At 65.1% G+C, this 57,671-nt stretch carries 47 protein-coding genes and 2 pseudogenes (2 of these 49 running past the window's edge); 26 read left to right on the top strand and 23 right to left on the bottom strand.

Going from position 1 to position 57,671, the window contains the following annotated elements:
• From MVA47_RS24925 to MVA47_RS24915, 3 genes and pseudogenes are all read right to left on the bottom strand, one after another.
• Positions 1-126: the start of a YchJ family metal-binding protein gene (locus tag MVA47_RS24925; protein WP_247210287.1), read on the bottom strand. 282 nt of this gene lie to the left of the window's left edge; only the first 126 of its 408 coding nucleotides appear in the window; its start codon is at positions 124-126; its stop codon lies beyond the left edge, outside the window.
• An 800-nt stretch (positions 127-926) separates the two neighbouring features.
• Positions 927-3,428: an ABC transporter permease gene (locus MVA47_RS24920; RefSeq protein WP_247210286.1), complete on the bottom strand. Its 2,502-nt coding sequence runs from the start codon at positions 3,426-3,428 to the stop codon at positions 927-929.
• Positions 3,429-3,430: 2 nt separating this feature from the next.
• Positions 3,431-4,041, bottom strand: a pseudogene (locus MVA47_RS24915) (ABC transporter ATP-binding protein).
• A 268-nt stretch (positions 4,042-4,309) separates the two neighbouring features.
• Between MVA47_RS24915 and MVA47_RS24910 the strand changes: the two are divergent.
• The 3 genes from MVA47_RS24910 (at position 4,310) to MVA47_RS24900 (ending at position 7,278) form a co-directional block, all read left to right on the top strand.
• On the top strand, positions 4,310-5,560 hold the full coding sequence (locus MVA47_RS24910; RefSeq protein ID WP_247210285.1) for a sensor domain-containing protein: 1,251 nt from the start codon (positions 4,310-4,312) through the stop codon (positions 5,558-5,560).
• The gene (locus tag MVA47_RS24905; RefSeq protein ID WP_062797047.1) at positions 5,548-6,192 is read left to right on the top strand and encodes a response regulator transcription factor; all 645 of its coding nucleotides are present in this window, start codon (positions 5,548-5,550) and stop codon (positions 6,190-6,192) included. Before MVA47_RS24910 ends, MVA47_RS24905 begins: the two co-directional genes overlap by 13 nt.
• A 72-nt stretch (positions 6,193-6,264) precedes the next feature.
• Positions 6,265-7,278, top strand: coding sequence for an ABC transporter substrate-binding protein (locus MVA47_RS24900; protein WP_247210284.1), 1,014 nt, complete (start codon positions 6,265-6,267; stop codon positions 7,276-7,278).
• On the opposite strand, the gene MVA47_RS24895 is transcribed toward MVA47_RS24900, so the two are convergent.
• The 3 genes from MVA47_RS24895 to MVA47_RS24885 all read right to left on the bottom strand — a co-directional run bounded on the left by MVA47_RS24895 (position 7,275) and on the right by MVA47_RS24885 (position 9,891).
• Complete coding sequence (locus MVA47_RS24895) at positions 7,275-7,742, bottom strand: hypothetical protein (RefSeq protein WP_247210283.1); 468 nt, start codon at positions 7,740-7,742, stop codon at positions 7,275-7,277. The genes MVA47_RS24900 and MVA47_RS24895 overlap by 4 nt on opposite strands.
• Entirely contained in the window at positions 7,742-8,494 is a 753-nt protein-coding gene (locus MVA47_RS24890) for an MFS transporter (protein ID WP_247210282.1), read from the bottom strand. Before MVA47_RS24890 ends, MVA47_RS24895 begins: the two co-directional genes overlap by 1 nt.
• A 143-nt stretch (positions 8,495-8,637) precedes the next feature.
• Positions 8,638-9,891, bottom strand: coding sequence for an FAD-dependent oxidoreductase (locus MVA47_RS24885; RefSeq protein ID WP_247210281.1), 1,254 nt, complete (start codon positions 9,889-9,891; stop codon positions 8,638-8,640).
• Between the two features lie 86 nt (positions 9,892-9,977).
• On the opposite strand from MVA47_RS24885, the gene MVA47_RS24880 reads away from it, so the two are divergent.
• The 3 genes from MVA47_RS24880 (at position 9,978) to clpB (ending at position 14,639) form a co-directional block, all read left to right on the top strand.
• Positions 9,978-10,580, top strand: a complete 603-nt coding sequence (locus tag MVA47_RS24880) for a TetR/AcrR family transcriptional regulator (RefSeq protein ID WP_247210280.1) — start codon at positions 9,978-9,980, stop codon at positions 10,578-10,580.
• A gap of 734 nt (positions 10,581-11,314) precedes the next feature.
• The gene (locus MVA47_RS24875; RefSeq protein WP_247210279.1) at positions 11,315-11,956 is read left to right on the top strand and encodes a maleylpyruvate isomerase family mycothiol-dependent enzyme; all 642 of its coding nucleotides are present in this window, start codon (positions 11,315-11,317) and stop codon (positions 11,954-11,956) included.
• 133 nt (positions 11,957-12,089) lie between these two features.
• Entirely contained in the window at positions 12,090-14,639 is a 2,550-nt protein-coding gene (clpB, locus tag MVA47_RS24870) for an ATP-dependent chaperone ClpB (RefSeq protein ID WP_247210278.1), read from the top strand.
• Between the two features lie 124 nt (positions 14,640-14,763).
• Here clpB and MVA47_RS24865 read toward each other — a convergent pair whose 3' ends face one another.
• Positions 14,764-15,579 carry a MerR family transcriptional regulator gene (locus tag MVA47_RS24865; protein WP_247210277.1) on the bottom strand — a complete coding sequence of 272 codons (816 nt, stop codon included), beginning with the start codon at positions 15,577-15,579 and terminating at the stop codon, positions 14,764-14,766.
• 139 nt (positions 15,580-15,718) lie between these two features.
• Positions 15,719-17,278 carry an MFS transporter gene (locus tag MVA47_RS24860; protein ID WP_247210276.1) on the bottom strand — a complete coding sequence of 520 codons (1,560 nt, stop codon included), beginning with the start codon at positions 17,276-17,278 and terminating at the stop codon, positions 15,719-15,721.
• A 143-nt stretch (positions 17,279-17,421) separates the two neighbouring features.
• Between MVA47_RS24860 and MVA47_RS24855 the strand changes: the two genes are divergently transcribed.
• The 7 genes from MVA47_RS24855 to MVA47_RS24825 are packed head-to-tail and all read left to right on the top strand — an operon-like array spanning position 17,422 to position 25,591.
• The gene (locus MVA47_RS24855; RefSeq protein WP_308280600.1) at positions 17,422-18,069 is read left to right on the top strand and encodes a TetR family transcriptional regulator; all 648 of its coding nucleotides are present in this window, start codon (positions 17,422-17,424) and stop codon (positions 18,067-18,069) included.
• A 46-nt stretch (positions 18,070-18,115) separates the two neighbouring features.
• Positions 18,116-19,114, top strand: a complete 999-nt coding sequence (locus MVA47_RS24850) for an SWIM zinc finger family protein (RefSeq protein WP_247210274.1) — start codon at positions 18,116-18,118, stop codon at positions 19,112-19,114.
• Positions 19,111-19,446 (top strand): hypothetical protein, encoded by a 336-nt coding sequence (locus MVA47_RS24845; RefSeq protein ID WP_247210273.1) that lies wholly within the window; start codon positions 19,111-19,113, stop codon positions 19,444-19,446. Before MVA47_RS24850 ends, MVA47_RS24845 begins: the two co-directional genes overlap by 4 nt.
• Positions 19,443-20,930 carry a DUF5691 domain-containing protein gene (locus MVA47_RS24840; RefSeq protein WP_247210272.1) on the top strand — a complete coding sequence of 496 codons (1,488 nt, stop codon included), beginning with the start codon at positions 19,443-19,445 and terminating at the stop codon, positions 20,928-20,930. Before MVA47_RS24845 ends, MVA47_RS24840 begins: the two co-directional genes overlap by 4 nt.
• A complete protein-coding gene (locus MVA47_RS24835) occupies positions 20,927-22,036 on the top strand; it encodes an AAA family ATPase (protein WP_247210271.1) in 1,110 nt (369 codons plus the stop codon). The genes MVA47_RS24840 and MVA47_RS24835 overlap by 4 nt, the downstream gene beginning before the upstream one ends.
• Positions 22,037-22,086: 50 nt before the next feature.
• A complete protein-coding gene (locus MVA47_RS24830) occupies positions 22,087-24,429 on the top strand; it encodes a DUF5682 family protein (protein ID WP_247211065.1) in 2,343 nt (780 codons plus the stop codon).
• Positions 24,419-25,591: a VWA domain-containing protein gene (locus MVA47_RS24825; protein ID WP_247210270.1), complete on the top strand. Its 1,173-nt coding sequence runs from the start codon at positions 24,419-24,421 to the stop codon at positions 25,589-25,591. Before MVA47_RS24830 ends, MVA47_RS24825 begins: the two co-directional genes overlap by 11 nt.
• On the opposite strand, the gene MVA47_RS24820 is transcribed toward MVA47_RS24825, so the two are convergent.
• The 4 genes from MVA47_RS24820 to MVA47_RS24805 all read right to left on the bottom strand — a co-directional run bounded on the left by MVA47_RS24820 (position 25,592) and on the right by MVA47_RS24805 (position 30,578).
• Positions 25,592-26,572, bottom strand: coding sequence for an ABC transporter substrate-binding protein (locus MVA47_RS24820; protein ID WP_247210269.1), 981 nt, complete (start codon positions 26,570-26,572; stop codon positions 25,592-25,594).
• Positions 26,573-26,638: 66 nt separating this feature from the next.
• Positions 26,639-27,994 (bottom strand): amino acid permease, encoded by a 1,356-nt coding sequence (locus MVA47_RS24815; protein WP_247211064.1) that lies wholly within the window; start codon positions 27,992-27,994, stop codon positions 26,639-26,641.
• Positions 27,995-28,256: 262 nt separating this feature from the next.
• Positions 28,257-29,810: an HNH endonuclease signature motif containing protein gene (locus MVA47_RS24810; protein WP_247210268.1), complete on the bottom strand. Its 1,554-nt coding sequence runs from the start codon at positions 29,808-29,810 to the stop codon at positions 28,257-28,259.
• 168 nt (positions 29,811-29,978) lie between these two features.
• Positions 29,979-30,578, bottom strand: a complete 600-nt coding sequence (locus MVA47_RS24805; protein WP_247210267.1) for a dihydrofolate reductase family protein — start codon at positions 30,576-30,578, stop codon at positions 29,979-29,981.
• 109 nt (positions 30,579-30,687) lie between these two features.
• On the opposite strand from MVA47_RS24805, the gene MVA47_RS24800 reads away from it, so the two are divergent.
• The 3 genes from MVA47_RS24800 (at position 30,688) to MVA47_RS24790 (ending at position 33,522) form a co-directional block, all read left to right on the top strand.
• A complete protein-coding gene (locus MVA47_RS24800) occupies positions 30,688-31,074 on the top strand; it encodes a PPOX class F420-dependent oxidoreductase (RefSeq protein WP_247210266.1) in 387 nt (128 codons plus the stop codon).
• Positions 31,075-31,199: 125 nt separating this feature from the next.
• Positions 31,200-31,982, top strand: coding sequence for a GntR family transcriptional regulator (locus MVA47_RS24795; protein ID WP_247210265.1), 783 nt, complete (start codon positions 31,200-31,202; stop codon positions 31,980-31,982).
• A 151-nt stretch (positions 31,983-32,133) separates the two neighbouring features.
• Positions 32,134-33,522, top strand: coding sequence for an MFS transporter (locus MVA47_RS24790; protein WP_247210264.1), 1,389 nt, complete (start codon positions 32,134-32,136; stop codon positions 33,520-33,522).
• An 86-nt stretch (positions 33,523-33,608) separates the two neighbouring features.
• Here the strand turns inward: MVA47_RS24790 and MVA47_RS24785 are convergent, their stop codons facing one another.
• The 6 genes from MVA47_RS24785 to MVA47_RS24760 are packed head-to-tail and all read right to left on the bottom strand — an operon-like array spanning position 33,609 to position 43,034.
• Positions 33,609-34,784 (bottom strand): M20 family metallopeptidase, encoded by a 1,176-nt coding sequence (locus tag MVA47_RS24785; RefSeq protein WP_247210263.1) that lies wholly within the window; start codon positions 34,782-34,784, stop codon positions 33,609-33,611.
• Positions 34,781-36,010, bottom strand: coding sequence for a PLP-dependent aminotransferase family protein (locus MVA47_RS24780; protein WP_247210262.1), 1,230 nt, complete (start codon positions 36,008-36,010; stop codon positions 34,781-34,783). The genes MVA47_RS24785 and MVA47_RS24780 overlap by 4 nt, the downstream gene beginning before the upstream one ends.
• 26 nt (positions 36,011-36,036) lie before the next feature.
• Positions 36,037-37,230, bottom strand: a complete 1,194-nt coding sequence (locus MVA47_RS24775) for a M24 family metallopeptidase (protein WP_247210261.1) — start codon at positions 37,228-37,230, stop codon at positions 36,037-36,039.
• A gap of 49 nt (positions 37,231-37,279) precedes the next feature.
• Complete coding sequence (locus MVA47_RS24770) at positions 37,280-38,788, bottom strand: NAD-dependent succinate-semialdehyde dehydrogenase (protein ID WP_247210260.1); 1,509 nt, start codon at positions 38,786-38,788, stop codon at positions 37,280-37,282.
• Positions 38,785-41,763, bottom strand: a complete 2,979-nt coding sequence (locus MVA47_RS24765) for an FAD-binding and (Fe-S)-binding domain-containing protein (RefSeq protein ID WP_247210259.1) — start codon at positions 41,761-41,763, stop codon at positions 38,785-38,787. The genes MVA47_RS24770 and MVA47_RS24765 overlap by 4 nt, the downstream gene beginning before the upstream one ends.
• 8 nt (positions 41,764-41,771) lie before the next feature.
• On the bottom strand, positions 41,772-43,034 hold the full coding sequence (locus MVA47_RS24760) for an aspartate aminotransferase family protein (RefSeq protein ID WP_247210258.1): 1,263 nt from the start codon (positions 43,032-43,034) through the stop codon (positions 41,772-41,774).
• Between the two features lie 86 nt (positions 43,035-43,120).
• On the opposite strand from MVA47_RS24760, the gene MVA47_RS24755 reads away from it, so the two are divergent.
• The 6 genes from MVA47_RS24755 to MVA47_RS24730 all read left to right on the top strand — a co-directional run bounded on the left by MVA47_RS24755 (position 43,121) and on the right by MVA47_RS24730 (position 48,033).
• Positions 43,121-44,113, top strand: a complete 993-nt coding sequence (locus MVA47_RS24755; protein ID WP_247210257.1) for a D-2-hydroxyacid dehydrogenase — start codon at positions 43,121-43,123, stop codon at positions 44,111-44,113.
• A gap of 87 nt (positions 44,114-44,200) precedes the next feature.
• Positions 44,201-44,683: a hypothetical protein gene (locus MVA47_RS24750; RefSeq protein ID WP_247210256.1), complete on the top strand. Its 483-nt coding sequence runs from the start codon at positions 44,201-44,203 to the stop codon at positions 44,681-44,683.
• An 88-nt stretch (positions 44,684-44,771) separates the two neighbouring features.
• Positions 44,772-45,695, top strand: coding sequence for a hypothetical protein (locus tag MVA47_RS24745; RefSeq protein WP_247210255.1), 924 nt, complete (start codon positions 44,772-44,774; stop codon positions 45,693-45,695).
• A 2-nt stretch (positions 45,696-45,697) separates the two neighbouring features.
• A complete protein-coding gene (pyrE, locus tag MVA47_RS24740; protein WP_223249282.1) occupies positions 45,698-46,261 on the top strand; it encodes an orotate phosphoribosyltransferase in 564 nt (187 codons plus the stop codon).
• The gene (locus MVA47_RS24735) at positions 46,262-46,936 is read left to right on the top strand and encodes an RNA methyltransferase (protein WP_247210254.1); all 675 of its coding nucleotides are present in this window, start codon (positions 46,262-46,264) and stop codon (positions 46,934-46,936) included.
• A gap of 185 nt (positions 46,937-47,121) precedes the next feature.
• Complete coding sequence (locus tag MVA47_RS24730) at positions 47,122-48,033, top strand: hypothetical protein (protein ID WP_247210253.1); 912 nt, start codon at positions 47,122-47,124, stop codon at positions 48,031-48,033.
• Between the two features lie 96 nt (positions 48,034-48,129).
• Here MVA47_RS24730 and MVA47_RS24725 read toward each other — a convergent pair whose 3' ends face one another.
• Positions 48,130-48,849, bottom strand: coding sequence for a VTT domain-containing protein (locus tag MVA47_RS24725; protein ID WP_099383596.1), 720 nt, complete (start codon positions 48,847-48,849; stop codon positions 48,130-48,132).
• A gap of 140 nt (positions 48,850-48,989) precedes the next feature.
• On the opposite strand from MVA47_RS24725, the gene fbaA reads away from it, so the two are divergent.
• Positions 48,990-50,027: a class II fructose-bisphosphate aldolase gene (fbaA, locus tag MVA47_RS24720; protein WP_247210252.1), complete on the top strand. Its 1,038-nt coding sequence runs from the start codon at positions 48,990-48,992 to the stop codon at positions 50,025-50,027.
• A gap of 37 nt (positions 50,028-50,064) precedes the next feature.
• Here fbaA and MVA47_RS24715 read toward each other — a convergent pair whose 3' ends face one another.
• The gene (locus MVA47_RS24715; RefSeq protein WP_247210251.1) at positions 50,065-50,229 is read right to left on the bottom strand and encodes a hypothetical protein; all 165 of its coding nucleotides are present in this window, start codon (positions 50,227-50,229) and stop codon (positions 50,065-50,067) included.
• A gap of 292 nt (positions 50,230-50,521) precedes the next feature.
• Positions 50,522-52,132 (bottom strand): hypothetical protein, encoded by a 1,611-nt coding sequence (locus tag MVA47_RS24710; protein ID WP_247210250.1) that lies wholly within the window; start codon positions 52,130-52,132, stop codon positions 50,522-50,524.
• 360 nt (positions 52,133-52,492) lie between these two features.
• Here MVA47_RS24710 and MVA47_RS24705 point away from each other — a divergent pair, with 360 nt between their 5' ends.
• The 3 genes from MVA47_RS24705 (at position 52,493) to MVA47_RS24695 (ending at position 55,020) form a co-directional block, all read left to right on the top strand.
• On the top strand, positions 52,493-52,909 hold the full coding sequence (locus tag MVA47_RS24705; RefSeq protein WP_023955555.1) for a DUF3151 domain-containing protein: 417 nt from the start codon (positions 52,493-52,495) through the stop codon (positions 52,907-52,909).
• A gap of 25 nt (positions 52,910-52,934) precedes the next feature.
• Positions 52,935-54,038, top strand: coding sequence for an aromatic acid exporter family protein (locus tag MVA47_RS24700; protein ID WP_374474459.1), 1,104 nt, complete (start codon positions 52,935-52,937; stop codon positions 54,036-54,038).
• Between the two features lie 61 nt (positions 54,039-54,099).
• Positions 54,100-55,020, top strand: a complete 921-nt coding sequence (locus tag MVA47_RS24695; protein WP_247210249.1) for a cation diffusion facilitator family transporter — start codon at positions 54,100-54,102, stop codon at positions 55,018-55,020.
• Between the two features lie 39 nt (positions 55,021-55,059).
• Here the strand turns inward: MVA47_RS24695 and glgX are convergent.
• A pseudogene (gene glgX / locus MVA47_RS24690) lies at positions 55,060-57,173 on the bottom strand (glycogen debranching protein GlgX).
• 78 nt (positions 57,174-57,251) lie between these two features.
• Positions 57,252-57,671: the 3' portion of a site-2 protease family protein gene (locus MVA47_RS24685; RefSeq protein WP_247210248.1), read on the bottom strand. Its footprint extends 366 nt past the window's final position; 420 of the gene's 786 nt are visible here — the last part of the coding sequence; the start codon falls outside the window, past its right edge; its stop codon occupies positions 57,252-57,254.

Raw genomic sequence — 57,671 nt, 5'->3', positions numbered from 1 at the left:
AGAACGCATCAGCGCCTCGGCGGTCGGCGGCTTACGGTCCCGGGACACCAGAGGTCCGCAGCAGTCGTCCCAGATCAGTCCACTGGTACACGGACAACGCCGAAGGCCGGATGGAGGACGGGTCACCGGGTCAGATTAGGCGACGGATGCGACTGTCCGGTTCGCGGCATTACCACCGGCGTGAAGGAAAAGCCAGTCAGGCACACCATCCCGACGGCCTGGTTCGGTGTGTGCGCAACCCAGACGGTGCGATGGGGGTCGTCGGTCCACGACCTGACTGCGGTGGTGAAACCACGTTCACCACCCCATGGACCGATGGCATCGTCAGATTCTCGTGCCCACGACCATCTGAGCTCGGCGACCGCGGATGCCGCGGGGCGGTCAGTTCAGAATCGACAAGGTCTTGACCCCCAGAGGCAATCATGCCCCGCTCTGTGCAGAGCGGGGCATGATGCAAACCGTTCGATCCGGCCCTGACGGGTGGAACCCGCGGACGCGGATCGGAGCAAGCGTCGGTTACGAGAACCGAATCAGCCTGCGAGGCCGCCGAGGAAATCAGCGTTGTCGATGAGGAACTGGAAGACGTCAAGCAATGCAAGTTCGAAAGTCGAGGTCATGACTTTCCTTTCGTGTTCAGTTGGACCGTGGACGGGTTGACCACGGTCGGATTACACCGCTGCAGTTCTAGAGTGTGAACCCGGATGACATTGTGGCAGCTTCTACGAGCCACCGCACGACGAGGGCAGCCGTTGGCCGTCAACGCTCTCGAATGAGCATGAGAATCTAATAACATTCTCCCGCAACATAAGTCGCGCCGTCCGAAGTTCGTGGTAATGCGAACGTCGCCAGTTTGTCCCTTGTCGGCGGCCCCCGTGTCACCTGTTGTGCACATTGTTTTAACCCATTGTTATCGATCGTGACACGAGCTAAAGGCCTCTGACCTGGCGTTCGAGACGTATCGCCCGGCGGGCCGTCAGAGTGATGGCGGCGAAGCCCAGCACGGTCGTGGCGCCGACGACGACCCCGAAGGCCGATGGCGAGAAGACGGGGAACGGCACGCCCGACACTGCGATCGCGATGCCGGCCAGAGGTGGGTAGGCGATCACCGTGCCCGCGATTGCCGCGACCGCCACCGCGATCAGGGACTCCAGACGGATCATGCCGCGCACCTGCCGCGGACCCGCACCGAGCAGTTGCAGCAATGCGAACTCGCGGCGCCGAGCCGAGGTCATCAGCACCAGGGTGTTGACCACCGCGATGCCGAGGAATCCCAGCAACACCGCGAGCGCCACGACGTTCACCGAGTCCTGCGCCCGCTGATCCTGCCGGATGGCCTCGGCGAATCCGTCGCTCCTCATCACCGCCATGCCCCCAGCGGCTTCGATGGCCCGCTGCGCCTCGTCGACCCGTCCCGGTGCCGCCGACACCAACACCTGGTCGACCAGTCCGGTTGTCGTGTGCTCTCGTACCTGCGCTGCCGGGAGGGTCACATCGCCGAAGCCGAGACCACGGTTGTAGGTGGCGACAACCCGTGGGGTGATCACAGCGCCATCGCCCATCCGCAGCGTGACGGTGTCCCCGACATCGGCGCTCATCGCCGACGACGCGTCGCGGCTCAGCGCCACCGAGCCGTCGGCGAGCTGCTGAAGGTCGCCTTCCCGGACATCGAGATCCATCGTGGCAGTGGCGCCCGCGGCGTCGATGCCTTGCACGGGATACGCCTCGGTGGTCGGGGCCTCGGAACTGTCCGTGGTGAACAGGGCCTTGGTGCGGGTGATCGGATTGACCGCGGCCACCGCATCCATCGACGCGATCGTCGCGGCGAGTTGGGGGCTGATGCCGCCGGGGCCGGTCACGACGAGATCGGCGCTGGTGCCACTCTCGGATTGGTGTTCGGCTGCTGCGGTCACCGTGCTCTGGCTGAACAGTTGCACCGCCCCGATCGCGATCGCCAACGCCAGCGGTGTGATCGCCGCGGCAAGGCGGCGTCCATGGGCGTTGAGGTTGGCGGCCGCCAACACCGGCCCGGCCGAACCGGTGCGAAGCATCGGGCCGGAGACCACGCGCATGGCGCCCGAGACGAGGGCCGGACCCAGAAGGGCGAGAGCGATGACGAGGAGCACCGCAGACCCCCCGGCACCGGCCATCGCCGCAGGTCCAGGGATGAAGGCGGGCAGGGTTGCCGTCACCAGCCCGCTCACCCCGACCGACAGTCCGAGGATCAACCGGGTCCGGCTCAGCTTCTCCGGCTCGACCGCTGACTCGCGCAGCGCATCGATGGGATCGAGGCGAGCCGGTCGTCGAGCGGAGACAGCCGCTGCGAGCCGGGCGGTCGCGACCGCGGCGGCGACTGCGACAAGAGCCGGGACCGGTCCGTAGGCAAGTGCGAAGTCCGGCGGCACGATGCCGGCGTCGGCGAATCGGCCCCGCAGGACACCGGCCAGCAGATAACCGGGTGCCACTCCCAGAAGTGCCGCCACACAGGCGATGGCCCACGTCTCGGCGCCGATCAGTTTGTGTATCTGACGCGGTGTGGCGCCGGTCGCCCGTAGCAGCGCGAAGTCGTGGCGGCGCTGCTGGACCGACAACGACAGCGTGCTCGACACGACGAACACAGCGATCATCAAGGCCACCCCGGCAAGTGCCGAGCTGAGCGCCACCAGCTCGCCGCGCGCCGCGCCGATGTCGACGTACTCGGCGTCCGCACGTGCCGGACCGGTGTAGGTGTCCACCTCCACTCCGGGCAGGTGATCACGAACTCGGGAGGCGAGCGTCTCGGCGTCCACCCCGTCCTGTGCGATCAGACCGATCGCCGCCACCGTGCCGGTATGCGGCCAGAGTTGTTGCATCCGAACGTCGTCCAGGAACACCGTCGCCGGGCGGCCACCGGGTTCGGACTTGGATGTGCCGGCCACACCGACAACGGTGTACGCGTGGGCGACTCCGCCGTGACGCAGCGTCACCTTCTGGCCCAGGTCAGCTGTACCCGTCATCACCACCTCGTCCGGCCCGGCCGGTGGGTGGCCGGCTGTGATGCTGTACGGCGCGAGAACCGCCGACGACCATCCGTGCGCATCGAACGCGCGCCCGCTGTCGTCGGTCAGGGGAGCGCTGATGTCGCCGACCGCCGACCGGACGTCGGGTAGCGCCGAGAGTTCGGCGACCGTCGACTCGGGAAGCCGCGCGCGTTCGATGTAGGGCTGGTCGACGTCCTCGGTGATATCGAGCGATTGCGGAGCCCCGACCACCACGTCGGCGCCGGAAAGGCGGTGTGGTGTGACGCCTCCGCGAATCCCGGACTCGAACAGCACTCCGAGTGCGCACACCAAGAGGGCGGCGGAGAAGACCGTGACGAATACGGCCGTGAAGCTGTTGCGATGTTCTCTCAGGTTCGCGGCAGCGATGCTGCCGATGCGTGAACGTTGCATCATCACCACTGCCCGAGGTCGGTGAGTGACCGAGCGATGGTCTCGGCGGTCGGTCCTTCGAGGTGGCCGGCCAGGCGGCCGTCGGCGAGGAACAAGACGCGGTCGGCTTGCGCCGCCGCGATCGGATCGTGGGTGACCATCACCACCGTCTGTCCAAGTTCGGTCGACGCACCGCGCAAGAGCCCGAGGATTTGATGACCGGTCCGGCTGTCGAGCGCTCCGGTGGGTTCGTCGGCGAAGATGACGCGCGGCCGGGTGATGAGCGCACGCGCGATGGCGACCCGCTGTTGCTGCCCGCCGGAGAGTTCGGCGGGACGACGTCGGCTCATCTTCGCGAGCCCCACCGACGCCAGCGCGTGCTCCACGCGCGCGTGATCGGCGGTTCGGCCGCCAGCAGGAGCGGCAATGTGACGTTCTGCTCCACGGTCAGCGACGACAGCAGGTTGTAGGCCTGGAACACGAAGCCGATGTGGTCGCGTCGGAATGTGGTGCGTGCCTTTTGCTTGAGGGCGCTGATCTCGTTGTCTCCCAGCCAGATCGAGCCGCTGGTGGGTTGGTCGAGTCCGGCAGCACAGTGCAGGAACGTGCTCTTGCCCGAGCCGGAGGGGCCCATGATCGCGGTGAATCCCTGCGGCGGCAACGCGAGACTGACGGAGTCCAGTGCGGTGATCTGGCCACGGCCTGACGAATAGGATTTGGTGACGTTGTCCAGGCGCAGCGCGGGTGTCGGCGACAAGGATCTCAGGGGTTGAACGGGTGCTGTTGAAGTCATGTCAGCAACGCTATGAATCGGCGAGCCACCGGACCATCCCGCTGGCCACCCAACCAATGGTGTAGCCCGCTATACCGTTTTCGCGCGATGATTACGGCATCCTGGAGCGATGAGTCGAAGCGAACAGGCCGCGAAGTGGTGGCGGGCATGTCGCTTCTTGATGGTCGAAGGCGCCGCGGCACTGGTGTCGTTCGTGTTCGTGTTCGGCGCACTGATCATCGCACCGTTGCTGATCCTCTTCGTCGGATGGCTGCTGGTGCCCGGTTACGTGCGGGTGCTGCGATTCTGGGCCGGCGAGGCGCGTCGTCGCACCGGGCGTTACACCGGCGTCGTGATTCCGGAGCGATACCCTCCGATGGAGGATCGCCTCGGATTCAGCGACCTACGAACCATGTTGTGGTCATCGCCGTTTCGCCGCGACGTGGCGTGGGTCACCGGCCATGCGTTTGCTGCGCTCGTCGCGGGGTTCGTTGCCGTGGTGCTGCCGCTGGCGGCCATCAACTCGATGTTGATACCGGCGTACTGGTGGGCGATGCCCGCCGACGAGCCGGTGGGGAACATCTATCTGGTCACGTCGTGGCCCTTGGCCGCAACCATGCCGTTCATCGCGCTCGCCTACGCGGTGATCGCGTGGTGGCTGATCCCTGCGCTGGCACGTGCAATCGCGGGCATGGCCACCAAACTCCTTGCACCCAGGCGTGAAACCGAACTGACGCAACGGGTTACGGCGCTGACCGAAAGTCGGGCCGCAGCGCTCGATGCACACGCCGCCGAATTGCGGCGCATCGAACGCGATCTGCACGACGGTGCCCAGAATCGCTTGGTCGCGGTGGTGATGATGCTCGGTCTGGCCGAACGTTCACTGCGTGTCGACCCCGAACAAGCTCTGCCGCAGCTTCTTCGGGCGCAAGACGCCGCATCCGATGCCCTGTCGGAACTGCGGACCCTGGTGCACGACATCTATCCGCCGATCCTCGACGAGCTAGGCCTCGAAGGAGCAGTCGCAGCTCTTGCCGGGCGCTCCTCCATCACCTGCGTCCTGGATGTGCGGAACCTGCTGCGTGCACCAGCCGCTGTGGAAGCTGCCGCCTACTTCGTGGTGGCCGAAGCGCTGACCAACGTGGCCAAGCACAGCGGCGCCGAGACCGTGCACCTGACCATCAGCACTCGCGGCGACGACAACGGGAACACGATGGTCATCACTGTTGTCGATGACGGCCGCGGCGGGGCCGAGGAGACCGCGGGCAGTGGGCTGTCGGGAATCCGCCGCCGGGTGGCAGCATTCGAGGGAACGATGACGTTGAACAGCCCTGCAGGCGGGCCGACAGAACTCGAAGTGGAGCTCCCATGCGGATTTTGATCGCCGAGGACGACTCCCTGCTGCGGGAGGGGCTCGCGCTGCTGCTGCGTAGCGTCGGTATCGAGGTGACCGCCGCGGTCGCAGATGCCGAGCAGTTCCTCGAGTCGTTCGACGCGGACCCGCCCGACGGCGCAGTGCTCGACGTCCGCATGCCGCCGACGTTCACCAATGAGGGATTAAAGGCGGCCATCGAGGCACGCCGCCGGGTCCCCAACTTCCCCGTGCTGGTCCTGTCCGCCTACGTCGAGGACAGATACGCCGGCGAACTGCTGGCGGGCAGTGCATCGGGGGTGGGCTACCTGCTCAAGGAACGGGTTGGCAAAGTCGAAGAGTTCGTCGACGCGCTCGAACGCGTGGTCGCGGGCGGAACGGTGATGGACCCGGAAGTGGTGTCGCAGTTGATGAGCCGTCGCCGAGCCGACGACCCGATCCGATCGCTCACACCTCGCGAATCGGAGGTGTTGCGGTTGATGGCCGAAGGCCTCGGAAACGCCGACATCGCTCGCAAGCTGGTGGTCAGCGACACCGCCGTGAGCAAACACATCGGCAACATCTTTGCCAAGCTCGGACTGACCACCTCTGACACCGGACATCGCCGAGTGCTCGCGGTGCTGGCCCACCTGCGGTCATAGAGACGTTGACCGGATAGTCGGTCGATAAGTTAGGGTGACCATACTTATCTGGCTGGAGAAGGTGGCTTTGTGATGTATGTGATGAATCGTCGGCAGATGTTGACGTTGACCTTGACCGCGGCAGCAGGCGTTGTGGCTGCCGGATGTTCGTCGAGCAGCGGTTCAACCGATTCGGACGTCGCCGTGTCCGCCGAGCCCGGCGCATTCCCGGTGACGATCGACCACGTTCACGGCTCGACGACCATCGAACAAGCACCCAAACGCATCGCGGTGGTCGGAATCGGCGACGCGGACGTGCTCTTGTCGCTGGGTGTCATTCCTGTGTTGGTCCCGGTGTGGACCGGATCCACCGATGACGGAATCGGGCGGTGGGCCGAGCCTCGCGTGGCCGGCGCAGATCCCGAAGCGTTGGAGAACGCGACCTCTGATTTCAGTATCTCCGCAGTGGCAGCTGCGCAACCCGATCTCATTGTGGCAGTGAACAATGCGATCGACGCATCGACCTACGGGCAGTTGTCCGGTATAGCTCCGACGGTGTTGCATGCGGCCGATCAGACCGACTGGGTGTTGCCGTGGCAAGACGTCACCAACCGGATCGGCGCCGCCGTCGGGCTGCCCGGGGCTGCCGCGCAGGCTGTCGAGGACACCGAGAACCTCATCGTCGAACGGCGCGAACAGAATCCGCAGTTCGTCGGCCGCACCGCCACCGTGGTCGCTCGGTGGGCCGATGGCAACCTTCGTGCGTACAGCCCTTCGTCCGCGCGTGCCCAATTGCTGACGGGATTGGGGTTTGTGCCACCCGTCGGGATCGCCGACAAGTTCGGTGACAATCTCTATGTCGACATCTCCGCGGAGAACGTCTCGTTGCTCGAGTGTGACCTGCTGTTGTTCGACAACTGGGAACGGGCAAGGGTTCAGATGGAGGCATCGCCGCTGTTCATGGGACTGGATGTGGTGCGCTCGGGTGGGCTCGTCAAGCTGGATCCGATTGTCTCCGATGCAGTGTCGATGCCGAACCCGCTGACAATCCCGTTTGTTCTCGACGCCTTCGTCGACCAGATCAACGAGGCGCCGATCTGGAGCTAGACGGCAATCGCTACCGGTCCGGCGTCAGGGTGACGCCGGTACCACAGCATGAGGCCGCCGACAGCGCCGGCCACCGCCGCCGTCACGGCGCACCACACCAGCGCCGTCGCGAGGTCGGCCTCTGATGTCAGGTCGTACAGGCCTCCGACTCCGACGGAGGCGATCAGGCACCCGAGTCCGGCGATACTGTTGAGCATTCCGAAGTGCGCGCCCAGATTGTGTTCGCCCGCAAGGGCTGCGACGGTGTCGCGCATCGGGGGCACCATCAGCATCTGGCCGATGTGGAGCAGTGCGACCCATCCGGCGACCGCGGCGTATTGCCATGCGGTCTTGTGGGTGAGCCCGTCTGCGGCGGCAGGCACGAGGAACGACACGGCCATCACCGAGAGTCCACCGATCACCGCCTCGCGATGGCCGATGCGATGGACAAGCCGAACCACCGGTCGTTGCCACAGGATGACCATCAACGCAGCGCCGCATAGAACCATCCCAATGCGCTCTGGTTCCCGGCGATGCACTCGAGTTCAGCGGGCAGCATCAGATACAACAGGCTGTACGCCGACAGCTGCGCCGCGCACAGTGCGGCGTAGGCAAGAAACACCTTGTGCGACAACACTGACCGCCACACCGCCCAGATCCGGCGGTCGGCTGGGGCGACCGATCCCGGCTGCATTGCCGACGTTGTCACGGTCGCGGGGAACCACCGAAAGAACGCAATCCACAACCCGGCGAAGAGCACCGCGGCCGAGCAGGTGGTCCACGCGAATGGAACGCCGAGCAAAGCTGCGCCCAGGAGCGGGCCAAGAACGGTTCCGGTGCGGCTGCACATCTGTTCGAGGCCGAACAATTCGGTGCGGCGCATGATGTTCTGTCGCTCGAGCAGCGCACCATAGCTGGCATTTGCCGCTTCGACCGCAGGTGCGAACAGGGCGGCCGCCAACCCGATGAGCAGCACGCCGCCAACAACTCCGACAAGGGATTCGGCGAAACCGACGGCGATGAACCCGACGATTCGCGCGGCGATTCCGATGAGGACGATCCGCCTGACACCGAACCGGTCGGCAAGGCTGCCACCGACGAAGAACATCCCCTGCTGGGAAGCCATGCGCAGACCGAGAACCAGGCCGACCACCCACGCCGCAAAGCCGAGACCCTCAGAAAGGTGGACGGCGAGAAAGGGCACCACGAGATAAAAGCCGATGTTGAACAAGGTCATCGATGCCAACATCAAACGCACGGGAGCCGGCAGAGCAGCAACCTGTCGCAGGCCTACCGGCACACCAATCACCAATGCACCTGCATCTCGCGCTCCCTGACGCCGGTATGAGAAACGCCCAGCGGGTGCCGACGCGCCGGGATCTATCCTCCCAATCTGCTTTTGTGTCTGTGCAACAGGGCCGGTTCGCACCGACCAGACGGCGATGACATGCGGCGAGGAACCGCCGCGACCTCGGGTGGGTGCCAGTCCTGCGTTCGTTTGAGTTGTGACCGAAGCGCCGACGGTGGCGTGGTCTGTAGTAGCAGGTCCCGAACGGCCGTGCGGCTACGTCCGCGGACGTGTGCGAGTGTCCCGAGCCGTCGGGATCGTCTGGCGAGAGCCTGGGTCCGTGGTCGGCGCGCTTTGTCATAGCTGTTGAGAATCGAATCGATGGTGCGCTCATCAGGATTGACGCCCGCGGCAATGGGGGACAGGAGTGCGGCGAGCGTTGCGGCGTCTTCCATCGCCTGACCGCCTCCCTGGCCGAGATTGGGTGTCATGGCATGCGCAGCATCGCCTAGTAGGACGCAGCGGCCATGTCGGTACGACGGAAGGTCGCCGGCGAGTTCATCGATGGGAAGAAATGAGACCGCTTCGGGCTCCGTGGTGCGGATCAACTCGGGAATGGGGGAGTGCCAGGTGCCGAACATCCGATTCAGTTCGGCGTATTCGTACGGCGCAGACAGAGGTCGGCGCCTTGGCATGGTGGCCACACCGAACCAGTAGACACGACCGTCGGCCAACGGCGCGACACCGAATCGCATTTGCTCACCCCAGGTTTCGCCTGCCTCGCCCTGTAGGTCGACCGGCGTGGAGGTGATACCGCGCCAAGCGCTGTATCCGGCGTACCGAACGCCGGGGTCTCGGCCCCATCGAGCGCGGAAGCCGCTGTGAAGGCCGTCGGCTGCGACGACGAGGTCGAAGTCTTGCTCGCTCGCCGAACCGGGCGTGTGGCGAATGCGTACGATTCCGTCGGAATGAGCACCGATCACCTCCATCGAACATCGGAGGGTTCCAGGCTGCAATTGGGCAAGCAGCATGTGGTGCAGATCGGTGCGATGCACAATGCGTAAGTCGGAGACTGCATCAGGCGGGATCGTGGCCAACCATCGGCCGTCGGGCCGCCGTTGTCCGCTGCGATAGGTCGCAGCCTCCGGCGATGTGATCGCCTCGAACTGTTCCCTGAGCCCAAGAGATTCAAGTGCTCGAAGTCCGTTGCCGAAGATCGACAGTCCCGACCCGCCTGCACGAACCCGGTCCGAGCGTTCGAACACGGTGACGTCGGCACCGTTGCGCTGTAGTCCGACGGCCACGCACAATCCGCCGATACCAGCCCCCACCACTGCGACCTTCATGCTGCCCTCCTACTACACCTGTAGTGCCACTGCCTGTTCGACTTTACAGGCGTAGAGAAGAGATGCAACACCTGTAGAGTTGTCGAATGACATCCAGAACGACCGGTCAATCGCGGGCTGACGTCATCGCCGATACGGCCATCGGCTTGATCGCGGGGCAGGGATTGCGCGGGCTGACCCATCGCGCTGTGGACTCGACTGCAGGAATTCCTCAGGGCTCCACGTCGTACTACGCGCCGACGCGGCAGGCGCTTCTCGGCCTCGCCGCGAGGCGGCTCGCGCAACGCAGTGCGGACAATGCCGACAACATTCTGCTCGACCTCGGGACGTCCGTGCCTGACGACGCCGGTGAACGGATCGGTTCGCTCACCGCCGCCGCCGTCGCGCTGATGGACTCACTCGTCGGTCGGCCGGTGGACATGCGCGCCCGCTATGCGCTGCTGATCGAGTTACCCGCCGACGACGCTCTGCATCAAGCACTTTCGTCATTCTCCGCTGTGCAGGCGGGCGCGGGCGCCGCCGCCGAACTGGTCCTGACCCGCTTCGGTGTGAGCGACCCCGGGGAACGTACAAGCGAACTCGTGCGGCTCATCGACTCCCTTGTCTTCACCCAGATCGCGACCCCGTCTCCCGCGGCTCGACGAGAAGCGGTCGGAGCGTTGGCTGCTTACCTACGCGGAATCATGTGACGGTGCTGTCGATGGCCACGTCGACAATGCCATGGTCGACGGAGGCGCGCGAAGATGCGGGATTGCCGCCGGCAGAATCGAGGTCGTTCGAGCAGGCTGCGGCAACATCGGTTTGGGCGGCAGAGGTTGCAAACAAGGTTGAATCGGCGGGCGGATCTCGAGAATTGCGCCATCGCGAGAATTGACAATGCGGCTGGGTTCATTGACGGCGTCGCCTCGTATGCCCGCGATTGGGAACAAGGTTCCTGTGGGGGAGTGACGAAATCGTATCGCCAGCAATTCGGGTGCTGGGTGCAAGCGACAACGCAGCGGGCGTGGATTTCATTTCGTAGATGAACTGTCTGGTAGCGGGATTGGTCGTCGCTATGGCTGTTGTCTCACTGAACACACTGGCCGCGTCCAGCGATTGCTGCACACGGCCAGTGATCAGTTGGTCAGCGCCCGATGGTCAGACGCGGAAATCGGCCTAAGCGTCGCTACCGGTGACGATGACCTCCGCGAAATCCCACAGTGCGTTGTCGATGGATTCGATGAAGTAAAAAATTGCAGACAGCATTATGGTCCTTTCCCGACCCGGATTTGTTCGTTGCCCTGTGATGCAATGAAACGAGATTAATATCTCTGTTTCATGAATATCACGAGTGTGTCGGCAATCACAAGGGGTTGGGTTATGCATCGCGGGGTGGACAACTTTCGCACGATGACTTCCATCGCCCGGCCAGGTCTGTCTCAGCATGGGAAGCAATTTTTCTGCGGTCTGGCCGGTTGTCCACGCCGAGCGCGAGCGTTTGGTGAGAGATCTGAGCGACCTACCTGCAGATGCTTGGGCGAAGCCATCACTGTGTCCGGGTTGGGATGTGCACGACGTTCTGGCCCACCTGATCGATGGGGCGATGACCACCCGTCTCGGTTTCGCGCGTCGGATGATGGCCAATCGGTTCGACTTCGATCGCGACAACTCGGCCGGGATAGCCCAGCAAAAGCGTGCTGATCCCCGACAGACGCTAGAAGCGTTGGGCGAGGTGATCACGTCGACGAGGACGCCGCCGGCCAACTCGAAGACGCGGCTCGTCGAGATGTTCGTCCACGGTGAAGACATTCGGCGGCCGTTGGGCAACGATGTGGGCTATCCGGTGGATCCGGTGGTCGAGGCGCTGAGTTATCAGGTGAAAACCGCGGTGGGGTTCGGCGGGGGACGGGAACGGGTGGTCGGGCTGCGTCTGACCGTCACCGACTCGGATGTTGTGCTCGGGGGTGCTGGCGCCGTTGAGGTGCGTGGGCGGGCGATCGATCTACTCCTGGCGGTGTCGGGTCGTCCGGTTCCACCAGGCGCGTTGGTGGGGCCGGGCGTGGAGAAACTCGCGACGACCGCGTAAGTCGGTGCCGGCGAAGAGCCGGTGCAAATTTTCTAGTTGAGCGGAACAGACTCAACTCTCGGTGCGTTACACCTTCTGAACGGGCACACTAGGAGCCCGTACCTGCTTGTTAATACCGAAGGAAGGTGCACGAGTGGACAGTTTCAACCCCACCACCAAGACGCAGGCCGCATTGTCGGCCGCGGTGCAGGCGGCAGCCGCCGCAGGCAACCCCGATGTCCGACCGGCACACGTGCTCGTCGCGCTGCTCGATCAGTCCGACGGGATCGCCGCGCCGCTGCTCAAGGCGGTCGGCGTTGATCCCGCTCAGGCGCGCACTGCCGCCCAACAGCTGGTCGACCGACTGCCGAAGGCATCCGGCGCCAGCTCAACCCCGCAACTCAGTCGCGAATCGATCGCGGCTGTCTCGGCGGCCCAGCAGCTCGCCGGCGAATTGAGCGATGAGTACGTCTCCACCGAACATCTGGTCGTCGGGCTGGCGACCGGCGACTCCGACGTCGCGAAGTTGCTCGCCAACCTGGGCGCCACTCCGCAATCGCTGCGCGATGCGTTTGTGGCCGTGCGCGGCAACGCCCGCGTCACCACCGCCGATCCGGAAGGCACGTACCAGGCGCTGGAGAAGTACTCCACCGACCTGACCGCCGCCGCACGCGAAGGCAAGCTCGATCCGGTCATCGGCCGCGACACCGAGATCCGACGTGTGGTGCAGGTCCTCAGCCGCCGCACCAAGAACAACCCTGTTCTGATCGGTGAGCCCGGCGTGGGCAAGACCGCCATCGTCGAGGGGCTCGCCCAGCGCATCATCGCCGGCGACGTCCCCGAGAGTCTCCGCGGCAAAACCGTTGTGTCCCTGGACATGGGGTCGATGGTCGCCGGTGCGAAGTATCGCGGCGAGTTCGAAGAGCGGCTGAAGGCCGTTCTGGAGGAGATCAAAGGTTCTGCGGGCCAGGTCATCACGTTCATCGATGAGCTGCACACCATCGTCGGCGCCGGTGCCACCGGTGAGGGCGCCATGGACGCCGGCAACATGATCAAGCCGATGCTGGCACGCGGTGAACTGCGGCTCGTGGGTGCCACCACGCTGAGCGAGTATCGCCAGTACATCGAGAAGGACGCCGCTCTCGAACGCCGGTTCCAGCAGGTGTACGTGGGAGAACCCTCGGTGGAGGACGCCATCGGTATCTTGCGTGGGCTCAAGGAGCGCTACGAGGTGCACCACGGTGTCCGGATCACGGACTCCGCACTGGTTGCCGCCGCCACCCTGAGTGACCGCTACATCACCGCAAGGTTCCTGCCCGACAAGGCAATCGACCTCGTGGACGAAGCGGCATCGCGTCTGCGCATGGAGATCGACTCCCGTCCGGTCGAGATCGACGAAGTCGAGCGGGTGGTGCGACGGCTCGAGGTCGAGGAGGTCGCGCTCGCCAAGGAAACCGATGAGGCTTCCAAGGTGCGCCTGGACAAACTGCGTCAGGAACTCGCCGACCACCGCGAAAAGCTGAACGAGCTCTCCGCACGTTGGCAGGGCGAGAAGCAGGCCATCGACGCGGTGCGAGATCTCAAGGAACGTTTGGAGCACCTCCGTGGTGAATCCGAGCGCGCCGAACGAGACGGAGATCTGGGACGTGCGGCAGAACTGCGATACGGCCAGATCCCTGTCCTGGAAAAGGAACTCGACGCGGCTGCCGCCAAGTCGGGTGCGGTCAACGGCGACGTGATGTTGCAGGAAGAGGTCGGTCCCGACGATGTGGCGCAGGTCGTCTCAGCGTGGACCGGTATTCCGGCCGGTCGCATGCTCGAAGGCGAGACCGCCAAGTTGCTGCGGATGGAAGACGAACTGGGCTCGCGGGTCGTCGGCCAGAAGCAGGCCATCGAGGCGGTGTCGGACGCGGTTCGTCGCGCTCGGGCCGGTGTGGCAGACCCGAACCGTCCGCTCGGATCGTTCCTGTTCCTCGGCCCCACGGGTGTCGGCAAGACCGAGCTCGCCAAGGCACTGGCAGAGTTCTTGTTCGACGACGAACGCGCGATGGTCCGCATCGACATGAGTGAATACGGCGAAAAGCACAGTGTCGCACGGCTCGTGGGTGCGCCTCCGGGATATGTCGGCTACGAGTCCGGCGGCCAGTTGACCGAAGCGGTTCGGCGTCGCCCGTACACAGTGGTGCTGTTCGACGAGGTCGAGAAGGCCCACCCCGACGTGTTCGACGTGTTGCTGCAGGTGCTAGACGAAGGACGGTTGACGGACGGTCAAGGCCGTACGGTCGACTTCCGGAACACCATCTTGGTCCTCACGTCGAACCTCGGTGCAGGCGGGAACAAGGACCAGGTCATGGCGGCCGTGCGCTCGGCGTTCAAGCCCGAGTTCATCAACCGGCTCGATGACGTGGTGGTGTTCGACTCGCTCACCGAGGAGCAACTGGTGTCCATCGTCGACATCCAGCTGGGCCAGTTGCAGAAGCGGCTCGCACAGCGTCGACTGCACCTCGAGGTCTCGGACAACGCCAAGAAGTGGCTCGGCACACGCGGTTTCGATCCCCTGTACGGGGCCCGGCCACTGCGCCGGCTGGTTCAGCAGGCCATCGGCGACCAGCTCGCGAGGGCGCTGCTCTCCGGCGACATCACCGACGGCGATGTGGTGCCCGTGAACACCAGCGCCGACGGCGAGACGTTGGTCCTGGGCTGATCTGGTCCGCCAGATGACACAAGAACCCCTGCACCCCACAGGTGCAGGGGTTCTTGCTGTCCGCAGATGTTGCAACACCTGCAGCTGGACGAAACACCTGCGCACGTACGCGCAGGGATCAAAGTCAGCGAACGAAGTCGACCTGCACCTCGGTGACCCACTGGCTCTGGTCATCTGACATCTCGAGGTAGATCTCTCGACCTTGACCGGTCAGTCTGTAACCCTGCTCGCCGACCCACCGGTTGAGTGTCTGGTAGGTGCTGTCGATCTGATCCATCGACCCGAGGTGGATCATCGAGGCCACCTCGCCGCCGGGGATGTCGAACGTCTCCAGCCCGGCAACGGCGTCGGCGGCCACCGGGAAGGTGGCGTGCACCCACACCGCGTCGGGCGAGTGTTCCGGTGCCGGAGCGTAGTACGCGATGCTCGGTCCGACGGGCGTCTGCCCGGCGGCGCCCAGGGCTTCGATGATCCGCGGGTACAGCGGCTGGATCACTGGACCGATGTCCTCGCTGGTGACACTGTCGGCCAGGGCCCGCAGACCGATTGTGGTGGCCGGTTCAACCGTCTTGGTGGTGATGTTGGGTTCTGACATGCTGTCCTCCGATTCGATGAGTCGAAGCCTCGCCTCCACCCGGGCGAGCCGGTGCTGATCCTGGCGGATCTGCGACTCGAGTTCGACCTGACGCAACCGCAGCATGGCGCGTAGATCCGCGCCGGTCAGCTCGCCGTCGAGAATGCGGCGGACCTGCTCGAGTCGTAGACCGAGGTCCTTGAGCGCGACGATTCGGTTGAGCCGTTCCAGCTGGGACACCTCATAGAACCGGTATCCACTGTGGGGGTCGATGACCTGCGGTGTGAGCAGACCGATCGAGTCGTAATGCCGCAGCATCCGCACCGACACCCGGCCGAGTTTGGCGAATTCTCCGATGGTTTTCATGGCGGTCCCCACGTTGCAGGCTGACACGGTGTCAGGGTCAAGGGTGACGCACAACAGCTTGTCGGCTCGCCGGGTTCGCCGACAGCAAAAACCGGGCCGCGCCCGCGAGGGCACGACCCGGTTCTCCGGCCGATGAAGATCAGGCGGCGACCGCCGCGGCATTCTGGGTTTCGTCGCCCAGGGCGTGCCGATTCATGCGGATCATGAAGACGGTGACCGCAAGAGCCAGCGCCATGAACCCGGCTCCCCAGTAGAACGCCACGTCATAGCTGTGGATGCTGGCCGAGATGAACGCCTCTGGATCGACGGGAACCGGGTTCCCGTCTTCACCGATCCTCGTTGCGCTGCCGGAATCGTTCGAGAAGACCTGCGCCACAATCGTACTCAGGAGCGCGACGCCCACCGAACCGCCGACCTGCTGCGCGGTGTTCACCAGGGCGCTGGCCACGCCGGAGTCTTTGACGTCGATGCGATGCAGCGCCACCGCCTGCATGGACACGAACACCAGGCCCATGCCGAGGGCGATCAGGAGCTCGCTGGGCAGGACATGCGCCACCCATGACGAGTCCGAGTCGAGCTGGGCGAGGTAGAGATAGCCCAGGACACCGGAGATGGTGCCGGCGATCATCAACGGACGCGGGCCGAACCGTGGCAGCAGGGAGCTGGCGGCCCCCGCTGACACGATCAAAGCGATCGGGAACGGAAGGAACAGGACTCCGGCCCGCAGCGGTGTCTCCCCGAGCGTGTTCTGGAAGTAGTAGCTGAGGAAGAGGAACATCGCGAACATCGCCGTCGGGATGATGAAGGCGACCAGGTAGGCGCCACCGCGGTTGAGTTCGCCAGGAATACGGAGCGGCAGCAGCGGATTCGACGTGCGCATCTCGATTGCCACGAACACGGCGAGCAACACTGCGCCGGCGACGAAGAAGAAAATGGTCGATGATGCGCCCCAGCCGGATTCAGCTGCCTTGGTGAACGCGTAGACGATGCTGATCAGGCCGAGGGTCACCGTGATCGCGCCGGGAAGGTCGTAACCACCGGTTCGTTTGGTGGGAATGTCCCGGATCACCAGCCACAGTCCGCCGATGGCCGCGATGATCGCGATCGGGGTGTTGACCAGCATGGTCCAGCGCCACGACAGGTACTCGGTGAGCGCGCCTCCTGCGATGAGGCCGATCGCGGCGCCACCGCCGGACACTGCCGCGTAGACGGCAAAAGCGCGTGCACGTTCACGGTGTTCGGTGAATGTGACGGTGATCAGGGACAGGGCTGCGGGGGCGAGAATGGCTGCGAACACGCCCTGCAGTGCGCGTCCGGCGAAGAAGGACATTGCGTCCCAGGCGAATCCGGCCATCGCCGACGATGCGGCGAAACCGGCCAGGCCGATCAGGAACATCCGGCGGCGGCCCAGGTAGTCGGCCATCCGGCCACCCAGTAGTAGTAGACCGCCGAACATCAGGGTGTAGGCGGTGAGCGCCCACTGTCTGTTGGCATCGGAGATGTCCAGGTCGACCTGCGCATAGGGCAAGGCGATCGTGATGATGCTGGCGTCGAGTACCACCATCAGCTGGGCGAGGGCGATGATTCCCAGCGCCCACCATCGGCGCGAGTCGCCGGTCGACTTCGGTGCGGCCGCGCTGTCTTTCGCGAGGCCGCTGTCAGGTGAATCCTGTGAGATGACGGTGTCGGGTGAAGCCACGAGATCCTCATATCTGAAGAGGGGTGATTGGGTCCTGGGCAATAGTGGCAGAGTCAGACAGAAGTCGTCAAGGGACAAAATACGGACATCGCCAATTGGCGCGCTCCGCAGCAATTTCTGAGCTGTCGGGTTATCATGTGGACGTGACACTCGTACAAGCCGCAACTGGCCAGGTCAGGGCCGGTCTTCGGGAACGCAAGAAGGTGCAGACCCGTGATCGGCTGATCGCGGCTGCCCTGAAGTTGTGTGACGAACAAGGCTTCGAGGCCACCACGGTCGACCAGATCTCGGACGCCGCGGACATCTCGCCCCGTACCTTCAACCGCTACTTCGCGACCAAAGAGGATGTTGTGCTCGCGCCGGCCGAGGACATGATCGTGGCCATGGCCGATTCCCTCGACGCGCAACCGCGCACCGGTAACGAGATCGAAGCGCTGATCAACGCGCAGGTGCAGATCCTCGGTGGACGTTGCCCCGTCGGCTCGGTGGACCTTTCCCGGTTCGAGACGATGAACCGGATCATCCAGAACGCGCCGGCGGTGAATGCGCGCGGAATGGAGCTCAGCGACAGAAAGTTCCGCAGCATCAGCGACAAGGTCGCCGAGCGGATGGAAGTGCCGGCCGACGACGCGCGAGTGCGGGTGATCGTGTCGGTGTTCATGTCGCTCATGCACATCTCGCTCGACACCTGGCGCTGCGGACAGGTCGGCTCGATGGCCGATTCGACGGTGGCGGCGGACACGCTGAAGGCCACGTACCAGACGTTCCGTGAGGTCGCCAAGAACCTCTGAACTCCCGGTCGATGCGGTTGTCCGGGCTCTGTGGTTGGTTGGAAGTGTGGGCACACAGCGATGGCGGGCCGAGCAGGTACTGGCGCTCGCCCCTGATCCGGGTTCGCAGGCCGCGGGTCGGAAACTCTCCGTATCGGCGCCGTGGTCCTCGCAGGGCTGCGCCGACCAGGTGGTGTGGGGGCTCTGCCGAGGCAGCGGCAGAAATCCGTACCAGACGATCGTCGATCTGAGCGGTCCTGCCTACAAGTGCTCCTGTCCTTCGCGGAAGTTCCCCTGCAAACATGCGCTCGGGCTGATGTTGCTCTGGACTGCGGGCGGTGTGCCCGAAGAACCGCAGGTCGCAGACTTTGCCAGACCGTGGATAGACGAGCGCATAGCGAAAGCCGCCGCGGCGCCGTCCCGTCCGGTCCGAGCGGAACCGAAAGATCCCGAACGTGCGGCCCGCACTGCACAGCAGCGAGAACTCCGCGTCGCCGGCGGTCTGGACGAGTTCGAGATGTGGCTCGATGACCAGGTGCGCAGCGGCTTGGCCGGTGCGGAGGCGGATCCTTACCGGCGTTTCGATCCGGTGGCGGCGCGACTCGTGGATGCGCAGGCGCCTGGTCTGGCCCGCCGGGTGCGCGAGCTGCCTGCGATGGTGACGGGTACCCGCTGGCCCGAGCGGCTGCTCCGAGAACTGGCGATGCTTCGGTTGTTGGTGCAGGCGCATCGATCTTTGCGTGACCTCGAGCCGGCGATGGCCGCCAACGTACGCAGGCATGTCGGTTACCCGGTTGCCCGGGCCGACGTGTTGGCGAGCGCACCAGTGAGCGACACCTGGAAGATCGTGGCCGTCCGTGACCGGGATGATGAGCAGCTGGTCACCCGCCGGATCTGGTTGTGGGGCAGCGGTACCGGACGACGCGCGGTGGTGTTGTCGTTCGCGCCCACCACGGCCGGGCTCGACGGTCGGTTCCTCGCAGGCATGGTGTTCGACGGCCCGCTGTACTTCTACCCGGGGTCGCCCCGCTGCGCGCGCTGGTTGCCGACGGCGACCTCGGGATGAGGCCGCCGGATCTGGCCGGTTCAGAGTCAACCCTCTTCGGGGACACCGTCTCGGCCGCACTCGCCGATCGGGCCGACGCAATAGCGAAAGATCCCTGGCTGCAGACGTTTCCGGTGGCGATTGTCGGGCGCCCCGCCGTCGCTGACGGCGTCAGGTTGCTCGTCGACGATGACGGCGCGTCGGTGAGCCTCGACACCTCCGACGACCGCTGGTACACCCTGCTGGCCATCTCCGGCGGCCGTGCCGTACAGGTGTTCGGCGAACTGGGACCAGAAGGGCTTGATCCGATTGCAACCGAACCACTTTCGGTACAGCAGATAGGTGCGGCGTGAACGCCTGGGACGAATTGGTGTCCGCGGCCACGGTGGGGGTGGGTGGCAAAGCGCTCGAGATGACCGACTTCGACCCGGCCATCGCCGAACCGGTGGGCCGGGTCGACCGCAGAGACGCCGTCGCAGCGGTCTACTCGATCGCGGCACTCGAGACGGTGGCCGTCCGGGCCGGGATGCCGGCCGGACCTCAGGTTGACGCGATGGCGCCCGCACCGGACGAGGACCGTCCGCTGATGAACGACCGGCTTGCCGGACTGCTCGGTCAGGCACTCGATTCCGGTGACGAGCTGGCCACCTGGGCCATCGAATCCATGGCGGCCCGCGACCTGCGAGTGCCACCGGCGATGATCCCGGCACTGCTGCAACGCACCGCCAGACAGGTCCGCATCAGACCTGCAGTCGCGGTCCTGGTCGGTGAACGGGGGCGGTGGCTCAGCGATGTCAGTGACATCCCCGGCACTCTTCCGGCCCGTGATCTCGCCGCCGAGCCCGATGTCGATGTCGAGGAGGTGTGGTCTCTCGGGGACACGCCGGCGCGGGTGGAGGTGTTGCGTCGTTGGCGTACAGCGGATTCGGCCGAAGCCCTGCGCCGGCTTCAGGAGACCTGGGCATCGGAGCCCGGCGACGTCAGGGCGGCGTTGCTCGGCGCGCTCGCGGTCGGGCTGTCGCCCATCGACGAGGAATTTCTCGTGATGGCGCTGGACGACCGCAAGGGATCGGTGCGGGCCGGTGCCGCAGGTCTGCTCACCAAGATTCCCGACTCCGGGTTGCAGAAACGGATGATCGATCGAGCCCGCGCTGTCCTGGTGGGTTCCGGTGGTGGCCGCCGGTGGCGTATCGCACTGGTACTACCGGAGGGTGCCGACCAGTCCGCTCGCCGTGACGGCATCGATCCCACACCGCCACGGGGAACCGGGGCGGGCGCATGGCTTGCCCGTCAGGTTCTCGAGAGAACACCACTGTCGTTGTGGGAGGGCATCTTCGGCAAAGATCCTGGCTCCTTGGTCGAGGCGGTCGCCGATGACGACGCCGACATCGTCCTCGGCGCATGGAGTGCTGCCGCCGTCGCGCAACACAGCGCGACGTGGGCCCGGGCTCTGTACCGATGGAAAGGCGCCGAACCCGGCCTTGTCGGAGTGCTCGACGAGGCAGAGAGGGGTGAGGCGGCTGTGTGGTGGTTACGCAACCGGCGCCCGCCCGGAGCAGTGCTGCCACACCTACCGGTGCCGTGGCCGGACGAGGTCGCCGCGACGGCCCTCAACCTCGTTCTGCGGGAAGCGATCGCGGGTTCTGGAACACAACTCTGGCATTGGCGTGGGCTGGTCGACCACCTGCGTACCGGCCTCCCCGTCGGACCAGGTCACCGGTGGATCGAGCAGATCGACGCGGTTACCGACCGGATGAAGGGCGGCTGGCCCCAGCTGCTCGAACCACTCAAGTGGGCGCTGATCTTGCGCGCCGCGATCACCGAGGAGATGAAGTGACAGACCCCGATGCGTCCACGGTGAACACAGACATCCTGCGACCACATGCAGAGCAACTGTATGCGCACGAGCTGGCGGCGCTCGCCGACACCGACGACCGGCCCCGGCCGCCACACTGGAATCTGTCCCCAGCAGCGGTGGTGACCTATATGTTGGGCGGCACGCTGGACGACGGGACGACGATCTCTCCCAAGTACATCGGGCCCCGGCGCCTGGTCGAGGTGGCGGTCGCGACACTTGCGACCGACCGGGCGCTGCTGCTGCTCGGGGTACCCGGTACAGCCAAGACGTGGATGTCCGAGCACCTCACAGCCGCCATCAGTGGCCGCTCCACCCTGTTGATCCAGGGCACTGCCGGTACTCCGGAGGAAGCGATTCGCTACGGATGGAACTATGCCCGACTGCTGGCCGAGGGCCCGAGTGAGCAGGCACTGGTTCCATCACCGATCATGACCGCGATGCGTGAAGGGAAGATCGCACGCATCGAGGAGCTCACCCGCATCCCCTCCGATGTACAGGATGCGCTCATCACGGTGTTGTCGGAGAAGTCGCTCCCGATACCCGAACTCGACACCGAAGTGCAAGCGGCCAAGGGGTTCTCGGTGATCGCCACCGCGAACAACCGGGACCGCGGTGTGAACGATCTGTCGTCGGCTCTTCGTCGTCGTTTCAACACGGTGGTCCTGCCGCTGCCCGCGACCGCCGACGAGGAGGTCGCGATCGTGACGCAGCGCGTCCAAGCCCTCGGGCAGACGCTGGAACTGCCGGAGATCCCGAGTGCGTCCGACGAGATCCGCCGGGTGGTCACGGTGTTCCGCGAACTGCGGTCGGGACTCACGGCTGACGGCCGGACCCGGGTGAAGCAGCCGTCCGGCACCTTGTCGACGGCCGAGGCGATCTCGGTGATCACGCACGGTGCGGTGATGTCGGCCCACTTCGGCGACGGGGTGCTCCGGCCTTCCGACACTGCCGCAGGCATCCTGGGCGCCGTGGTCAAAGACCCGGTCGCCGATGCGGTGGTGTGGACAGAGTACCTGGAAGCCGTTGTGCGCGAACGCAAGGATTGGGCCGACTTCTACCGGGCGTGCCGAGAGGTCGGATCTTGACGGCGGTGTCCGAGCAGAAAATCGACACCACATCGCAGGCGTTCGACACCGTGCGTCCCGAAGATGTTGGTCCGGGCACCTACGTGCTCGGGATACGGCACCACGGGCCGGGTTCGGCCCGTGGGGTACTGGCCGAGTTGAGGCGCATCGACCCGGACATCGTGCTGATCGAAGGACCGGCGGATGCCGACCCACTTGTGGGCTTCGTCGGGTCGGACGAGATGTCGCCGCCTGTCGCCATCCTCGCGTATGCGGTGACCAAACCTGCAGTCGCGGCATTCTGGCCCTTCGCCGCGTTCTCTCCTGAGTGGCAGGCCATGTGCTGGGCCGTCGACAATGCCCGGCCGGTCCGGTTCTGCGACCTCCCTGCTTCGATGGTGTTGGCCCACAGCGGTGATGGTGACCGGAGCGGGACCGAGCCGGCGGACGATGAACTCACGCTCGACCTGGCCGAACCGGGTGGTCTCGACGCGGGTGCCCCCGTACGGACCGATCCCATCGGAGTGCTCGCCGACGCGGCCGGGTACGACGACCCGGAACGATGGTGGGATGACGTCATCGAAACGCGCTCGGATGGTGGAGGTTTTGATGCCATTGCCGAGGCGATGACCGCGTTGCGTGATGAACTTCCGGCGGTGGGCGATCTCGATGAACGACTGCACGAGGAACGCCGCGAGGCGCATATGCGTCAGGTTCTGCGCAAAGCGCTCAAAGAGCCAGGCGTGCAGAAGGTTGCGGTGATCTGCGGAGCGTGGCACGCCCCGGCGTTGATGGGAAAGTTGCCGTCCGCAACAGCGGATGCGAAAGTGCTGCGCGGCACTCCCAAGGTCCGGGTGAAACTGGCGTGGGTGCCGTGGACACACTCGCGACTGGCGTTCACCTCGGGCTACGGCGCGGGGGTGGTGTCGCCCGGTTGGTACCACCACCTGTTCACGCAGCATCAGGACGTGATCACCCGGTGGCTGATCAAGGTCGCACACCTGTTGCGCGCCAAAGACATCGCGATCTCGTCGGCGCACATCATCGAGGCCGCCCGGCTCGCCGAGAGTCTGTCGACGCTCCGGCGGCGACCACTCCCGGGGCTCGCGGAGGTGAGCGAGGCGACCGAGGCGGTGATGTGCGACGGCGACGACACGGTGATGCGACTGATCACCGACGAGCTGGTGATCGGGGAGCAGTTGGGGTCCACGCCCAAGGACGCCCCGACGGTACCTCTGGAGGCGGATCTGCGGGCTGTTGCCCGTTCGGCCCGGCTCAAGATCGAACCCATGGTGCGCGAGCTCGTGTTGGACTTGCGCAGACCTCCTGATCTGGCGAAGTCGGTTCTGCTGCATCGACTTGCGGCCTTGTCGATCGACTGGGGCGTTCCGGAAGACGTGAGCGGTTCGGGCACCTTCAAGGAGGGCTGGCTCGTGGCGTGGAAGCCCGATTTCGCGGTCGACATCGTGGTCGCATCGGCGTGGGGGACCACGGTGGAGGCCGCCGCGACCAACAGGCTGATCGAGCGCGCGGTCAAGGCGTCGCGGTTGTCCGGGGTCACCGCTGTGCTCGAGCAGGCGCTTCTTGCCGACCTCCCCGCCGCGGTGAGCCAGGTGCTGAACGCTTTACGAGACCGCGCTGCGCTCGACCGCGATGTGGAGCATCTGATGAGTGCTCTGCCTGCCCTGTCGCGGGCCTTGCGCTACGGCGATGTGCGAGGCACCGACACCAGCGCCCTTGCCGACGTCACAACATCGTTGCTGGTCCGGGTCTCTGCGGGACTGCCCGCTGCGATCACCGGTCTCGGCGCGGACGCTGCCGCCGAGTTCCGCACGTTGATCGATCAGGTGCACGAGGTGACTGCCCTGCTCGAACAGGGCGGGGTCGCCAGAGAAGAAGCAGCGAACTGGCGTGGCGTGCTCCGCGGACTTGCCGATCGTCGGGATCTGCACGGTTCTCTGGTCGGTCGCATTGTCCGAATCCTGCTCGACTCCAGAGAGATCGACGGCGATGAGGCGGCAACGCGGTTGCATCGTGCGCTCTCGGTGGGTGCCGTGCCCGCGGACAAGGCTGCCTGGATCGACGGCTTCATCGGTGGGGGAGGTCTGCTGCTGGTGCACGATCGGTCGCTGCTGGCCGTCATCGACCATTGGCTGGCCGGACTGCCCGACGAGCAGTTCACCGAGCTGGTCCCGTTGCTGCGGCGCACGTTCAGTGTGTTCGAGGCCGGAATCCGTCGCAACATCGCCGAGTCGGTGAAGGGCATCGGCGGAGGTGTGGTGCAGGTGGCGGCTCCGTCGTCGGTCGACGCAGAGCGTGCGGCGCCCGCTGTCGCAGTTGTCGCGGCGCTGCTCGGGCTGTCTGCTCCACAGTCCACGCCGCCGGCGGCGAAGGAGGGCACTGATGTCTCCTGATGAATCAGACCCAGTGGAAGACACCAGGCTCCGACGGTGGCGAATGGTGGTGGGCACTGCGGCGGATGAGCCGCTCGGGACGCCCGATCCCGGACACATGCAGGGGATGGATCGATCGCTGGCCGCCCTCTATGAGTCGGACCGTTCGCGCAGAGGCGGCTTGGGCGGGTCAGCGCCGTCGGTGGCCCGCTGGCTGGGTGACATCCGAAAGTACTTCCCCTCGAACGTGGTTCAAGTGATGCAGCGAGACGCCGTCGAACGTCTGGGTATCACCAAGCTGCTCGCCGAGCCGGAGTTGATGGATACCGTCGAGGCGAACATCGAGATGGTGAGCACACTGATCGGGCTCGGCAAGGCCATCCCGGAGACGTCGAGGGCATCGGCGCGTGCTCTGGTCCGCAAGGTGGTGGACGACGTCGAGCGCCGAGTGGCCGACCAGACGCGTGCGGCCGTCACCGGTGCGCTGAACCGGGCGGCAACCACGCATCGCCCGCGGCCGGGTGACATCGACTGGAATCGCACGATCGCCAGGAACCTCAAGCACTATCAACCGGACTACCGAACGGTGGTCCCCGAGCACCTGGTGGGGCATGGTCGGCGGGCCCAACATCTGGGTCGCGACGTCATCGTCGCCATCGACCAGTCGGCATCGATGGCGTCGTCGATTGTGTACGCGTCGATCTTCGGTTCGGTGCTGGCGTCGATGCGCTCGGTGAAGACCTCCCTGGTGCTGTTCGACACCGAAATCGTGGATCTCACAGACGAACTGGAAGATCCGGTGGACGTCTTGTTCGGCGCAACCCTCGGCGGTGGTACCGACATCAACCAAGCGATCGCGTACTGCCAGGGCCTTATCACCCGGCCTGCCGAGTCGATCTTCGTCCTCATCTCCGATCTCTACGAGGGTGGCCTCCGAGAGAAGATGCTGGCCCGGGTCGCTGCCATGACAGCGGCCGGGGTGCAGGTCATCGTGCTGCTGGCGCTGTCCGATGAGGGTGCGCCGGCATTTGATCGGGACATCGCAACGGCTCTGTCCGCCATGGGGATACCCGCTTTTGCATGCACACCCGACGCGTTCCCAGAACTCCTTGCGGTGGCCATCGGTCGCGGCGACATCGCGGCCTGGGCGACGTCGAAGGAGCTCGCGGCGCGCGGGATGTGATCAGGCGGGGATCTTGTCCGCCGCCGCCCCGATGAGGTTCAAGGCGTAGGGAACGGAGTAGATCGTCGGCTCACTCAGTGCCGCCGCGTTGTTGTTGTTCACGTACACCACCGCACCGCTCTTGACGGCTGTCCGATTCGACCAGCCCGGTAGCGATTCGAACGCCGCCGGATCGCCGCCTAGTGGCCAGAGTATGAGCAAGTCGGAGTTCAGCAGATCGGTGCGTTCACGCGAGATCAGTACGCGTGTCTGGCCTTCGGCGACCTCTTTGACCTTGGGGTCGAGAACCATGCCCATCGACGACATCAACTTGCTGACCGGATCGGTGTCATCGGCGACCACACCGACCTGACCTTCCTGGGTCAGCTGTCCGAACGAGAATGTCTTGCCCTGTGCTGCAGGATGATCCGTCTTGAAGTCGGCGACCTGGGATTCCACATCGTCCACCAGTGACTGGGCCTTGTCTTCTTTGCCGAAGATCCGGCCCGCCGTCAGTGTCACGTCTTGCCAGGAGTCCATGACCGCGTCCTTGGCCATCACCGGAATGGTCGGGGCCACCTGGCTGATCCGCTTGTATTCGTCCTCGCTGCCGAGATAGCCGGCGAGGATGAGATCTGGCGCGAGGGCAGCGAGTTGAGGGACGCTGATGGATTCCGTGCCGAAAAAGGTGATGACCTCGGCGTCGTTCTCCGGCGTCCACTCGAATCGGTTGTTCTCACCGGCGTATCCCTCGGTCACGTACCGGGCTTTGATCGGTTCGTCGAGCGCGAGGAGGGAATCGGTCCAGCTGCCCGTCAACGTGACCACAGTCATCGGGTCAGAATCGATTGTGGTGGAACCGAACTGGTGCTCGACAACCACCGGTTCGTAAGCCCCGTTGTCGGAGGATTCGTCGTCTGGGGAGCTACAACCTGCCGCCAGTAGCGACAAGGCAACCAGCACGCTGCCGATGATTTTTCCGTGATCGAACGCCCGGCGCATGCTTCACCCTTCACCAAATCCAACTTGAGTTAGGAGAGCCTAACCATGTGTAGGGTCGAAGGGCAACTACTTCTTGGGTCCGGGGGCACCAGGGGCGGCGGCCTTTGCTGCATCCGGGGCGTCGTACCCGCGATCGCCGTGCCGCTTCTGCATCCAGACGCCGATGGCCACGATGATGACCGCTGAGATGGTCGACAACGTGATGGCCTCGCGCTGGGCCGAGTCGAAAGCCATCAGGACGAGAACGGCCACGATGAAGACGATGACAAGGCCGGTCAGGTAAGGGAACAGCCACATCCTCACGGCAGGGGTCTCTTGGCGGGTGCGCATCGACTTCCCGAGAACCAGCTGGCTCACCGCGATTGACAGGTACACGAACAATGCGACTGCGCCGCTGGTTGCCAGCAGGTAGCCGAAGATCTTGTCGGGTAGTACGTAGTTGCCTACGACGGCAAGGAATCCGAGAACCATGGACGCCAGGACCGAGACCCACGGGACGCCGTTGGCCGTCAGTTTCTTGACCGCAGCCGGAGCCTCGTGCCGTTCGCCGAGCGAATACAGCATGCGCGATGCGGTGTACAGGGCGGAGTTCAGGCACGATGCCACCGCGGTGAGCACCACGATGTCCATGATCTGTGCCGACGCGGGGATGCCTATCGTTTCCAGCACGGTCTGATATGAACCGTCGTCGAGCTGGTTGTACGGAACGAGGGCCACCACGACAAAGATCGAGCCGATGTAGAAGATGCTGATGCGCCAGATCACCGAGTTCACCGCGCGTGTGATGCCCTTTTCCGGGTCGGGTGATTCGGCCGCGGCGATGGTGACGATCTCGGTGCCCATGAAAGAGAACATCGTCACCAGCATGGCCGAGATGATCGCGGTGTATCCGTTCGGAAGGAAGCCGTCGGGCTCCCAGAGATGGCTGACCCCGCTGGTCTCCGAACCCGGGAACAAGCCGAGGATCGCCACCACGCCGATCGCGATGAACGCAATGATGGCAACAACTTTGATCAAGGCGAACCAGAACTCGAACTCGCCGTAGTTCCCGACACTGATGAGGTTGGTGGCGGTGAGCAACAGGGTGACGGCGAGGGCCCAGATCCATTGGTCGCCGCCGATCAGTTTGCTGAAGATCTCCGCAGCCGCGGTGGCCTCCACAGGGATCACCAGCACCCAGAACCACCAGTAGAGCCATCCGACGGAGAAGCCCGCCCATCGCCCCAATGCCCGGTGCGAATAGACCGAGAAGGAACCCGTGTTGGGGTTGGCGGTGGCCATCTCGCCGAGCATGCGCATCACCAGCACCACAAGTGTCCCGGCAAGCGCGTACGAGATGATGACTGCCGGCCCGGCCTTCTCGATCGCATTCGCTGACCCGACGAACAACCCGGCGCCGATGACGCCCGCGATCGAGATCATCGTGATGTGTCTGGGTTTGAGGCTGGTGCCCAACGTCGCCGACGTGGCCGATCCGCCGGTGTTCTTCTCGGTGGTGCTCACGACTGAGCGTCCGTGCAGACGTTTTGGTGCCGCAGGATGACGGCGAGTGTCGACACAGGCAGTGGGGTTGCTGTCGGCATGATGGTCTGCCCTCTCGTTGCGCTGCGAGAAACTCGTTGCGGAGACTACCCCTTTGTGTCTGGCGCAAACCGCCGACACCCTGCCCACCTGTTGTGACTCGTCAGCCCCCGTCGTCTGCGGCGGCCGGGTCTTCTGAAGGGAGGTCTGGCGGCTGCGAATGGCTCTGCCGCATCGACCGATGTTCGTGTTCTCTGAGCGCTTCGTCGCGTGTGGCGATGACCTCGGTCCACTCGGCATCAACGGTTTCGCCCACGTGGTTGGCCCGGTTGACCCGCGGGACTTGATCGGGATCGACACATGCCGGCGGGATCCAGGCAACCCGGCCCGCGTCGGCGCCTTCGGTGATCATGACGGTCTGCCACTGGTCAGGATCGTCGCCGATCATCGCGTGATGGGCGGGGCAGGCCGGCACCAGCTCATCGACATTGGTGAGGCCGCCCAGAATCCACGCGTTCACGTGATGGATCTCGGCCCAGGTGGCCGGTTGGCGACAGCCCGGGTGCGAACAGCCACGGTAGGCGGCGAACAACGCCAACCGCTGACCCTGCTGGGCAACGCGTTTCGCCCGGGCGAAGTACAGGACCTCGGCTGAGTGATGTGCGAACACAGCCAACGACTTGTCTGAGCGAGCGGCGAGTTCGAGAGCGTCTTTGACTGGGAGATCCACCCCCGACGCGGTGGTTGCGATGCCTGCCACGTCGTCGAGTTGCTGCTTTGTCATCGTGATGATCACCTGGGCCGGCAACCCGCGGTGGGACGTGCCCAGAAGTTTGTATTCCAGGACGGTGCGCAGAATCGCTTTGAACGCGTCGTGTTGGCGCTGGGCGGTGGTGCGGGTGTCGCGGTGGGCGGCCGACTCGATCAGTGCTTTGTGGTGGCCCGGATCGTCGGCGGCTCCGGCCGGGGAATCGGGGTCATCAGGGTTGTTCATGCCTGGGGCAGCCCACACATCGAGGACGGTCTTGAACAGTGCCAGCGTCTGGGGATCGAGGGTGCCGGTGATCTTGGCCATCAGGTCAGTGCCCTGGTCGCCAACACTCAACCCGCGATTGCGTTTGCGGTCCTGCTCATCGGTCAGTGCGCCGTCGGGGTCGACCCGCGCCAGCACCTCGCGTCCACACTGGATCAGGTCAGTCGGATTCATCGTGCGCGCGTTGTCGACCATCCATGCATCGACAACGTCGAGTACCTCGGGTGCGGCCTTGTTGGGGATGTGTTTGCGCACATCAAGCATGACATCCATGTGTGCTAACCCAATTGCTCCGTCTGCCATCGCCTTTGCTGCTGCAGGGCACTTCGGCGGCAGCACCTCGCCCTGCAGGGAGTGAAGCCGGGCGACGGCATCCAATGCCTTCAACCGCGATGACGCATCGCCGCGCGTCACCCGCAACTCACTCATCACGAAGCGGTGCAATGTCGGGTGCCCGGCCTTGCGGAATGCGCCCCGCTCTGACACTTCGAGTAGCCGTTGTAAACCTTGAAAACCAAGAGCGCGAACAGCTTTCTCGTTCATTCGTACCAGCTCGCACACCGCCGCGTCATCAAGATCTGACGAAGACGCACCCGCTATTTGGTCCAGGACAGAACTCAGGTCTCGATACAGGCCCATCAACACCGGCGGCGCCGGTGGATCAAGAGAAGTGGTGTCGGTCATCGGTTGGTCCCCCCCGGGCCTCGATCAACTGGTGTCAGTCTACCTCGATTTCAGACGTTTGTCGAACATGTGTTCGAAACCAAGATTGGTGTTCTCGCCGGGGCTCGAGAGTCAGGCCGGTTTGTCGAATTGCATTCCAGCCCAATGCTTTGAGGGCATGCCCGCGGTTCAGCTCTTCATCGAGTAGGTCGTATGGATGCCATATGGAGTCGACACCACGTCGGTTTGCGCGAGTTCGACGTGTGGCAAGTCCTTCCACAACGGGGTGCCCGCGCCTAGTATCACGGGCGCGATGTGCAGGCGCAGCTCGTCTACCAAGGCTGCGCGCAGGAATTGGCCGGCGACGTCAGCGCCACCCATGATGACGATGTCCTTCGTGCCGGCCAACTCCAGGGCGGCATCCAGTGCGGCCCTGGGTCCGCCGGTGACGAATGTGAAGCCATGTCGTAGTCGTGGATTATCGGGAACATTGTGCGTCAGAACAATATTCGGAGGTCGGGTGGATTGATCGCGAGCAGCGCCATACCCGACGTCGTCGTTCCAGCCGTCGGGTGCGTCGATGATGTCGAAGGTGCGTCTTCCCATGATCACCACGCCGGTGGCCTCGTATCCGCTCGCCAGGATCTGCTCGTCGGCGTCGGTCTTGTGGGCCATCGCCCAGTGGTGCAGGGCCTCGCCCCCGACCCCGAGCCCTTGCTCGAGCCCTGGAGAAGGCCCCGTGACGTATCCGTCCAGTGACATGGTGATGTCCACGCAGATCTTGGTCATCTCGTCTCCTCTCGTAACCGAGCCTCTTCTGATGTGGACCGCGTCGACGGGCGTTTGTCATCGGTGTGCGTAGCATCTGCGGACAAGGGCTGGCGACGAAGGGCATGTGATGACAACACCGTTTGGGCAGGCAGGAACCGCAAAATATGTGCAGCTGACCACGTTCCGTAAAGACGGGACACCGGTGTCCTCGCCGCTGTGGGCGGCGCTCGACGGCGACAAATTGTTGATGTGGACGGTGACCGATTCATGGAAGGTGAAGCGGCTGCGTTGTAACCCGGCCGTGGTGGTCCAGGCGTGCGACGTGCGGGGCAAGCAGACGTACGGAGATCCCGTGTCCGGAACAGCCCAGATCCTCGATACCCCGGGCAGTGATCACGCCAGGGACGTGGTGCAGAAGAAGTACGGGCTCCTCGGATGGGTCACGGTGAAGGGCAGCCTGCTGCGCAGAGGCAAGAAGGGCACCGTGGGGTTGGCGATCACCGCTGACAGCTGAATGACCCGACCCGGGTGTTCCCGTCGCAGGCAAAAGCCGGCAGGCAGGTTGTATGAGTCCGCTTGTGCGGTAGATTGTCAACAATCTACGAAGACGGAACGCGAGGGGTTTGGGTGCGGTGACTCATGTCCGATGAGATCAAGAAGTCAGGCGGTGCCCGCGGGCGCGTGGCCAGATCTCGGGTGCTCGAACCCCTGGTCCAGGAGTCGACTCCGGCCATCATCGCCCGCCAACTGCGTGCAGCCATCGCCAAAGGCGACTTTCCTCCCGGTTCGCAACTGACCGAATCGGGCCTGGCGGCCGATCTGGGCGTCAGCCGCGGACCACTGCGTGAGGCCATGCAGAGGTTGACGCAGGAAGGGCTGCTGGTCAGCTACCGGAACCGCGGTCTGTTCGTGATCACCATGGACGACGACGACATCAGGGACATGTACGTCGCCCGAGCCGCGGTTGAGCGCGCAGCACTCGAACAGGTGATCCTGCGCCGCCCCGACGACGCCGTCGACGTCCTCACCGCCGCAGTCGAGGAGATGGAGCGGCACGCGGACGACCCCAACGGTCCGCAGATTGCGGACGCGGACATGGCATTTCACCACGAACTCGTAGAACTCGCCGGTAGCCCCCGGCTCTCGCGACTTCACGAGACCATTCTCGTCGAGACACGGATGTGTCTGGGGGCCATGCGAGGCACCTACGTATCCGCCGAAGAGCGGATCTCCGAACACCGCCGCATCGTCGCGGCAATTGCCCAGCGGGACACAAAATCGGCCGACGAACTGATGGTCGACCACATGCGGGACGGGTTGCGTCGAATCATCGCCGAACCGGGTGCCGTATCTCAATTCGGTGGCGCAGCGATAACGTCGAGTCCGAACGTGCCCGTCGACCGACCGGCATCGGGAAGATAGAACGGGCTTCGGCAACCTGCCGCGGCCACCATCCTCGAGGAGGCCTGCACCGACAAACGCCTAGTCACCTGCTTTCAAAACGCGGAAGTAGCAGGAATCTGTGGGCCTCGAAGACACCAGAGCCCGACGTCTTCAGTTGAAGGGGGTATCAATGAGCCCGAACATCGCGAAATCGAATTCAGACATTGCACCAGGATTTCCGGATCCGGATTCACCGGAAGGCAAGAAGCTCTTACGCAAGGCCATCGGCGCATCCGCCATCGGCAACGCGACCGAGTGGTACGACTACGGCGTCTACGCCGCCACCACGACTTATCTCACGCAAGCTTTCTTTCCCGGCGACCTCGGGACCATCGGCACGATGCTGGGATTTGCGATCTCCTTTGTGCTCCGACCGCTCGGCGGCATGATCTGGGGTCCGATCGGAGACCGGATCGGCCGAAAAGCCGTGCTGGCCATGACCATTTTGCTCATCTCGGGCGCCACCGCCCTCATCGGACTGCTGCCCACGCATGCGGTCGCCGGTGTATGGGCGCCGATCCTGTTGATCGCACTGCGGGTGGTCCAGGGATTCTCCACCGGAGGCGAATACGGCGGAGCGGCAACGTTCATGGCCGAATACGCGCCGGACAAGAAGCGCGGCCGGTATGGAAGCTTCCTCGAGTTCGGCACACTCGCCGGGTTCGTGATGGGCACCGCCATCGTGCTGCTGCTCGAACTGGCGCTCAGCGACCAACAGATGGAGACCTGGGGCTGGCGCATCCCGTTCCTGCTCGCGTTGCCATTGGGTCTGGTGGGTCTGTACCTGCGAAATCAGATGGAAGACACACCGGTTTTCAAGGAACTCGAGCAGAAGGATGAGATCGAGGGCACCGCGTGGACGCGGTTCAAGGATTTGCTCACCAACTACTGGCAGCCCATCCTGGTGATGTTCGGCCTGGTGATCGCCCTCAACGTGGCCAACTACACGTTGCTGGCATATCAGCCGACGTACCTCAAGACCACCATCGGAATGAGCGAGACCACCGGCACGGTTGTCATCCTCATCGGCGAGCTGGCAATGATGGCGTGTATCCCGTTCTTCGGTGCCTGGTCGGACAAGATCGGCCGCAAACCGATGTGGTGGGGTTCGCTGATCGGTCTGTTCGTGTTCGCGTTGCCGATGTACTGGCTGATGGGGCAGGGCTTCGGCTGGGCCATCGTCGGATTCCTGGTGCTGGGGCTGCTGTACATCCCGCAGCTGTCGACCATCTCGGCAACGTTCCCGGCCATGTTCCCCACGCAGGTGCGGTACGCCGGGTTCGCCATCTCCTACAACGTGGCCACGGCGGCGTTCGGAGGCACGGCGCCGCTGATCAACGACGCGGTCACCGAGAACGAGGGTTGGGAGTTGTTCCCGGCCGGCTACATGATGCTCGCCTGCGTGATCGGCATGATCGCGCTGCCCTTCCTGCGCGAGACGGCAGGCTTCTCGATTCGGGGCACCGACATCCCCGGTGAGGAAACCGACGCCGAGAAGAAGTTGGTGCACAACAGCTGACGCACCACGATCGGGCCCGTGGGACGCCGTCGACGGCTATTCGCCCTCGGACGGCGTCCACGGGGACGATCGTGACCGCTTGCCGGTCAGAGCAGGCGCAGCGCCAGCAGTGCGTAAGCCTTTGCAGCGGTGACCAATTCGTGTATCGAGACCGATTCATCCGGGCGGTGTGCCTGATCGTTGAGACCACCCGGGCCCAGGACGATGGCGGGGATCCCGAGGTCCCGGCTGATGAAGCCGCCGTCGCACGCGGCGGTCCAGCCTGTGATCTCGGTATGGCCACCGGCGTCGCCGACGGCACGAGCGGCCTCGGTGACCAATGGGTGGTCGATGGTGGTCTGGAATCCCGGCATCGACATCGTCACCTCGACGTCCACTGTGATGCCGTCGCTGTCGATGCCCGCTTCGGTGATCGCGCCGCGTAACCAGGACGCCACAGCGTAGGCGTCTTCCCCGGGCATCAGCCGGCGGTCGAAGCTGACGGTCGCATGCGGTGCGACCACCGAGATGCCCTGCCCGCCTTCGATCAGCCCGGTGTTCCAGGTTCCCGAGCCCAGAAGCGGGTCCGGTGAGCGCGCAAGTCGGCGGGCGTCGGCGCGGACGAGGTCGATGATCGCGGCGGCAGCGTCGATGGCGTTGCGGCCATCTGCCGGGCGACCCGAATGTGCGGCCCGCCCGGTCACCCGAACCTCGAGGTAAGAGGCTCCGCGACAAGCGATCACGGTTTCGAGGTCAGTCGGTTCGGCGACCACACAACCGGCGAATCGATACGATCCATCGCTCCGGGTCACAAAATCGCGGATGCCGATGCCGAGGTCTTCCTCGTCGACGGTGCAGACCAATTGGACGGGCCCGGGTAGTGCCACCCCCGACCGCGACAAGGCCGCCATCGCGATGATTGCCGCCGCGAGGCCACCCTTCATGTCGGTGGCGCCGCGACCGAAGATCCGCCCCGCGTCGACCGTGGATTCGAACGGATCGCGTGTCCACCCGTCACCGGCAGGTACCACGTCCGAATGGCCGAGGACCATGAGGCCGGGTGCGTTGCCGGTGCCGGGGAGTGTCGCAGTGAAGTTCGGTCTGCCGGGGGCCACCCCCCAGCTGTCGACGATGAAACCGAGTTCGTGACAGGCCTTGTGGAGTATCTGGACCGTCTGTTGCTCGGTACCGCCGGGATTCTCGCCGCCCGCGTCGATGAGCGAGCAGGTCAGTGCCACCAACTCAGGCTCGTCGATCAGCTCGAGAACAGACCGTTCGGTCATGCCGCCAGTGCCAGATCCAGTGCGGTTCGCAGCCGCTTCACACCCTCGTCGATGCGGTCGGGTGTGCTGGATGCAAAGCACAGCCGCAGCGCGTTGCGGTAGTGGCCACCGGGCGACAGCGCCGGCCCCGGAATGAACGCAACACCTTCGGCCAGGGCGATCTCGAACAGCTCGCGGGTGTCGATACCGGCATACTTCCCTTGCAATGTCACCCAGAGGAAGAAGCCACCCTCGGGATGTGTGGTGGCCACCTCATCGCCCAGATGTGTCTGCAGAGAGGCGATCATCGCGTCCCGACGAATGCGGTACAGGTCGCGGAGCATCACCAGATGGTCCTCCAACCCGCCACGCGAGATGTACTCGGCCACGATGTGCTGGTTGGGCACGTTGGTACATGTGTCCATCGCCTGCTTGCCGTTGATCAGCAGTTGCCGCAGAGCGGGGTCGGCGTCCACCCATCCGACGCGCCATCCCGGCGCCAGGATCTTCGAGAACGTGCGCACCGAAAAGAGCAGTGGGTCATCGGGACTCAGGGTCCGGAACGTGGGGATGTCCTCGCCGGAGAACCGCAGCAGTGCGTACGGATCGTCGTCGATGATGACCGCGCCCCACTTGTGGGCCAACTCCAGCAACGCGATTCGCCGTTCCAGCGACAAGGTGACGCCACTCGGGTTCTGGAAGTTGGGGATGGTGTAGATGGCCTTGGGGGTTCGATGAGTTCGCGCGACCAGATCCGGAAGCTGGTCCACCATGAGTCCCTCGTCGTCCACCGGCACCTCGAGTAGCTGAGCCCCGTACGACAGGGCGGTGGCGCTTCCGTTGGTGTACGTGGGCGACTCGACGATCACCAGATCGCCGGGGTCGACGAACAACTTGCAGGCCAGATCGAGTCCCTGCATACCGCCGGTGGTGATGACGAGCCGATCCTCGGAGGCCGGATCAGGTGTGCCGGCAAGGTATTTGACCAGTAGATCGAGCAGGCGCGGCTCGCCCTCGGAAGCGCCGTAGGTGAACGACGTGTGGTCGAGGATGCTGCCGGCTATCTCGCGGAACTCGTCGGCGGGTACCGCTTCGTCGGCGGGCGAACCCATCGCGAAGCGGACGATGTCGTGCTTCTGCGTGGCGAGCAGCGACGTCGACGAGTCGATCATCGACCCGACCAGATCTTTGGCCCGGCCGGCCAGCGGGAAGGTGCGGCTGGAGTGGGACAGATCGGTTGCGGTCATGCGGTCACCTCTCACTTCTCATCAGGTCACTTGCGGATCAGGTCTCGCGGAAAGCTGGTGAACGTCTCGACCCCGGTCGCGCTCACCCGCACCGACTCGGACAACTCGAATCCGTAGCCGTCCATCCACATTCCACACACGATGTGAAATGTCATGTTCTCCTCGAGGATCGTCTCGTCCTCGGTCCGGATGCTGATGGTGCGCTCACCCCAGTCGGGTGGGTAGCCGATACCGATCGAATAGCCGAGCCGGGATGGCTTTTCGAGTCCGTACTTGGCCAGGGTCCAGTTCCACGTGGAAGCGAGCTCCCGCGTCGGTACCCCCGGTGCGATGGCGTCGAGAACGTTGTTGAGGCCCTCTGCGGTGGCTCCGGCAACGTAGTCGACATCCTTGTTCACCGGTCCGAGTGACACGGTGCGGGCGAGAGGGCAGTGGTAGCGGTTGTGGGCGCCCGTCAGCTCGACCACCACTGCCTCACCGCCGACGAAAGTGCCCTGATGCCAAGTGAGATGGGGAGTGTCGGCTGCTTCGCCCGTCGGCATCATCGGCACAATGGCCGGGTAGTCGCCGCCGAATTGATCGGTACCGGTGATCTGCGCCTGCGAGATCGCCGCTGCGGCATCACACTGCCGCACCCCGATGTCGATGGTGTCGATGGCCGCGCGCATCGCCTCCGAGCACACCATGCCCGCCTGCCGCATCAGCTGAACCTCGGCGTCCGACTTGACGGACCTCACCCAGTTCACGAGCTCGAAGCAGTCCACCAGCTTCCACTCCGGGATCGCGTTGAACAGCGCCCGATACGCCTTGGGGGAGAAGAAGTGCGAGTCCATCTCCAAGCCGACGGAGCCACCTCGCGACGCCGGCGCGATCAGATGGCGTTGCCGCAAAGCGAATGCCACCCAATCGAACGGATGCACGTGGGGCCTGTGGATGTAGCTCTCGGGATAGCCGACGATCTGCTCGTCGGGCAGCCAGGTGGTGCGATGCGCACCCCGAGCGTCCATGTCGCGCGCGAAGAAGACCATGTCGCCGTCCATCGGAACGAACAACATCTGTGGGGTGTAGAAGGACCACGCGTTGTACCCGATGAGATAGAAGATGTTGGCCGGGTCCGTGACGATGATCGCCGACAGCCCCTGCCGGTCCATCACCTTGCGGACAGCCGCCAGCCGCTGCTCGTATTCGGCGTCGGTGAACAGCTGCGATCCGAGATACATACTGTGTCCTCACACCTTTCGGTGAATGTTCGCGATGTTGCCGGTCTGATCAGGTCCTCGGTATGGCGAGATACTTGATCTCGAGGAACTCCTCGATCCCGACCCGGCCGCCTTCGCGGCCCAATCCGGATTGTTTCACCCCACCGAAGGGTGCTGCAGGGTTGGAGACCAAACCTGTGTTGAGGCCCACCATTCCGACTTCGAGTGCCGACGACATCCGCAGTCCACGATCGACGTCTTGGGTGAACAGATAGCCGACCAAACCCCAGGGAGTGTTGTTGGCCATCTCGATCACCTCCTCTTCGGTGTCGTAGGGGATGACCGGTGCCACCGGCCCGAAGATCTCGGTGCCCATCAGCTCGGACTGCGGGTCAACGCCCGAAAGCACCGTCGGCTGATAGAAGTAGCCGGCATCAGCGCCCTCTTGACCGCCCACCACCACGGTGGCCCCTCGTTCGACGGCGTCCGAGACCAGGGTGCGGACCTTGTCGACGGCCTTGCGCTCGACGAGCGGCCCCACATGGGTGCCCTCGTCCACGCCGTCACCGACGTTCAACGCGCCCATCCGTTCGGCCAGCTTCGTGGCGAACTCGTCGGCCACGCTGCGATGCACGAACATCCGGTTGGCCGCCGTGCAGGCCTCACCCATGTTGCGCATCTTGGCGACGATTGCGCCGCCGACGGCCTTGTCGAGGTCGGCATCGGGGCAGACGATGAACGGTGCGTTGCCGCCCAGTTCCATCGATGTGCGCATCACGGTCCGAGATGCCTGCTCCAGCAGCAACTTTCCGACCTGGGTGGAACCGGTGAAGCTGACCTTGCGGGCCAGGCCGCTGTCCATCCAGGTCTCCACCACGGAACCGGGGTCGTCGGTGGTGACCACGTTCAGCACACCGGCAGGCAAGCCGGCGAGTGTGAGGATCTCGGTGAGGGCAAGCGTTGTGAGCGGGGTGAGTTCGGCAGGCTTGAACACCATGGTGCAGCCGGCTGCGATCGCAGGCCCGATCTTGCGGGTGCCCATCGCCAGTGGGAAGTTCCACGGGGTGATGAGGATGCATGGTCCCACCGGTTCCTTCGTCACCAGGATGCGGTTTGCACCGTCGCCGGTGGTGGTGTGACCACCGTCGATGCGGACCGCCTCTTCGGAGAACCACCGGAAGAACTCTGCGCCATAGGCCACTTCACCTCGCGCCTCGGCCAGAGGCTTGCCCATCTCGGTGGTCATGATCAGCGCCAGATCCTCCTGTCGTTCGAGGATCAATTCGTATGCCCGGCGGAGGATGTCGCTGCGTGCGCGCGGCGGTGTTGCTGCCCAGCTCTTCTGGGTGGCCGCGGCCGACTCGATGGCCGCAGCGGCATCGGCCTGTGCACCCTTGGCGACGTGGGCGACGACCTCACCGGTGGCGGGGTTCTCGACCGCGAAGGTGGCGCCGTCTGCTGCTTGGCCCCATTCGCCGCCGATGTACAGGCCGCTGGGCAGTGAAGCGATCAGCTCGGCTGCCCTGGTACGCCGTTCGGTGTTCTGAGCGGCGGGTGGTGTTTCGGTGGATGTCGTCATGGTCGAACCTCCTTGGTGGTCTCGGATGATTGCGCCGGGTCGAGTAATTCGGCCAGGTGGACCGATTCGACGGCAGGCACGGTGTCGTCGGTGGCAGAGAGGTGCGAAACGGCCATCGCACAGCTGAATCCGTCGGTGAGGACCGGTGTGGATTGGTCCCGGGCACGCAGCGCTGGGGCGAGCGCCTGTTCGGCCACGCCCATGCTGACGTCGTAGTGACCTTTTTCGAAGCCGAAATTGCCTGCCACACCGCAGCATCCGTCGGCCTGCTCGACCTTGGTCGCCCCGAGTCTGCGCAGAACCGATTGCTGCACGGTGGGCCCGAACGCCGAGTACTCGTGGCAGTGGGTCTGCACGACGACGTCCGCGGGCAACGGCACGGGTGGTTCCCACCCGTCGTCGAGTAGATGGCCCACCTCGTCGGCGAAACTCCGAACCCGTGAAGCCACCCGGCGGGCGACCTCGCTGTGCACCAACTCCGGGAGGTCCTTGCGCAGTGCTGCGGCGCAGCTCGGTTCGGGCACCACAATCGGCCGGTCGGTGCCGTCGTCGAGAGCAGCGGCGGTACGGATCAGCACCTTTCGCGCGTGATCGAGTTGCCCGGTGGAGATCCACGTGAGCGCGCAACATTGGTCGGCCGAACAGCTCACGGTCTGGCCTCCCGATTCCAGGACCCGCGCCGCGGCACCGGCGACGTGTGGCCGGAACGCCTTGGTGAACGAGTCGACGAACAGCACCACGTCGGACGCCGGGTCGGTGCGTAGACCGGCCATCGCGGTGTGCACCTGTGTGCGGGTGGCGAAGGCGGGCATGGTGCGTCGCGGATCAAGCCCGCCGGCCCGGGATGCGGGACCGGCGAGGCGGCCCGCCAGCATCCTGTTGATGACGGGGGCCAGAGCCGTGGCGGCGCCGAGCCAGGCAGGCATCCATCCGAGCGAATAATGCGACAGTGGTCGCAGGCGCCGCCGGTAGTAGTTGGAGAAGAACTCGGACTTGTACGTGGCCATGTCGACGCCCACCGGGCAATCGGTCGAACACGCCTTGCATGACAAGCACAGGTCGAGGGCTTCGCGAGAATCCTCGTCGCGCCAGCCTGATTCGATGTCGGGTGCCGTGCGCACCATCTCTTGCAGGACGCGGGCCCGGCCGCGCGTGGAGTCCTTCTCGTCGCGGGTGGCGCGATAGCTGGGGCACATCACGCCACCCGAATCCGATCGGCAGCGACCGACACCGATACACCCCTGGACGGCGTGCACAAAGGGGTCGAGGCCCGGCTGCCCATCGTCCCGCGTCCCGGGCGTGCCGAGATCAAAACTGGTTCGCCATACGCGACTGGGCACACCGGCGAGCACAAGATTCGCATCGATGGGGTCCGGATCGACGATGCTGCCGGGGTTGAGGATGCCTGCCGGATCCCAGATGCGCTTGAAGGCACCGAAGGCCTCGATCATCTGGGGCGAGTACATCAGGGGCAACAGCTCCGAGCGGGCCCGGCCATCGCCGTGTTCGCCCGACAGCGAGCCACCATGACGCACAACGAGTTCGGCGGCGTCACGACAGAACTTCCTCATCACCGCTCGGCCATGCGTACTGCGGAGGTCGAAGGTGATCCGGACATGCATGCACCCGGCGCCGAAGTGTCCGTACATGACACCGGTCAGTCCGTGGTGATCGAGCAGTGCGGTGAACCCTTCCAGATAGTCGGCCAGCCTTTCGGGGGCAACGGCCGAATCCTCCCAGCCGGGCCAGGATTCGTAGCTGCCGCCGTCGCCACCGTCTTCGGGGTTCACCTGCTGCGGTGCCACCAGCCGTGACGACAATCCGGCACCGTCCTCGCGGATACGCCACAGCGAGACCCGTTGCTGCCGGTCGGGCACGGTCCGGCCGTCCACCAGTCGACCGTTTGTGTAGAGCTTGTCGAGAAGGTCCTGCGCCGCCTGAGGCACGTTCGAGCTGCTCTCTTCGTCGAGATCCACGTACAGCCAGGCATTTCCCTGTGGCAGACCCACCACCGAGTCATCGCCTCGACGCGCTTGCATCGTCTCGACGATGCGCTCGTCGATACCTTCGATGGCCGAGGGCTTGAACTCGAGCAGGGTCGGTACGTCGCGGGCGGCGTCCACCACGTTGCGGTAGCCGAGACAGAGGAGAAGCGCGCTGGTGGGCGCGGGCACGAGACGAACGGTGGCCGAGACCACGATCGCGCAGGTGCCTTCGGTGCCGACCAGGGCGCGGGCCACATCAAAACCGTTTTCGGGCAGCAACTTACCGAGGTGGTAGCCGGACACCTGGCGTGGGATCCGGTCCATCTCGGTTCGCAGGATGGCCATGTTCGCCGCCGTGAGCTCGCGCATCGCCGCACTCAGTTGGGCTGCCCGGGCCACCGCTTCGGTGTCGGAGGGGTCGGTTGCGCTCAACCCGTCTCGGAATGCGGTGAGGCGCAGTCCATCGGCCGTGACCAGGTTCAGTGCCTCGACGTGGTCGGTGGTGCGCCCGTGGCGCACCGAGTGGTTGCCGCATGCGTCGTTGCCGATGGCCCCGCCGAGGGTTGCCCGGGACTGGCTCGAGGGGTCCGGTGCAAAGGTCAGTTCACCGTCTGTCTGGGCCGCGACCTGGTGCTGCAGGGTGGTGAGCACCATGCCGGCCTGCGCCACCGCCGTCCTGCCGTGCGGATCGACGGAGATGAGTCTGTTCATGTGCCGGGAGAAGTCCAGCACCACGCCGGTCCCGATCGCGTTGCCGCCCATGCCCGTTCCGCCACCGCGGGCGGTGAGCGTCAGGTGATGCCGGTGGCAGTAGGCGGCCACCGCAGCCACCTCGCGATCGTCCCGAGGGAAGACCACCGTGAGGGGCTTGAGTCGGTAGTTCGAGGCGTCGTAGGAGTATTCGGTGAGACGGCGAGACGAGGCGTCGGCGCTCAGCCCGAGCGCTTGTAGATCAGCGGCGACACGGGAGCCGGACAGTTCGGGGTCCATCACCCCCGCTATCCCAGTGCCGCGGTCAAGGCGGCCTCGAATCTGTTCAGACCCGTGGCCATTTCGTCTTCTGAGATCACCAGTGCGGGGATGAGGCGAACAACGTTGCCCATCGGTCCACACGTCAGCGTCAGCAGCTTCTCGGGTATGCACGCTTGCTGCACGGCGGCTGCCGAAACACTGTCGGGCGCGCCCGCATCGTCGACGAACTCGATGCCGGCCATGAGACCGATCCCGCGGACGTTGCCGATCTGCGGGAACTTCGGAGCCAGCTCGGCCAGTCCGCGGAGCATCTGGTCGCCCCGGATGCGCGCGTTGTCGACGAGGTTCTCCTCGGCGATCACCTCCAGCGTCGCGACGCCTGCGGCCGCGGCGACCGCATTGCCGCCATAGGTGCCGCCCTGGGAACCCGGCCACGCCTTCGCCATCAGGTCGCGGGCTGCGGCGATGGCCGAGATCGGGAACCCGGAGGCGATGCCCTTGGCTGTGATGAGGATGTCGGGAATCAGGCCGTCGGTGTGCTGATGCCCCCAGAACTTACCGGTGCGCCCGACGCCTGCCTGGACCTCGTCGAGGATGAGGACGATGCCGTATCGATCGGCGCGCTCGCGGAGGCCCTCGAGGAATGCCGGCGGGGTGGGCAGGTATCCGCCGTCACCCAGCACCGGTTCGATGAGAAACGCTGCGGTGTCATCGGGGGCGACGCGTGAGGCGAACAGATAGTCGAGTTCCCGGAGAGCGAAGTCGACTGCTGTCTGCTCGTCCCATCCGTACCGGTAGGCGTACGGAAAGGGCGCCATGTGCACGCCGCCCATCAAGGGGGAGAAGCCTGCGGAGAAGCGGGTTCCGGCGGTGGTCAGTGTCGCGGCAGCGACGGTGCGGCCATGGAAACCGCCCTGGAAGACAACGATGTTCGGTCGCGCTGTGGCCATCCGCGCCAGCCGGACCGCGGCCTCTACGGCCTCGGATCCGGAGTTGGCGTAAAACACCGAGTCGAGCCCGGTGGGCAGATGATCACCGAGCTTGTCGGTCAATTCGAGCAGCGGCTTGTGCATCACGGTGGTGTACTGCGCGTGAATGATCTTGCCGCATTGTTCCTGGGCTGCGGCAACCACTTTCGGATGGCAGTGCCCGGTGCTGGTGACGCCGATGCCGGTGGTGAAGTCCAGGTAGTCGAGACCGTCCGTGCCGCGGATCCACGACCCCTTCGCGTGATCGACGACAACCGGCGTGGCTTGTTTCAGGGCAGGGCTGAGGGTGGCGCGGCTCATGGGTACACGGTGACGGCAGATTGATGGATTGTCAACAATTGGACAGTCGCCGACGAACGCTCGGCGGGCTGCCCTAATCTGGGCCCATGGCAACGCCGAACACAACGCCGGTGGTCGCACTCCTGGGTCGCGAAGGACTCGCCCCGCCCAGCAACCTGGAGCAGATCCGCAACATCGCGACCGTGCGTGAATGCACCACCGCAGATCTGGGTGAGGCGCTCGACGGTGCCGACGTTCTGCTGTTGTGGGACTTCTTCTCCGCGGCCTTACGGGACAACTGGTCGGCCGCAGATGACCTCCGGTGGGTGCATGTCTGTGCAGCAGGCGTCGACGCCATGCTGTTCGACGACGTGCGCCGGTCGGACGTGACCGTCACCAACGCCCACGGGGTCTTCGACGGGCCCATCGCCGAGTTCGTCCTCGGCTCGATCCTCGCCGAGGACAAGCAGCTGCATCTGTCGAAAACCCTCCAGCGGGAGAAGCGGTGGATCCGCCGCGACACCACCCGGACTGCCGGACGTTCGGTGCTTGTCATCGGGACCGGCGGGATCGGACGCGCCACCGCCCGCCTTCTGCGGGCAGCCGGCCTGCAGGTAAGCGGTGCGGGTCGCACCGAACGTGCGCACGACCCCGACTTCGGTGTGGTGCGGGCCACCGCAGACCTGACTTCCTACGTCGGCAACTTCGACGTGGTCGTCGCCATCGCACCGCTCACTGCTCTGACCGCCCGCATGATCGACGCCGCGGTACTGGCGTCGATGAAACCGACCGCGCACCTGGTCAACGTGGGCAGAGGGGAGCTGGTCGACGAGACGGCGCTCATCGACGCGTTGCGCACGGGATCGATAGGAGCCGCCTCGCTCGACGTGTTCGAGACCGAGCCGCTGCCCGCCGAGAACCCGCTGTGGGAGATGGAGAACGTGCACATCTCCGCGCACATGAGCGGGGATGTGGTCGGGTGGGGCGATGACCTGGCCGGTCAGTTCCTGCAGAACCTGCAGCACTACATGGCAGGCGAACCGCTGATGAACGTGGTCGACAAGCAGGCCGGCTACGTCAGGGCACGCGAAAACTCCTGACAGAGGTAACAAGTCAGGGGTAACAAGTCAGGCCCCGCTGTCGCTATTCACAGACGGATCTCAGACTCGGCTTCTATGTTCGGACACGTGACTGATTCCACGCCGCGTTCGACAAGGGTCGTGACGCTGTTGTGCATCGCCGGCCTGGCGGTTGCGGGCGTGGCCCTCGGTTACTGCATCCATCTCGGAGCCGAGCGCAGCGATCAGGGCCAGGCGTCGACACAGATCAAGTACGTCACTCCAAGCGAACCGCCGAATCAGGCCGGAGTGCTTGCGGGCGAGACCACTACCGAAGAGATTCCCGAGGCCCTCAGCACCGAACGGTCGAAGGTGGTGCTCTGCACCATCGACAAGATCAGCTCCGACTCCCTCGACGTCCACACCGCCGACGGCCGCAAACAACACTTCATCCTCAGTCCGGACACCCACGTGCAGTCCACCGAGGGCAGCTCGCTCAGCGTCCTCGACGTCGGTGACCTGGTTGTCGTCCGGGTGGTGAAGGTCGACGGCACGATGATCGCCGACCTCATCGTGGACGGCCGGGTCTCCGGTTCGATCCCCGAGAACTGACGCCGTCACGGGGCCCGCTGGGCGAGTGCGGGTCTCGGCTACCTCGCCTGCATATCGAATCGGACGCCCCACGGTAAGCTGACCGGTGATGACTGCCGTCTACTTCCTGATCGCCGCCCTCGCGCTGGCCGGCGCCCTGGCTCTGCTGTGGCTCGACCGCAAGCGGACGACCGGGGTGCGCCGTGAACGAGCAGTGTGGGGCGATCAGCACGGGTTCAAATACCGCGACTCCGATCCGGCCCTGAAATCGGAGTTCGGGCGGGCGGCGATGGATGTGCCCGACCACATCGAGGTCCAGGATCTGGCCTACGGCAGCTACTACGGCGAAGAGACCGTCGTCTTCGACCTCGCCGAGACCGCCACCATCGTGGCCATCCGCCGAACCACCGAATCGAACGTGACGATCGATCTGAGGCACGAGAAGACTCTCGCGCCGGCCGAGGACGATGTCGAACTGCTCGGCGCGATGGGTAAGAGGGTGATGTTCTCCAGTCACCTCGATGTCGCCCGCCGCGTGTGCGATCGCCGCATGGTCGCCTTGGCCACCAACGCTCCCGACTACATTCAGATCCTCTGGAACGAGGGGGCGTGGTCGCTGGGGTCGATGCCGATCACCAACGACCCCGAACGTCTCGACGTCGCTCTGGAGACCGTTCGCCGCTTCACCGACCTGTTGCGGGTGCTGCCGCCCGTCGTCGATCCGCAGAGCGCGCCGGACCCGCGGGACCCGTCGAGTCCCACCGGGCGCGCGCGTCGCGGCCTGGCCGACCCCCGTACCGAGAACATCCGCCGCGAGGATCTGCCACGACCGCAGCGCAATCCGGGGCCGCGGACCGAATCGGGTGCCCACGCCCGCGAGGCCGGCCCGATCCGTCGCAATGAGGGATCAGGTCCGATGACCCGAAGCGCCGGGCCTGTCACCCGCGGACCTGTTCCGCCAGTACGCACGTCAGGACCGATACCGCGCCAGCCCGGTCCGCCGGGGAACCCCCGACCCGGAGGACCACAGTGACCGTGACCGATCGTGATGGCGCCGACGCGACGCCGGTGGCACGTGAGCGATTGGCCGAACTCGTCAAGGAAATCGCCGTGGTCCACGGCAAGGTCACGTTGTCGTCGGGCGCGGAGGCCGACTACTACGTCGACCTCCGGCGAGCGACCTTGCACCACGAGGCCTCAGCGTTGATCGGGATGCTGTTGCGGGAACTGACCGCCGACTGGGACTTCGAAGCGGCCGGCGGACTCACCCTCGGCGCCGACCCGGTGGCCACCGCGATCATGCACGCCCCCGGCCGGCCGATCAACTCATTTGTGGTGCGCAAAGCCGCGAAAGCCCATGGGATGCAACGGCAGATCGAAGGGCCCGACATCGTGGGCAAGCGCGTCCTCGTGGTCGAGGACACCACCACCACCGGCAATTCACCGCTCACGGCGGTGCGTGCCCTCCGTGACGCCGGCGCCACCGTTGTCGGGGTGGCGACAGTGGTGGACCGCGCCACCGGAGCCGACGCGATCATCGCGGCCGAAGGTGTGGAATACCGGTCGCTGCTCGGGTTGAGCGACATCGGCCTGGCCTGAGTGAGCCAGGACGAGTCCACCGCCGAGCCTGGGCCCACCGAGTGGGGCGAACCGGTGGTCGGCAAGGGCCCCTGGTCCGAGGAATACGGCACCGAGCCGCCGACCGATCCACGGTACGACCCGACCCTTCTCGCCGAGGGTGACCGGCGCAATGTTGTTGATGCGTACCGGTATTGGACGCGCGAGGCCATCATCGCCGACCTCGACACGCGCCGCCACCCGTTCCACGTGGCCATCGAGAACTTCGGGCACGACGGCAACATCGGCACCGTGGTGCGCACCGCCAATGCGTTCACAGCGGCCGCGGTCCACATCGTCGGACGCAAACGCTGGAACCGGCGCGGCGCAATGGTCACCGACCGCTATCAACATGTGCTGCATCATGATTCGGTGAGCGCCCTGATGGAATGGGCTCGATTGCGGTCGCTTGCCGTGGTGGCCGTGGACAACACCCCGGGGTCGGTGCCGCTCGAGACCGCGGACCTCCCGCGAGAATGTGTGCTGCTGTTCGGTCAAGAGGGACCCGGGGTGAGCGCCGACGCCCAGGCCCACGCCGACCTCACCGTCTCGATCGCCCAATTCGGTTCCACCCGTTCGATCAACGCCGGTGTCGCTGCCGGTATCGCCATGCACGCTTGGATCCGGCAGCATGCCGACCTTGATCAGGCCTGGTAGCCCCGGCTTCTTCAATCTGCAGGCTTTGTGTTCGTGTGCCGGTGTTGCAGTGCCTGCGTTCTGCCGAAAACCCTGCGTGCGCGTGGACAGGTCGAGTTCTCAACAGCGGAACAGTCATCCCCAGCATCAGTCCGTGGGCACGTGACGGGCTCAGAAGGTACCGAACGACGTCCGACGATTGCGATGTGGAGGGCATCGATGACGTGAACCTGATCCTGCGGTCCGTGCAGATTGGTACAGGGGCGAGCACAGATCACACGCTGCGACGGGCGACGAGCCGCGGCGAACTCAAGCGTGTGGTCCGAGGCGCTTACTGCGAACCCCAGTCGGACCTCACGCCTGAGCAAAGCTACCTGCGGCAGGTCGTCGCGGTGGCCGGGCGGACAAGAGGTCAGAGAGTGCTGAGTCATCAATCTGCCGCCGTCCTGCACGAGGTGGACACGCTCGGCCGCGACTACGGCCAGGTCCACTTCATCGTGGACCGGGGTGCTGAACGCGGAAAATCTGTCTACCTGCACCGCGGACAGCTGCTCGACGAGGACATCGTGGAGATGGGTTCGTTCCGGGTGACGTCGATGGCGCGAACCGTCGCGGACGTGGCCTGCGCTTCCGACTTTGCCGGTGCACTGACGGTGGTGGATTGCGGACTCCGCCGCGGGGTACCGCGAGCCCAGCTGGAAGGTCTGGCGGCTCGTCTCGCCGGGAGCAGAGGCATCGCCAACTTCCGTAGTGCGCTCGGCCATGCCGACGAGAAAGCCGAGACCGCCGGAGAGTCCTTGAGCCGGGCGCGAATGATCGAGATGGGTGACATCCCCCTACCGCGGCTCCAGCACGAGTTCCACTCGCCGGGCGGGATCTTCCTTGCCCGCAGCGACTTCGACTGGGACGGGAAGGTCATCGGCGAGTTCGACGGGAGAGGCAAGTACACAGCTGACGGCCAGGAAGCCGACGCGTCCTGGCACGCCGAACGCGAACGCCACAATCGTCTGCTCCGTCATGGCTTTGTCGTCGTTCGCTGGGACTGGAAGATCCTTCAGGACCGCAGACGGTTCCGGGCCCTACTCCGCGACGGCCTTCGAACGGGCGGGATCATCTAGTCCAGCACAGGCTGGGTTTGTCACCAGATGCAGGCCCTGTAGTGCCTGCAAGGAGACACAAAGCCTGCGTTTGGGTGTTCGAGCGGCGGGGCGGGGTCAGCTCGGGGTGTCGGAAGGGGCGGTGGTGGGATCCGCCACAGCATCGCCCGAGTTCTGAGAATCGCGGCCGCGCCAGCGCTTGTACAGCTCGGTGATGATCGGGAGGACCGAGACGAACACGATGATCAGGAAGATGATGTCGATGTTCTTCTGGATGAACTCGATCTGGCCGAGGAAGTAGCCGAGCAGGGTGACGCCCGCACCCCAGGCGATGGCTCCGACGATGTTGTAGGCGAGGAACGTCGAGTACTTCATCCGGGCTGCACCCGCGACGAGCGGCGCATAGGTACGGACGATGGGAACGAATCGCGCCAAGAAGATGGTGATGGGCCCGTGCTTCTCGAAGAACTCGTGTGCCTCATCGATGTACTTCTTCTTCAACACTCGCGCATCGGGCTTGAACAGCGAATATCCGAACCGGTTGCCGAGGAAATAACCGACCTGATCGCCGAGGAAAGCGGCAATCGGGATGGTGAGCAGCAACACCCACAGCGGCGCGAACGGTTCGATCTCGCTCGACTTGGCGGCCACGATCAATCCGGCCGTGAACAACAGGGAGTCGCCGGGCAGCAGCGGGAACAGCAGACCCGACTCGATGAACACGATGAGCAGCAGCCCACCGAGCATCCAGGTCCCGAAGGAATTGAGGAGATTGATCGGGTCCAAGAACCCAGGCATCAACGCCACGTCGGTCGTTTGGGCAAGGACAGTCTCCATCACGGGACCCAAGGGTACCGGTTGTTGCCGGCCGGTCCCGCCAGGCGGCGCTGTGCCGTACGGCGGGAGGGTGCTCACCGGCGTAGACGGTCCTTGCAATACTGGTCAGCGAAGATCACCGAACCTCGGCTGGAGGCCACATGCCCATCGCAACGCCCGAACAATACGCACAGATGCTCAACGCGGCGAAAGAGGGCGGTTTCGCCTTCCCCGCGATCAACTGCACCTCGTCGGAGACCATCAACGCAGCCCTCAAAGGATTCGCGGAGGCGGGCAGCGACGGAATCATCCAGTTCTCCACCGGTGGCGCCGAGTTCGGTTCGGGTCTCGGAGTGAAGGACATGGTCACCGGTGCGGTGGCGCTGGCCGAGTTCGCGCACGTGGTGGCCGCCAAGTACGGCATCACCGTGGCACTGCACACCGACCACTGCCCCAAGGACAAGCTGGACACCTACGTGCGTCCGCTGATCGCCATCTCCCAGGAGCGTGTGGACGCAGGCCAGAACCCGCTGTTCCAGTCGCACATGTGGGACGGCAGCGCGGTGCCGCTGGACGAGAACCTGGAGATCGCCAAGGATCTGCTGGCCAAGGCCGCGTCCGCGAAGATCATCCTCGAGGTCGAGATCGGTGTTGTCGGCGGCGAGGAAGACGGCGTGGAGAACGAGATCAACGACAAGCTCTTCACCACCGCCGAAGACTTCGAGGCCACCATCGAGGCGCTCGGTGCGGGCGACTCCGGAAGTCGCTACCTGCTGGCCGCGACCTTCGGAAACGTGCACGGCGTCTACAAGCCGGGCAACGTCAAGCTGCGCCCCGAGGTGCTCAAGACCGGCCAGGAAGTGGCCGTCAAGAAGCTGGGTCTGGCCGACGGATCCAAGCCGTTCGACTTCGTCTTCCACGGCGGCTCGGGCTCGCTCAAGAGCGAGATCGAGGAAGCCCTGAGCTACGGCGTGATCAAGATGAACGTCGACACCGACACCCAGTACGCCTTCACCCGTCCGATCGTCGGCCACATGTTCTCGAACTACGACGGCGTCCTCAAGGTCGACGGCGACGTGGGCAACAAGAAGGTCTACGACCCGCGCAGCTACATGAAGAAGGCAGAGACGTCCATGAGCGAGCGTGTGGTGGAGGCCTGCACCGACCTCAAGTCGGTCGGTAAGTCCATCAGCGCCTGACAGTCGAGACGAAGACCGGGTAAGCGGTCCCGGCGGGTCAGAGCGCGATACCCACCAGGACCGCCAGTCCGAGCAGCATCAACGCAGCGGCCGCACACAAGACCGAGGTATCCACCCGGCGGTGCGGTCGCTGCGTTGTTGTCATCCGGGCCGGGGCGACGATCACGGGCCTCGGAGCGGCTTGTTGTTGCTCGACCGGCATCTGAGGACGGTCCCTGAAAGGAACGTCCGCCGGCGCGTGGACGCCATACGGCGCCGGCGGCTGCCACGGACGGCCAGGCGGCTGCGGTGGTCGGGTAGCGGTGTCGCTCGGTCGAGGCGGCGCCTCGAACCCGCTACGTCGAACGGGGCCCTGGGGTCGCTGCGAACGCAATGGGATGGTCGCCGCGTCGATCACACGGTGATGGGGAGGTGGTGATGGCCGGTCCTGCGGTGAGGGCACCGACCAAGCCTAACGCCCGAACGACCGCGAAGGCGCGGTTGTCACAGTCCGATCAGGCTTTGCAGACCTTCCACTCCCCGTCGATCTTGCTCAGTGTGAGTGCCACGTCGAGCTTCTCGTCAGGGGTGAGCATCTTGTAGGCGATCACCTCAACGACGGCTCCGTTGCCGTCGTTGACGATCTTCGACGCCTTGACACCGTCGACGCCGACCAGTTCGTTGTTCTCTTCTTGGATCCGGTGATCCTCGGCGAACTCCTGGTCAGACATGCTCGTAAAGCGTTGCTGCGCTTCACCGCACGTGATCTGTCGGAGAGTGATGATGTCGCCGTCGCGTAGCGCGGTCGTGTACTCGAGCGCCCGCGCGGCCGCGACGTCGGCGGGGACCTCGCTGGTTTCGTCTCCGGAGGCGACAACGGCGATGACCGCCGCGACCACCGCTGCGATCAGGACCAGCGCGGCGAGCGCGAACCACAGACCTTTCCGCGACTTCTTGGGTCCGCCGGCGGTTCGATTCTGCTGGCCGCCACCTGCAGGCGGGATGTACTGCGGCGCAGCCGGTTCCGCTTTCCAATCGGGCACCTGCGCGGACGGCGACCCCATGTTCGACGGCGATCCTGGGTGCGACTGTGACCTGGTGTTCGAGGCGGTCGCCGCCGCCGCCGACGTCGTTGTTGGCGCCGCCTTCGTGGTGCTGATCCGCTCCGTCGGTTGGTCGGTGACGTCGGCAGGGGCCGCAGCGGTAGCCAGCACCTCCGTCTCGTTCTCGTCGGCGGGTGATCCGACGGGCTCGTCCTTCGACGTCGAGTCGGATTGTGATGCCGAGGATTTCGACGTGGAAACCGCCGGGACCGCGGCAAATTGGGCGGTCACGGCCTCGCTGGGCGCCGGGGCGGGATCGCCGCCGGGCTGTTCCCCGGCGGTGTCCTGACGCGGTGACTTCTCGTCCGCCGCGGCCTTCTCGTCCGGCACGGTCTTGTTGGTCGCGCCGGTCTTCTCGGCTGCCACCGTTTGCTCGGGTCCCACCGTCTTCTCGTCTGCAACGGGTTGCTCGTCTGCCGGAACGGCCGCGGTTTCGACTTCGGGTTCGGCTTCGGCTTCGGCGCGATCAGGCGTCCTCTGTGCAGGCGCCTCGTCGGGGGCATCCTGCGCCGCCTCCGGTTCAACGGAAGATTCAACCGTCTGACTGTCGGCTGACTGATCGGCAACCGGCTCATCGGCAACCGGCTCATCGGAGGGCGGATCGGCCGCCGGTGCGCTGTTGTCCTTCGCATCGGCAGGCTGCTCGTCGTCACCGGAGGTATCGGTGGGCTCGTCCGACGCGGCAGCCTCATTGTCCGCGGAGGCCGGGACTGCGACGTCGTCCTCGACCTCTGCCGATTCGACGGCCGGGTCGGAGCTATCGGCGCCTTCGGCAGCCGGGGCTTCGTTGACCACGGCGTCGACCACCGGATCCTGGCTTGCTGTCTCGGCGGTGCCTGGGGTGGCAGGGGAATCTTCATCGGCGGCGTCGGCACGGTTGTCCACCGCGGTATCAGCGCCCGGCTCGACAGTGGATTCGGCAGGGGACGTCGGGCTCTCGGCGGGAGCGGCGCCGGTGTCCTGTGCCGACTCCGGGGTCGGGCTCGTCGGTTCGGTCACCGGACTGTCGGCCGAATCGTTCACGGCCCCCTGTGGCGATTCGCCATCGGACTTTCCCTGCGGCAACAGACCCCCCTGTTTTTCCTGCCCCGCAGGAGATGTCGTGGATGCACCGGGGCGTCGTGCTGCTTCGGCCCCGCTACCCGATTTTCGTTCGCGAAGCTTACGAACTGCCGAAAAGGCCCTCCGCGCAACAGAATTGCCTTCATCGTCAGGATGTGACATCCACCCAGCCCTGTTCCTCGACCGACACTGTTCACAGTGCGCAGGAACCTGGCCGACCTTCGGACAGTCACCCCCGCGCAGCGTCGCGCCCACCCTATCGAATGAACTGGCGGCCGGAGGGGTCGCCCGCACCCGATCGAGAGCTGCGACAATGGTCCGATGACGTCGTTCGGAGATCTTCTCGGCCCTCAGCCCACCCTCTTGACCGGAGACGACGAAGCCGAATCGGACCTGTTGAACGGTTCCGACCCGGCTGCGGTCGCCGCCCAGCACCCGACCGCCTCGATCGCCTGGGCCTACCTGGCCGAAGCCGCCATGAACGAAGGCGCGACCATCACCGCCTACGCCTACGCCCGTACCGGTTACCACCGCGGGCTCGACCAGCTCCGCAGGCACGGCTGGAAAGGGTTCGGCCCCGTGCCGTGGAGCCACGAGCCCAACCGCGGGTTCCTGCGTTGCGTCGCCGTGCTCGCGCGGGCGGCGCAGACCATCGGTGAGGAAGACGAATACAGGCGCTGCCTCGATCTGCTGAACGAAAGTGACCCGGCAGCCGCCGGCGAGCTCGGACTCGCCTGACACCGGCGGCTCGGGCGGCCGTCTGCTGACCGTTCGCGCGGTGTTCGCCCGCGAACGGTTGCCGGCCCGCGTCCGCGCCCCTCTGCATCGGCTGCGCGTGGCGATCCTGCCGATCCTCCAGTGTTCCTTGGCGGCCGGCCTCGCCTGGTACCTCGCCACCGAGGTGTTCGCCCACGAGCGACCGTTCTTCGCTCCCATCGCCGCGGTCATCTCGTTGGGTCTGTCACTCGGGCAGCGGTGGCGCCGCGCCCTCGAGGTGGCGATCGGCGTGACCGTCGGCGTGGCTGTCGGCGACCTGATCATCGCGGCAATCGGATCGGGCACCTGGCAGATCATGGTGGTCGTCGCCATCGCGATGGTGGTGGCCATCGTGCTCGACCGGGGTCCGCTGGTGCCGATCCAGGCCGCGAGTTCGGCGGTGTTGGTGGCAACGCTGTTGCCGCCAGGAGGAGTCGACGGGTTCCACCGTGTCATCGACGCCTTCATCGGCGGTGTGGTGGCGATCGCGGTGGTTGCGGTGGTTCCCACACATCCGGTGCTGAGGGCTCGTCGCGACGCCGCCGGGGTGCTCGCCACGGTGTCCGATGTGCTTGCAGATGTGGCCGAGGGGTTGCGTCGAATGGACCGCGACCTGCTGCTCGAGGCGCTCGAAGAGGCGCGCGGAACCCAGCCGGAGATCGACGCGATGCGGTCGGACATCTCTGGTGGGCGCGAGATCAGTGTCATCTCCCCGCTGTACTGGAACAGTCGATCGCGGCTCGAACGCATCACCGCCGTCGCCGATCCGATCGACAATGCCGTGCGAAACGTTCGGGTGCTGGCACGACGGGCGGCGAGCGCGATGGACAAGAACGAGCCGATCAAGCCCGAGATCGTCGAACTCATCATCAGCCTCGCGCACGCATTCGAGGTGGTCAACGACATGATCCTGGCCGACCCCGGCCAGCAACCCGACCCGGCGTCTGCGGCCAGGGTGCTGCGCAGCATCGCCCGTCGCTCGAAGCCAGAACTGGTCGAGGGCAGCGCGCTGTCGGAGACGGTGATCTTGGCGCAGATCCGTTCCACAATCGTTGATCTGCTGATGGTGTGCGGACTCTCCCGCGTCTCGGCGATCGCCACGCTGCGCTGACAGTTGCGACGCATGCGTAGTCATGCATATATTTGGGGTCCACTCACCGCGAAGGGACACGATGGGCCACACGCACAGCCACGGTCACGCCGGGCACGGCGCCGCTGACGACGGAACCCAGCGGCGACTTTGGCCGATGGTGGCCGGGGCAGTCATCATCTCCGTGTTCTTCGCGGTCGAACTGACCGTCGGCATCGCCGTCAACTCGCTGGCCCTGATCGCCGATGCGGGCCACATGCTCACCGATGTGGTGGCCATGGTGATGGGACTGGGCGCTTTGCTGCTCGCCCGGCACGGGAGTTCGAGCGGGGTCAAGACCTTCGGCTGGCACCGCGCCGAGGTGTTCACCGCCGTGGCCAACGCTGTGCTGCTCATCGGCGTGGCCGTGTTTGTCCTCTACGAAGCCATCGAGCGCATCGGTACCGATCCTCACGTACCGGGCGGGACCCTGGTGGTGGTGGCGCTCATCGGCCTCGCGGCCAACCTGGTGGTGATGCTGCTGCTACGCTCGGACGCCAAGGGAAGCATCGCGATGCGCGGTGCGTATATGGAAGTGCTCGCCGACGCCGTCGGGTCGATCGGTGTGCTGGTGGCAGGCGTGGTGACGATGACAACCAGCTGGCCGTATGCCGACCTGGTGGTGGCAGTACTGATTGCGCTGTGGGTCGCCCCGCGCGCCATCCGCCTTGCCCTCGACGCACTTCGGATCCTTGCGCAGCAGGCCCCGGTCCACGTTGATGTGGACAAGATCCAGCGCGAACTCAGCGAACTGGCCGGTGTGACCGAAGTGCACGACCTCCACGTCTGGACGCTGACCACCGGCATGGACGTGGCCACGGTGCACGTAACAGCCACGGCCGACAACGCCGATGTGCTCGCCGCCGCCAGGGATGTCCTGGAACGCCACGGCCTCGACCACGCCACCATCCAGGTGGATCCGGCTGGAACCCAAGGCGACTGCCACAAGAAGATCACCTGGTAGCAGCGGCCCGACTCCGCCGAGCGAGCGCGGCCGGCGGGGTCAGTCGTCTTCGGGTTCGATGCGGCGAAGCACCAGGAACGCCCGCGCACCGACGGTGACCGTTGTCGGTGCCGTCAGCGGCTTCTCGGCCTCGTCGCCCGCGACGGTGGTGTCGAGCACCACCTCCCACTGCTCGCCGTATTTGGTGTCCAGCGGGAACTCGATGGGTTCGTAGTGAGCGCTCAAGAACACCATGAACGAGGCGTCGACGATGCGGTCGCCGAAATCGTCGACCTCGGGGATGGCGCTGCCGTTGAGAAACAGTCCGACCGCACGACCGAAATCGGCGTTCCAGTCATCCTCGGTCATCTCGCTGCCGTCGGGCCGTAGCCAGGCGATGTCGGGCAGCTTGTCGGCTGATCTTTGCATCGGCCGACCCTCGAAGAAGCGTCGGCGACGAAACACCGGGTGGTTCGCCCTCAGCTCCGTGACGCGACGGGTGAAGTTGATCAGGTCGTCGTCGACGTTCTCCCAATCGATCCAGGCGAGCTCACTGTCCTGGCAGTAGGCGTTGTTGTTGCCGCCCTGCGTCCGTCCCAGTTCATCACCGTGACTGATCATCGGCACACCCTGCGACAGCAGCAGGGTGGCGATCATGTTGCGACTCTGCTGGGCACGGAGCGCGAGGATCTCGGGATCGTCGGTTTCGCCTTCGACGCCGCAGTTCCACGAGCGGTTGTGGCTCTCGCCGTCGTTGTTGTCCTCACCGTTGGCCTCGTTGTGCTTCTCGTTGTAGGAGACGAGGTCTCGCAGTGTGAAGCCGTCGTGCGCGGTGATGAAGTTGATGGACGCGGCAGGCCGCCGTCCGGTGTGCTCGTAGAGGTCCGCCGAACCTGTTATGCGAGCGGCGAATTCGCCCAGCGTTCCCGGCTCGCCGCGCCAGAAGTCGCGCACGGTGTCGCGGTACTTGCCGTTCCATTCGGTCCACTGCGGGGGAAGTTGCCCACCTGATATCCGCCGGGCCCCACGTCCCACGGCTCGGCGATCAGCTTCACCTGACTGACCACCGGATCCTGCTGGACGAGGTCGAAGAAGCTGGAAAGCCGGTCGACGTCGTAGAACTCGCGGGCCAGTGCGGACGCAAGGTCGAAGCGGAAGCCGTCGACGTGCATCTCGGTGACCCAGTAGCGGAGCGAATCCATCATGAGCTGCAGGGCATGGGGATGCCGGACGTTCAGGGTGTTCCCGGTGCCCGTGTAGTCCATGTAGTACTGCGGATCATCTTCGACCAGACGGTAATACGCGGCGTTGTCGATCCCGCGGAACGACAGGGTCGGACCCATGTGGTTGCCCTCGGCCGTGTGGTTGTAGACCACGTCGAGGATGATCTCGATGCCCGCCTCGTGCACGGCCTTGACCATCGACTTGAACTCTTGGACGGGCGCAACCCGCGAGTCGCCCCGCGAGTACTTGGAATCGGGGGCGAAGAACCCGATGGTGTTGTAGCCCCAGTAATTCGAGAGGCCGCGGTCCTGCAGTACTGAGTCGTCCGCGAAGTGGTGGACCGGCATCAGTTCGAGAGTGGTCACGCCCAGGTTTGTCAGATGATCGAGGATCGCCGGGTGGGCGATGGCGGCGTAGGTACCGCGCAGCTCCTCGGGGATCGCGGGGTGTGTCTGGGTGAGACCCTTCACATGGGCCTCGTAGATGACGGTGTCGGCGTATGCGTGGTGGGGCGGACGGTCGACACCCCAGTCGAAGAAGGGGTTGATCACCACAGATGCAGGCATGTAAGGACCGGAGTCCTCGTTGTTGGGCGTCGACGGGTCGTCGAACATGTAGCTGAAAACTGGTTGCGCCCAGTCGAATTTGCCGTCGATCGCCTTGGCGTAGGGGTCGAGGAGGAGTTTGGCCGGGTTGCATCGCAGACCCTGCGCGGGGTCGCTGGGCCCGTGGATGCGGTAGCCATAACGTTGCCCGGGCTCCACGTCCGGCAAGAAGCCGTGCCAGATGAAGCCGTCCTGCTCCAGCAGATCGATCTGCGTTTCCTCGCCGTCGTCGCCGATCAGACACAGCTGCACACGTTCGGCAACTTCACTGAACACCGCGAAATTCGTCCCGGCTCCGCTGTAATTTGCTCCAAGCGGGTACGCCGCACCTGGACGGATCTGCAACTGGTCCTCCTCGCATCAGCACACGGATTTTTCACACTACGACAGGTTCCGGCGCCGTGCTTGGGGGCCGACTACCCCCTACTTCCAGAAGACAAACAAGTCCCAGCCCCACGAAGCCAGAAAGCTGCTGACCCCGGACAATTCGAACAGCCAGTACACGAGGTCGAAGAACGCGCGGTTGAGCTGGGGCACCAGCAGGATGACGAAGACAAGCAGGATTCCGAACGGTGCGACCGGCGCCACCGATCGCCGCGTGTCGTCGGACAGGTACGGCTCGATGATCCCGTAGCCGTCGAGTCCGGGTATCGGCAGGAGGTTGAGCACCGCGGCGGTGATCTGCAGCAGTGCCAGCATCGCCAGCGACGACCAGAAGTTCAGTTCACCGATCAGCGCCGCGTTGTCGCGGCCGGAGATGACCACGAGCAGGACGATGGCGATGAGGATGTTGGCCAACGGGCCCGCAGCGGAGACCAGGCTGCGCTGGGCCCGCGTGAATCC

It is taken from the genome of Williamsia sp. DF01-3 (assembly GCF_023051145.1).
Taxonomy (GTDB): Bacteria; Actinomycetota; Actinomycetes; order Mycobacteriales; family Mycobacteriaceae; genus Williamsia.
This window is presented reverse-complemented; position numbering and strand designations above follow the sequence as displayed.

Excerpts from the sequence above, each read along its gene's own strand:
- MVA47_RS24920 (WP_247210286.1), bottom strand. The coding sequence starts at position 3,428 with ATGCAACGTTCACGCATCGGCAGCATCGCTGCCGCGAACCTGAGAGAA.
- MVA47_RS24910 (WP_247210285.1), top strand. The coding sequence starts at position 4,310 with ATGAGTCGAAGCGAACAGGCCGCGAAGTGGTGGCGGGCATGTCGCTTC.
- MVA47_RS24905 (WP_062797047.1), top strand. The coding sequence starts at position 5,548 with ATGCGGATTTTGATCGCCGAGGACGACTCCCTGCTGCGGGAGGGGCTC.
- MVA47_RS24900 (WP_247210284.1), top strand. The coding sequence starts at position 6,265 with ATGTATGTGATGAATCGTCGGCAGATGTTGACGTTGACCTTGACCGCG.
- MVA47_RS24895 (WP_247210283.1), bottom strand. The coding sequence starts at position 7,742 with ATGGTCATCCTGTGGCAACGACCGGTGGTTCGGCTTGTCCATCGCATC.
- MVA47_RS24890 (WP_247210282.1), bottom strand. The coding sequence starts at position 8,494 with ATGACCTTGTTCAACATCGGCTTTTATCTCGTGGTGCCCTTTCTCGCC.
- MVA47_RS24885 (WP_247210281.1), bottom strand. The coding sequence starts at position 9,891 with ATGAAGGTCGCAGTGGTGGGGGCTGGTATCGGCGGATTGTGCGTGGCC.
- MVA47_RS24880 (WP_247210280.1), top strand. The coding sequence starts at position 9,978 with ATGACATCCAGAACGACCGGTCAATCGCGGGCTGACGTCATCGCCGAT.
- MVA47_RS24875 (WP_247210279.1), top strand. The coding sequence starts at position 11,315 with ATGGGAAGCAATTTTTCTGCGGTCTGGCCGGTTGTCCACGCCGAGCGC.
- MVA47_RS24865 (WP_247210277.1), bottom strand. The coding sequence starts at position 15,579 with ATGAAAACCATCGGAGAATTCGCCAAACTCGGCCGGGTGTCGGTGCGG.
- MVA47_RS24845 (WP_247210273.1), top strand. The coding sequence starts at position 19,111 with ATGAGGCCGCCGGATCTGGCCGGTTCAGAGTCAACCCTCTTCGGGGAC.
- MVA47_RS24825 (WP_247210270.1), top strand. The coding sequence starts at position 24,419 with ATGTCTCCTGATGAATCAGACCCAGTGGAAGACACCAGGCTCCGACGG.
- MVA47_RS24820 (WP_247210269.1), bottom strand. The coding sequence starts at position 26,572 with ATGCGCCGGGCGTTCGATCACGGAAAAATCATCGGCAGCGTGCTGGTT.
- MVA47_RS24815 (WP_247211064.1), bottom strand. The coding sequence starts at position 27,994 with ATGATCTCGATCGCGGGCGTCATCGGCGCCGGGTTGTTCGTCGGGTCA.
- MVA47_RS24810 (WP_247210268.1), bottom strand. The coding sequence starts at position 29,810 with ATGACCGACACCACTTCTCTTGATCCACCGGCGCCGCCGGTGTTGATG.
- MVA47_RS24805 (WP_247210267.1), bottom strand. The coding sequence starts at position 30,578 with ATGACCAAGATCTGCGTGGACATCACCATGTCACTGGACGGATACGTC.
- MVA47_RS24800 (WP_247210266.1), top strand. The coding sequence starts at position 30,688 with ATGACAACACCGTTTGGGCAGGCAGGAACCGCAAAATATGTGCAGCTG.
- MVA47_RS24795 (WP_247210265.1), top strand. The coding sequence starts at position 31,200 with ATGTCCGATGAGATCAAGAAGTCAGGCGGTGCCCGCGGGCGCGTGGCC.
- MVA47_RS24790 (WP_247210264.1), top strand. The coding sequence starts at position 32,134 with ATGAGCCCGAACATCGCGAAATCGAATTCAGACATTGCACCAGGATTT.
- MVA47_RS24785 (WP_247210263.1), bottom strand. The coding sequence starts at position 34,784 with ATGACCGAACGGTCTGTTCTCGAGCTGATCGACGAGCCTGAGTTGGTG.
- MVA47_RS24780 (WP_247210262.1), bottom strand. The coding sequence starts at position 36,010 with ATGACCGCAACCGATCTGTCCCACTCCAGCCGCACCTTCCCGCTGGCC.
- MVA47_RS24775 (WP_247210261.1), bottom strand. The coding sequence starts at position 37,230 with ATGTATCTCGGATCGCAGCTGTTCACCGACGCCGAATACGAGCAGCGG.
- MVA47_RS24770 (WP_247210260.1), bottom strand. The coding sequence starts at position 38,788 with ATGACGACATCCACCGAAACACCACCCGCCGCTCAGAACACCGAACGG.
- MVA47_RS24765 (WP_247210259.1), bottom strand. The coding sequence starts at position 41,763 with ATGGACCCCGAACTGTCCGGCTCCCGTGTCGCCGCTGATCTACAAGCG.
- MVA47_RS24760 (WP_247210258.1), bottom strand. The coding sequence starts at position 43,034 with ATGAGCCGCGCCACCCTCAGCCCTGCCCTGAAACAAGCCACGCCGGTT.
- MVA47_RS24755 (WP_247210257.1), top strand. The coding sequence starts at position 43,121 with ATGGCAACGCCGAACACAACGCCGGTGGTCGCACTCCTGGGTCGCGAA.
- MVA47_RS24745 (WP_247210255.1), top strand. The coding sequence starts at position 44,772 with ATGACTGCCGTCTACTTCCTGATCGCCGCCCTCGCGCTGGCCGGCGCC.
- MVA47_RS24725 (WP_099383596.1), bottom strand. The coding sequence starts at position 48,849 with ATGGAGACTGTCCTTGCCCAAACGACCGACGTGGCGTTGATGCCTGGG.
- fbaA (WP_247210252.1), top strand. The coding sequence starts at position 48,990 with ATGCCCATCGCAACGCCCGAACAATACGCACAGATGCTCAACGCGGCG.
- MVA47_RS24715 (WP_247210251.1), bottom strand. The coding sequence starts at position 50,229 with ATGCCGGTCGAGCAACAACAAGCCGCTCCGAGGCCCGTGATCGTCGCC.
- MVA47_RS24705 (WP_023955555.1), top strand. The coding sequence starts at position 52,493 with ATGACGTCGTTCGGAGATCTTCTCGGCCCTCAGCCCACCCTCTTGACC.
- MVA47_RS24695 (WP_247210249.1), top strand. The coding sequence starts at position 54,100 with ATGGGCCACACGCACAGCCACGGTCACGCCGGGCACGGCGCCGCTGAC.